This window comes from Arthrobacter sp. 131MFCol6.1, assembly GCF_000374925.1.
GTDB lineage: Bacteria > Actinomycetota > Actinomycetes > Actinomycetales > Micrococcaceae > Arthrobacter.
In genome coordinates this window covers 1-48,616 of record NZ_KB895559.1, presented here as the reverse complement: position 1 = coordinate 48,616, position 48,616 = coordinate 1, and the positions used below count along the sequence as shown (strand labels likewise).

Annotated in this window: 48 protein-coding genes and 1 riboswitch; of the genes, 32 read left to right on the top strand and 16 right to left on the bottom strand. The window is 67.2% G+C overall.

Translation table 11 applies throughout. From position 1 onward, the window contains the following. The first annotated feature begins 49 nt into the window (after positions 1-49). From manD to C566_RS0120095, 6 genes are all read left to right on the top strand, one after another. Complete coding sequence (gene manD, locus C566_RS0120125) at positions 50-1,279, top strand: D-mannonate dehydratase ManD (protein WP_018776156.1); 1,230 nt, start codon at positions 50-52, stop codon at positions 1,277-1,279. Positions 1,280-1,304: 25 nt separating this feature from the next. After that, positions 1,305-3,602, top strand: coding sequence for a gluconokinase, GntK/IdnK-type (locus tag C566_RS0120120; RefSeq protein WP_051082385.1), 2,298 nt, complete (start codon positions 1,305-1,307; stop codon positions 3,600-3,602). A 637-nt stretch (positions 3,603-4,239) separates the two neighbouring features. After that, a complete protein-coding gene (locus tag C566_RS0120115; RefSeq protein WP_026266893.1) occupies positions 4,240-4,488 on the top strand; it encodes a hypothetical protein in 249 nt (82 codons plus the stop codon). A gap of 78 nt (positions 4,489-4,566) precedes the next feature. Continuing rightward, positions 4,567-5,022, top strand: coding sequence for a hypothetical protein (locus C566_RS0120110; RefSeq protein WP_155846957.1), 456 nt, complete (start codon positions 4,567-4,569; stop codon positions 5,020-5,022). Positions 5,023-5,742: 720 nt separating this feature from the next. After that, positions 5,743-6,027, top strand: coding sequence for a hypothetical protein (locus C566_RS0120100; RefSeq protein ID WP_018776151.1), 285 nt, complete (start codon positions 5,743-5,745; stop codon positions 6,025-6,027). 254 nt (positions 6,028-6,281) lie between these two features. Further along, on the top strand, positions 6,282-7,529 hold the full coding sequence (locus C566_RS0120095; protein ID WP_043467564.1) for an FAD-dependent oxidoreductase: 1,248 nt from the start codon (positions 6,282-6,284) through the stop codon (positions 7,527-7,529). A gap of 90 nt (positions 7,530-7,619) precedes the next feature. Here the strand turns inward: C566_RS0120095 and C566_RS0120090 are convergent, their stop codons facing one another. From C566_RS0120090 to acsA, 5 genes are read right to left on the bottom strand one after another with little or no spacing between them, the layout of a single operon-like run. After that, complete coding sequence (locus tag C566_RS0120090; protein WP_018776149.1) at positions 7,620-7,862, bottom strand: acyl carrier protein; 243 nt, start codon at positions 7,860-7,862, stop codon at positions 7,620-7,622. A 13-nt stretch (positions 7,863-7,875) separates the two neighbouring features. After that, the gene (locus C566_RS0120085; protein ID WP_018776148.1) at positions 7,876-9,258 is read right to left on the bottom strand and encodes a dihydrolipoamide acetyltransferase family protein; all 1,383 of its coding nucleotides are present in this window, start codon (positions 9,256-9,258) and stop codon (positions 7,876-7,878) included. Next, positions 9,251-10,231 carry an alpha-ketoacid dehydrogenase subunit beta gene (locus tag C566_RS0120080; protein WP_018776147.1) on the bottom strand — a complete coding sequence of 327 codons (981 nt, stop codon included), beginning with the start codon at positions 10,229-10,231 and terminating at the stop codon, positions 9,251-9,253. The genes C566_RS0120085 and C566_RS0120080 overlap by 8 nt, the downstream gene beginning before the upstream one ends. After that, on the bottom strand, positions 10,228-11,298 hold the full coding sequence (gene pdhA, locus C566_RS21890) for a pyruvate dehydrogenase (acetyl-transferring) E1 component subunit alpha (protein WP_018776146.1): 1,071 nt from the start codon (positions 11,296-11,298) through the stop codon (positions 10,228-10,230). The genes C566_RS0120080 and pdhA overlap by 4 nt, the downstream gene beginning before the upstream one ends. Then, positions 11,295-13,205: an acetate--CoA ligase gene (acsA, locus tag C566_RS21885; protein WP_018776145.1), complete on the bottom strand. Its 1,911-nt coding sequence runs from the start codon at positions 13,203-13,205 to the stop codon at positions 11,295-11,297. Before acsA ends, pdhA begins: the two co-directional genes overlap by 4 nt. A 111-nt stretch (positions 13,206-13,316) precedes the next feature. Here acsA and pyrE point away from each other — a divergent pair, with 111 nt between their 5' ends. The 4 genes from pyrE (at position 13,317) to C566_RS0120050 (ending at position 16,617) form a co-directional block, all read left to right on the top strand. Continuing rightward, positions 13,317-13,901: an orotate phosphoribosyltransferase gene (pyrE, locus tag C566_RS0120065; protein ID WP_018776144.1), complete on the top strand. Its 585-nt coding sequence runs from the start codon at positions 13,317-13,319 to the stop codon at positions 13,899-13,901. A 96-nt stretch (positions 13,902-13,997) separates the two neighbouring features. Then, a complete protein-coding gene (locus C566_RS0120060) occupies positions 13,998-14,807 on the top strand; it encodes a GAF and ANTAR domain-containing protein (protein WP_018776143.1) in 810 nt (269 codons plus the stop codon). A 95-nt stretch (positions 14,808-14,902) separates the two neighbouring features. Then, positions 14,903-15,448, top strand: a complete 546-nt coding sequence (locus C566_RS0120055) for a hypothetical protein (RefSeq protein WP_018776142.1) — start codon at positions 14,903-14,905, stop codon at positions 15,446-15,448. Positions 15,449-15,588: 140 nt separating this feature from the next. Next, a complete protein-coding gene (locus tag C566_RS0120050; RefSeq protein ID WP_026266891.1) occupies positions 15,589-16,617 on the top strand; it encodes a thioesterase domain-containing protein in 1,029 nt (342 codons plus the stop codon). A 24-nt stretch (positions 16,618-16,641) separates the two neighbouring features. Here the strand turns inward: C566_RS0120050 and C566_RS0120045 are convergent, their stop codons facing one another. After that, the gene (locus C566_RS0120045; RefSeq protein ID WP_018776140.1) at positions 16,642-17,496 is read right to left on the bottom strand and encodes an HAD-IIA family hydrolase; all 855 of its coding nucleotides are present in this window, start codon (positions 17,494-17,496) and stop codon (positions 16,642-16,644) included. 53 nt (positions 17,497-17,549) lie between these two features. Here C566_RS0120045 and C566_RS0120040 point away from each other — a divergent pair, with 53 nt between their 5' ends. From C566_RS0120040 to C566_RS0120025, 4 genes are all read left to right on the top strand, one after another. After that, complete coding sequence (locus C566_RS0120040) at positions 17,550-18,221, top strand: TrmH family RNA methyltransferase (RefSeq protein WP_018776139.1); 672 nt, start codon at positions 17,550-17,552, stop codon at positions 18,219-18,221. 132 nt (positions 18,222-18,353) lie between these two features. Then, positions 18,354-19,286, top strand: a complete 933-nt coding sequence (locus C566_RS0120035; RefSeq protein ID WP_018776138.1) for a hypothetical protein — start codon at positions 18,354-18,356, stop codon at positions 19,284-19,286. A gap of 208 nt (positions 19,287-19,494) precedes the next feature. Beyond that, positions 19,495-20,514, top strand: a complete 1,020-nt coding sequence (gene fbaA, locus C566_RS0120030) for a class II fructose-bisphosphate aldolase (protein ID WP_018776137.1) — start codon at positions 19,495-19,497, stop codon at positions 20,512-20,514. A gap of 2 nt (positions 20,515-20,516) precedes the next feature. After that, complete coding sequence (locus C566_RS0120025) at positions 20,517-20,942, top strand: DUF3151 domain-containing protein (protein WP_018776136.1); 426 nt, start codon at positions 20,517-20,519, stop codon at positions 20,940-20,942. 205 nt (positions 20,943-21,147) lie between these two features. On the opposite strand, the gene C566_RS0120020 is transcribed toward C566_RS0120025, so the two are convergent. After that, complete coding sequence (locus tag C566_RS0120020) at positions 21,148-21,780, bottom strand: uracil-DNA glycosylase (protein WP_018776135.1); 633 nt, start codon at positions 21,778-21,780, stop codon at positions 21,148-21,150. A gap of 185 nt (positions 21,781-21,965) precedes the next feature. After that, complete coding sequence (locus C566_RS0120015) at positions 21,966-23,174, bottom strand: cobalamin-independent methionine synthase II family protein (RefSeq protein ID WP_018776134.1); 1,209 nt, start codon at positions 23,172-23,174, stop codon at positions 21,966-21,968. 336 nt (positions 23,175-23,510) lie between these two features. Here C566_RS0120015 and C566_RS0120010 point away from each other — a divergent pair, with 336 nt between their 5' ends. Beyond that, positions 23,511-24,800, top strand: coding sequence for an adenylosuccinate synthase (locus tag C566_RS0120010; RefSeq protein ID WP_018776133.1), 1,290 nt, complete (start codon positions 23,511-23,513; stop codon positions 24,798-24,800). Positions 24,801-24,885: 85 nt separating this feature from the next. Here the strand turns inward: C566_RS0120010 and C566_RS0120005 are convergent, their stop codons facing one another. Further along, a complete protein-coding gene (locus tag C566_RS0120005; RefSeq protein WP_018776132.1) occupies positions 24,886-25,560 on the bottom strand; it encodes a GntR family transcriptional regulator in 675 nt (224 codons plus the stop codon). 111 nt (positions 25,561-25,671) lie between these two features. Here C566_RS0120005 and C566_RS0120000 point away from each other — a divergent pair, with 111 nt between their 5' ends. The 4 genes from C566_RS0120000 to C566_RS22210 all read left to right on the top strand — a co-directional run bounded on the left by C566_RS0120000 (position 25,672) and on the right by C566_RS22210 (position 29,052). After that, positions 25,672-26,682: a 1-aminocyclopropane-1-carboxylate deaminase gene (locus tag C566_RS0120000; protein ID WP_018776131.1), complete on the top strand. Its 1,011-nt coding sequence runs from the start codon at positions 25,672-25,674 to the stop codon at positions 26,680-26,682. A gap of 371 nt (positions 26,683-27,053) precedes the next feature. Then, entirely contained in the window at positions 27,054-27,569 is a 516-nt protein-coding gene (locus tag C566_RS0119995; protein WP_026266890.1) for a hypothetical protein, read from the top strand. 131 nt (positions 27,570-27,700) lie between these two features. Continuing rightward, the gene (locus C566_RS0119990; RefSeq protein WP_026266889.1) at positions 27,701-28,249 is read left to right on the top strand and encodes an RNA polymerase sigma factor; all 549 of its coding nucleotides are present in this window, start codon (positions 27,701-27,703) and stop codon (positions 28,247-28,249) included. Continuing rightward, the gene (locus tag C566_RS22210) at positions 28,246-29,052 is read left to right on the top strand and encodes a hypothetical protein (protein ID WP_018776129.1); all 807 of its coding nucleotides are present in this window, start codon (positions 28,246-28,248) and stop codon (positions 29,050-29,052) included. Before C566_RS0119990 ends, C566_RS22210 begins: the two co-directional genes overlap by 4 nt. Before the next feature lie 115 nt (positions 29,053-29,167). Here the strand turns inward: C566_RS22210 and C566_RS0119980 are convergent, their stop codons facing one another. Genes C566_RS0119980 through acs form a run of 4 tightly spaced genes read right to left on the bottom strand, consistent with a single transcriptional unit; the run spans position 29,168 to position 34,449 of the window. Continuing rightward, positions 29,168-29,662, bottom strand: coding sequence for a CoA-binding protein (locus tag C566_RS0119980; protein WP_018776128.1), 495 nt, complete (start codon positions 29,660-29,662; stop codon positions 29,168-29,170). Next, entirely contained in the window at positions 29,662-30,999 is a 1,338-nt protein-coding gene (locus C566_RS0119975) for an O-acetylhomoserine aminocarboxypropyltransferase/cysteine synthase family protein (RefSeq protein ID WP_018776127.1), read from the bottom strand. The genes C566_RS0119980 and C566_RS0119975 overlap by 1 nt, the downstream gene beginning before the upstream one ends. Continuing rightward, positions 30,999-32,213 carry a dimethylsulfone monooxygenase SfnG gene (sfnG, locus tag C566_RS0119970; protein ID WP_018776126.1) on the bottom strand — a complete coding sequence of 405 codons (1,215 nt, stop codon included), beginning with the start codon at positions 32,211-32,213 and terminating at the stop codon, positions 30,999-31,001. The genes C566_RS0119975 and sfnG overlap by 1 nt, the downstream gene beginning before the upstream one ends. 10 nt (positions 32,214-32,223) lie before the next feature. Further along, positions 32,224-34,449, bottom strand: coding sequence for an acetate--CoA ligase (gene acs, locus C566_RS21875; protein WP_018776125.1), 2,226 nt, complete (start codon positions 34,447-34,449; stop codon positions 32,224-32,226). Between the two features lie 306 nt (positions 34,450-34,755). Here acs and C566_RS0119960 point away from each other — a divergent pair, with 306 nt between their 5' ends. The 12 genes from C566_RS0119960 to C566_RS0119905 all read left to right on the top strand — a co-directional run bounded on the left by C566_RS0119960 (position 34,756) and on the right by C566_RS0119905 (position 44,201). Next, positions 34,756-35,181, top strand: coding sequence for a CoA-binding protein (locus C566_RS0119960; RefSeq protein WP_018776124.1), 426 nt, complete (start codon positions 34,756-34,758; stop codon positions 35,179-35,181). Between the two features lie 97 nt (positions 35,182-35,278). Then, positions 35,279-35,368: riboswitch (SAM riboswitch) on the top strand. 139 nt (positions 35,369-35,507) lie between these two features. Further along, complete coding sequence (locus C566_RS0119955) at positions 35,508-36,317, top strand: methionine ABC transporter ATP-binding protein (protein WP_018776123.1); 810 nt, start codon at positions 35,508-35,510, stop codon at positions 36,315-36,317. Then, positions 36,310-36,975, top strand: a complete 666-nt coding sequence (locus C566_RS0119950; RefSeq protein WP_018776122.1) for a methionine ABC transporter permease — start codon at positions 36,310-36,312, stop codon at positions 36,973-36,975. Before C566_RS0119955 ends, C566_RS0119950 begins: the two co-directional genes overlap by 8 nt. A gap of 45 nt (positions 36,976-37,020) precedes the next feature. Continuing rightward, on the top strand, positions 37,021-38,463 hold the full coding sequence (locus C566_RS0119945; protein ID WP_018776121.1) for an LLM class flavin-dependent oxidoreductase: 1,443 nt from the start codon (positions 37,021-37,023) through the stop codon (positions 38,461-38,463). A gap of 32 nt (positions 38,464-38,495) precedes the next feature. Then, positions 38,496-39,365 (top strand): MetQ/NlpA family ABC transporter substrate-binding protein, encoded by an 870-nt coding sequence (locus tag C566_RS21870; RefSeq protein ID WP_026539330.1) that lies wholly within the window; start codon positions 38,496-38,498, stop codon positions 39,363-39,365. Positions 39,366-39,392: 27 nt separating this feature from the next. Further along, positions 39,393-40,673, top strand: coding sequence for an acyl-CoA dehydrogenase family protein (locus tag C566_RS0119935; protein ID WP_018776119.1), 1,281 nt, complete (start codon positions 39,393-39,395; stop codon positions 40,671-40,673). Between the two features lie 39 nt (positions 40,674-40,712). Beyond that, positions 40,713-41,123 carry an MmcQ/YjbR family DNA-binding protein gene (locus C566_RS0119930; RefSeq protein ID WP_018776118.1) on the top strand — a complete coding sequence of 137 codons (411 nt, stop codon included), beginning with the start codon at positions 40,713-40,715 and terminating at the stop codon, positions 41,121-41,123. After that, entirely contained in the window at positions 41,120-41,680 is a 561-nt protein-coding gene (locus tag C566_RS0119925) for a DUF1990 family protein (RefSeq protein WP_018776117.1), read from the top strand. The genes C566_RS0119930 and C566_RS0119925 overlap by 4 nt, the downstream gene beginning before the upstream one ends. A 14-nt stretch (positions 41,681-41,694) precedes the next feature. After that, a complete protein-coding gene (locus C566_RS0119920; protein ID WP_018776116.1) occupies positions 41,695-42,297 on the top strand; it encodes a hypothetical protein in 603 nt (200 codons plus the stop codon). A gap of 52 nt (positions 42,298-42,349) precedes the next feature. Beyond that, on the top strand, positions 42,350-42,667 hold the full coding sequence (locus tag C566_RS0119915) for a putative quinol monooxygenase (protein ID WP_018776115.1): 318 nt from the start codon (positions 42,350-42,352) through the stop codon (positions 42,665-42,667). A 158-nt stretch (positions 42,668-42,825) separates the two neighbouring features. Next, positions 42,826-43,119, top strand: coding sequence for a DUF503 domain-containing protein (locus tag C566_RS0119910; RefSeq protein ID WP_018776114.1), 294 nt, complete (start codon positions 42,826-42,828; stop codon positions 43,117-43,119). 140 nt (positions 43,120-43,259) lie between these two features. Further along, positions 43,260-44,201: a hypothetical protein gene (locus C566_RS0119905; RefSeq protein ID WP_043467559.1), complete on the top strand. Its 942-nt coding sequence runs from the start codon at positions 43,260-43,262 to the stop codon at positions 44,199-44,201. Between the two features lie 70 nt (positions 44,202-44,271). On the opposite strand, the gene purL is transcribed toward C566_RS0119905, so the two are convergent. Genes purL through purS form a run of 3 tightly spaced genes read right to left on the bottom strand, consistent with a single transcriptional unit; the run spans position 44,272 to position 47,625 of the window. Then, a complete protein-coding gene (purL, locus tag C566_RS21865) occupies positions 44,272-46,605 on the bottom strand; it encodes a phosphoribosylformylglycinamidine synthase subunit PurL (protein WP_043467557.1) in 2,334 nt (777 codons plus the stop codon). Then, positions 46,602-47,372 carry a phosphoribosylformylglycinamidine synthase subunit PurQ gene (gene purQ, locus C566_RS0119895; RefSeq protein WP_018776111.1) on the bottom strand — a complete coding sequence of 257 codons (771 nt, stop codon included), beginning with the start codon at positions 47,370-47,372 and terminating at the stop codon, positions 46,602-46,604. Before purQ ends, purL begins: the two co-directional genes overlap by 4 nt. A 1-nt stretch (position 47,373) precedes the next feature. Continuing rightward, complete coding sequence (gene purS, locus C566_RS0119890; RefSeq protein WP_018776110.1) at positions 47,374-47,625, bottom strand: phosphoribosylformylglycinamidine synthase subunit PurS; 252 nt, start codon at positions 47,623-47,625, stop codon at positions 47,374-47,376. 277 nt (positions 47,626-47,902) lie between these two features. Between purS and C566_RS0119885 the strand changes: the two genes are divergently transcribed. Continuing rightward, complete coding sequence (locus tag C566_RS0119885; protein WP_018776109.1) at positions 47,903-48,088, top strand: hypothetical protein; 186 nt, start codon at positions 47,903-47,905, stop codon at positions 48,086-48,088. Positions 48,089-48,616 lie beyond the last annotated feature (528 nt).

The window sequence follows — 48,616 nt, the reverse complement described above, 5'->3', positions numbered from 1 at the left end:
TGGCGCCGGGCAATTAAGACATCCCCGTTAGAGCAGATAAGGACCTGTTGTGAAAATCATTGCCGCTGAAGTGTTCGTCACCAGCCCCTCCCGGAACTTCGTGACCCTGCGGATCACCACCGAGGACGGGGTGACCGGGATCGGGGACGCGACCCTGAACGGGCGCGAGCTGGCCGTGGCCGCGTATTTGAAGGAGCACGTCGCGCAGCTGCTGATCGGCAAGGACCCGCACCGGATCGAGGACACCTGGCAGTTCCTGTACCGGTCCTCGTACTGGCGCCGCGGGCCGGTCACGATGGCCGCGATCGCCGCGGTGGACATGGCGTTGTGGGACATCAAGGGCAAGCTCGCCGGGATGCCGGTCTACCAGCTCCTGGGCGGGGCGTCCCGGAACGGGCTGCGCGCCTACGGGCACGCCTCCGGCGCGGACCTGCCCTCGCTCTTCGACTCGGTCCGCGAACACCTGGAGCTCGGGTACAAGTCGATCCGGATCCAGACCGCGGTCCCCGGGATCAAGGCCGTCTACGGCGTCGCGGCCCAGGCCCAGGCCTCCGGGGAGCGGTACGACTACGAACCGGCCGGGCGCGGCGCGTTCCCGCAGGAAGAGGACTGGGACACCCGCGCCTACCTCCGGCACCTGCCGACCGTGTTCGAGGCGGTCCGGAACGAGTTCGGCCCGGAAATCCCGTTGCTGCACGACGGGCACCACCGGATGACCCCGATCCAGGCCGCGAAGCTGGGCAAGGCGCTCGAACCCTACGACCTGTTCTGGCTCGAGGACTGCACCCCGGCCGAAAACCAGGAGGCCCTCCGCCTGGTCCGGGCGCACACCACCACCCCGCTGGCGATCGGCGAGATCTTCAACACCGTGTACGACTACCAGGCCCTGATCAAGGAACAGCTGATCGACTACGTCCGGGCCGCGTCCACGCACTTCGGCGGGATCAGCCCGCTGAAGAAGGTCATGGACTACGCCGCGCAGTACCAGATCAAGTCCGGCTTCCACGGCCCCACCGACATCTCCCCGGTCGGGTTCGCCGCGCAGCTGCACGTGGGCCTGGCGATCCACAACTACGGGATCCAGGAATACATGCAGCACTCGGACAAGACCAACGAGGTCTTCGAACAATCCATGACCTTCGTCGACGGCTACCTGCACCCGGGCGACAAGCCCGGCATCGGCGTCGAATTCAACGAAGAAGCCGCCGCCGCGTTCCCCTACCAGCAGGCCTACCTGCCCTACAACCGCCTCGTCGACGGCACCGTTCATGACTGGTGATCCGGCCATGACTGGTGACCCGGCCATGAAAAGTACCCCGGCCACGACCGGTGAGCTAAAGCCCGCCGGTGCCGGCCGCCGCCACATCGTGGTGATGGGCGTGACCAGCTGCGGCAAAAGCACCGTGGGCGCGGCCATCGCCGACCGTCTCGGCGCGGAATTCCTCGACGGCGACTCGCTGCACCCGCAGTCGAACATCGACAAGATGGCCTCGGGTACCCCGCTGGACGACGACGACCGGGCACCCTGGCTGGCCGAGATCGGCAGGCGCTTCGCGGCGTCGGGCTCCGGCCTGGTCATCGCGTGCAGCGCGCTCAAGCGTTCCTACCGCGACATCATCCGCAGCGGGGACTCCTCCGTGGTGTTCGTGCACCTGCACGGGACCCGGGACCTGCTCAGCAGCCGCATGGCCGCGCGCCCGGGGCACTTCATGCCGCTCTCGCTGCTGGATTCGCAGCTGGAAACCCTGGAAGAACTCCAAACCGACGAAGCGAGTGTTGTAGTGGATATCGCCACGCCAGTGAACCAGATCGTTGACGACACCGTTGCGGCCCTTGACGGGCTGCAGGGCGGAGCCACCCGGTTCCTGGTGGACCTGAAGGCCGCGCCGTTCAACCTCGACGATGCCGCGATTGCGTGGGTGGAGTCCACCATCGGCTCCATGTCGGACGAGGAAAAGATCGGCCAGCTGTTCATCAACCACAACAACGACTACTCCCCGGAATACCTCGACGGTGTCCTGGAGCAGTATCACGTGGGCGGCATGCGGTACCGGCCGGGGCCGTCGGCCGAGGTGCAGGAACACATCCGCTACGCGCAGTCCAAGACACGGGTGCCGCTGCTGATCGCGTCGAACCCCGAAATGGGCGGCGCCGGCAGTTGCGACGACGGGACGTTCGTCTCGACCCACCTGCAGGCTGGCTCGCATCCGGACAAGGGCATCGCCCGCCAGATGGGGCGGGTTGCCGGGGTGGAGACAGCCGCGCTGGGCTGCAACTGGGCCTTCGCGCCCATCGTGGACATCCACTACAACTGGCGCAACACCGTCATCTCCACCCGGGCCTTCGGCAACACCCCGGAAATCGTGGTGGAACGGGCCAAGGAGTACTTCGACGGCATCAGCGAATCGCCCACCGTGTGCGCCATGAAGCACTTCCCCGGTGACGGCCTGGACGAACGCGACCAGCACGTGGTCACGTCCTACAACACGTTCGGCTACGAGCAGTGGAACCAGACCTACGGGCACGTGTACCGGGAGATGATCGGGCACGGCGTGCAGTCCATCATGGTCGGGCACATCGGCGCGCCGGACCTGTCACGGCATTTCCGCCCCGGCCTCACGGCGCAGGACATCCTGCCCGCGACCCTGGCGCCGGAACTCCTCCAGGACCTGCTGCGCGGCGAGCTCGGCTTCAACGGACTGATCCTCACCGACGCGTCCCAGATGATCGGCCTCACCCAGGCCATGAAGCGCAGCGAGCTGGTCCCGGCCACCATTGCGGCCGGGTGCGACATGTTCCTGTTCTTCCGAAACCCGGCCGAGGACTTCGGCTACATGCTGGACGGCTACAAGTCCGGCGTCATCACCGAGGCGCGGCTGCATGATGCCCTGCGCCGGATCCTGGCCCTCAAGGCCTCGCTCGGACTGCACCTGAAGTCCCGCGACGCGCTGGTTCCGCCGGCGGAGGCGCTGGCACGGATCGGCAGCGAGGCGCATTTGGCCATCGCCGCCGAAGTTGCGGACAAGACCGTCACCCTGGTGAAGGACACTGCGCAGAACCTGCCCATCACCCCGCAGACGCACAAGCGGATCCGGCTGTACGGCATTTCCGGCGGCGCGGACTTCACCATGGCGGATCCTCTGGCCTACCTCGATGTGGTGGCCGGGGAACTGGAGCGGGCCGGTTTTGAGGTGCACCTCTTCAAGACGGCGGCGCAGCGCAAGGCGGCAGGGGAGGAAGGCGTGAATTTCATGTCTGTCATCTCCGAGGAAGCCACCGGGGACTACGCGGACAAGTATGACGCCGCGTTCGTGTTCGCCAATGTGAAGGGCTTCGCGCAGGAGGCCGCGATCCGGATCAAGTGGTCCACGCCGATGGCCGCCGAGATCCCCTGGTACACCACCGAGGTCCCCACGGTGTTCGTCTCGCTCAACCAGCCGAACCACCTCATTGACGTGCCGATGGTCAAGACCGCCATCCACGCCCACGCGGGCACGCCGGCAGCCATCCGGGCCGCGATCGAGAAGATCCAGGGCAAGTCGGAGTTCCAGGGCACGTTCAACGAGAACGTCTTCTGCGACTCCTTCGACACCCGGCTCTAAGCGAATTACCCCCGGATTCTAGGGGTTTTAGAGCGGACTCCCTGCTGACTGAATATCCCCAGTCCGCGGGGAGTCCGCGGGAGTCCGCAAAGCCTCATCCAGGAGGCCTGCCGCGGGTGCGGAGCAGCAACGCGTCCGGCTGCTATTCGGCCCAGGCATCCCCGCGGCCATTCTTGGCGATCAAATGGACGGTCACGAAGTTGACCTATCCAATGAGACATTGGCCGCGTTTTTTGAACAGTCCAACGGTCAGGACGGCTGATCGGACAGGCTTTACCAGCTAGCCCCCTGCCCGCTTGCGACTTGCAGGGTGCTGCAAGAGGCCTAGTCGAGGCGCCCTTGATGCCAGTGTTACCCGTGTGGTTATACTCATGGATTGGGGGCGCCGTAGACGGTGTATGTCGGAAGCGTTCAGCAGCCAAAACTATCTGCCAACCACCGACAGGAGGTGCGGGGAACCGTGCCAGCATTGAAACGATCGATCTTCCGTAAAGCGGCAGCCGCTGCCGCCCTATCCGTTGCACTGGGAGCTGGAGCACTCACCGCGGCGGCCCCGGCGAGCGCCGCAACCTGTCCACCGGTATTCAATAGGTGCCCCTCGTCATGTGCCGACACTACCGCGAGTTGCACAGCCGGCGTGTCCACCGTGTACGTCACCCCGGGAACAATCTTGGGGGCGAACACGTATGGCTGGCCCAAGGGCACCAAGCTGGAATACCGCTGGTTCTTGAATGGCGAAGTCTTTGCGGGCGGCTGGCATGAAACCACTAGGGTCTGGGGGCCTCCGGGCCCTTACGGCAAAGGCGATAAGTACGTCGTCCGCGTCAAGGGCACGTTGAATGGCCAGGTCAGCTACCGGTTCAGCAGAACGTACACCGTCCGCTAACCACCACGCACAGAGAACCCCCGTCAGTCATCACGACTGGCGGGGGTTTTGTCGTTCCTAGTAGCTAGTGTGTCGCCCGTGGTGAAGATTGATGTCGAAGCAGTAGGCCGGATGCTGGCAGGCGGCAAGCACAAGGATCGGCCCGGCTACCATTTGGTCATGGCAAGCTTCACGCTCGACGGCGAAACGTTCGAGTACCTGAAACCGGATCCGGGGCACCAGGCGGAAGAAACCAAGTCCTGGGAGTACGGCAACTATCCAAAGGTGCTAGCTAGCCTGCCGCTGGCTGCCGGCGGCACCGTGAGTGTCTACGCTGTCGCTGAGCGCTGGAACCCGTCGCACATCCTTGTGAGCTGGGCTGACGACGGGCGGCACTCGCATTGGGCCTGGATCCCCGCCGGCAACGTGGAGCGCGTGACCGATTCGGACTGGGATATTGAGGAGTATCGGCGGTCCCCCGAACATCTGCGCGGAATCCGCGGGGGAAACCGTCTGCCGGATTCCTGCCATCATGAAAGAATCGTTCGCGATTGAATCTTCTAAGGGGCGCCCTGAGCCTATTTATTCCGCCTAATTGGGTTAAGATTCCCTCGGGCCACCGTGGCCGATTGATATTGGGGGAATAACCGTGAAATTTGCTTTTCGCAGCGCTGCCGTAGCGGCCGTACTCGCCGGGTCTTCGCTAATGCTCGTGCCATCGGCCAACGCAGCAACTGTCGCAGAATCGACGGCGTCCACGAGGTGCGGGGCCGTGGTGTGGGCCAACCAGAGTGGCTGGGCTACAGGCACCAAGCTCAAATTCCGCTGGTTCCGTAACGGTGTCCGCATTTCCGATGTTTGGATCGGCGGCTACAAGACCCGGTCGGCCGATTGTGGGAAGACGGTAACCGTCACCGTAACCGGCACCAAGGACGGCAAATTGATCACCAAGTCAGGTGGCACGTTCAAGGTTCGGTCACGAGCATTGAGTAGCCCAAACCAGTAGTAGTGATGACTGCTGGGGGTTTGTTGTCTTCCCTTAGGCGATGAACGAGGAAACCCCGTCAGTCATTAGGACTGGCGGGGGTTTTGTCGTTCCTGGCGGCTATCGTCCCGTCCGTGGTGAAGATAGATGTTGAAGCCGTGGCTGCGATGCTCGATGAGATGCTGGCAGCACCCAGCCGCTCGCCATTCGAGGATGTAGAGCCCGATTATGAGTTCCTGGATGCAGTGACTCACTGCACCTGCTCATGCCACTAGCGATAGCATCGGCGGATGACTGGCATCCCAAAGAAGAGTCCCTTTGATGAACGGACGATCACGGTCGATGAACTTGCCGGGATTCTCAGGATCCAGCCGAACACCGTGTACGCCAAGCTCCATCAATGGCCGCACATGAGGACGAGCGACAAGGGCGCGATCCGGTTCAGAGAATCCCAAGTGGAGGAGATATTCGAACTCATGACCAAGAGGCCAGTCGTCGTTGACGAGATGGCCTTGATTCGTCTTCGCCGGCAGATCGGCACAAGGGCGCAGCGCCGACGTTACGGGGGCGTGTAGTCCGCAGAAAGTCCGCAAGAAGTCCGCAAAGCGCCAATTTCAGGCAAGTCTCGCCAACCTCCAAAACCCCTAGAATCCAACGCAAACGACACATGCCAACCGTGCACTAGTACCTGAAGTAAGTTCAACGAGAACGTCTTCTGCGACTCCTTCGACACCCGGCTCTGAACCACGCTGCATTTTTGACCTGACGCGGCGCAAACCGGCGCGAAAACCCCCTCCCGCGGCACCCCGCGCAGGCGTAGCGTGGGGCCATGGAGAAGACCGGATGCGCGGTGGTGGGCGGTGGACCCGCGGGGATGATGCTGGGCTTGCTCCTGGCACGGGCCGGGGTGCGGGTGACGGTGTTGGAGAAGCACGCCGATTTTCTGCGCGACTTCCGCGGCGACACCGTGCACCCGTCCACCATCCGGCTCATTGACGAACTCGGACTCGGCCAGGAGTTCCGCCGGCTGCCGCAGAGCCGCCTGAAGAATGTCGTTTTCCCGGTCCCGGGCGGGGCGGCCGTGACCATGGGCGACTTTGACGCCCTGCCGCCGCCGTACAACTACATCGCCATGATGCCGCAATGGGATTTCCTGAGCTTCCTCGCCGACGCCGCGGCCCAGGAGCCGGGGTTTACGCTGCTCATGAGCCACACCGCCACGGGCCTGGTCCGCAACGGAGGCCGCGTCCGCGGAGTCCGCTTCCGGACCGCCGACGGCACGCAGGACGAACTCCTGGCCGACCTGGTGGTTGCCACGGACGGCCGCCATTCCGTGCTGCGCACCGCGGCCGGGCTGGCGCCAAAGGAGTTCCCGGTGCCCTTCGACACCTGGTGGTTCAGGCTGCCCCGTTATCCCTCCGAAACGGGTGAGGTGGCCGGGCTCGTGCCGGCGTTCGGCCCCGGCGAGGCGCTGCTGGCCCTGTTCCGCAACGACTACTACCAAATGGGCTACCTCGCCGCCAAGGGCGCCGACGCCCGGATCCGGGCAGAAGGCGTCGAGGGCTTCCGACGGCGGGTCGCGGCCCTCCGCCCGGACCTTGCGGACCGGGTTGACGCCATCGCGTCCCTCGATGACCTCCACTGGCTGGACGTGCGCCTGAACCGGCTGCACTCGTGGCACATCAACGGGCTGCTGTTCATCGGGGACGCCGCGCACGCGATGTCCCCGGCCGGAGGCGTCGGAATCAACCTCGCCATCCAGGACGCGGCAGCCGCCGCCGAGTACCTTGCCTCCGCGCTGCTCCGGGGCCGGGTGACCACGGCAGACCTGGAGAAAGTCGAACGGCGGCGCCGGCTGCCCACCGTCATTGTGCAGAGCGTCCAACGGCTCATGCAACACGCGATCTTCGGCCCGATCCTGACCGGGAAGCGGACAAAATTTCCGGCCGCGGCACTCTTCTTCGCCCGGCACGTTCCGGCGTTCCGCAAGATCATTCCCCGCTTCATCGCCTTTGGTCCGCGCCCCGAGCACGCACCGGCCTTCGCGCGGCGCGCCGAACCCCAGCCGCAACCGTAGCCGCACAGGGCCCCGGCCTCACCCCGTCGATTGCTCCGTAGCCGCCCTTTCGAGCCTCCAATAGGGCGTCTACGGAGCAGCGGATAGGGGTCAGCCGTGCTGCGTGAGGTAGCCGATCAGGCCCTTGACGGTGGCGACCGCAGGGTAGTCGCGCTCGGGAATGTCCACGCCGGTGGCCTTGTCGATGGTTTCCACGAGCCGCAGGAAATCCAGCGAATCGAGTTCCAGGTCCTGGCGCAGCCGGGCGTCCTCGTCGACGTCGTCAAACTCGACGTCGGGTGCCACCTCGCCGATCGCGGCGTGCACCGCCGCCCGGGCGTCCTGTTCGTTCATGGTTCCTCCGGTCTCATAAGTGCTCAGGTTCCTGTAACAGCTCGTTGATCCGGGCGAGGTAGCGGGCGCCGCGCAGTCCGTCGCTGACCCGGTGGTCTGCCGAGAGCGTGGCGATGGCAGCGTACCGGACCCCGAGCAGCCCGTTCTCGGCCCAAGGCTGTTCCATCACGCGGCCGAGCCCCACCATGGCCACCTGGGGCGGGTAGATTACGCCGTAGACACTGTCCACGCCGAGATCTCCGAGGTTGGTCACGGTCAGGGTCGGGTCGGCCATCTCGGCGCGCTGCAGTCGCCCGGCTCGGGCCCGGCTGACGAGATCCCGCAGCTGCTCCATCAGTACGTCCAGGGGCAGGGTCTCGGCGTCGTGGATCGCGGGGGCCACCAGGCCGCCCCGGCGCAGGGCCACCGCGACGCCCAGGTGCACCGCCGCGCTGGGCCGGAACCCGCCGTCGTCATAGAAGCCGTTGACCTCTGGCACATCCCTTGCCGCGAGCGCCGCGGCCTTGAGCAGGAGCGCCGATGGGACCAGCCGGGCGGCCACGGGCCGGTGCGCGTTGACGGTCTGCATCCATGCGACGGCGGCCCGCAGGTCCAGCGTGGTGCTGAGGTAGTAGTGCGGGATGGTCTGCTTCGAGCGCGTCATCAGGGCGCCGATGGCGCGGCGCAGGCTGGCCACGCGCTCGCGGGCCTCCTCTGACGGCGCCCTCCCCTTGGCCGGCGATTCCGGCGCGGATGCGACCGGACCGGGCTCCGGGGGACCCGGCTCCGGGGGGCCCGGCGTTGGAACTTTGGCGGCAGCGCCCTGCACGTCGGCCACTGTCACGGCACCGTCCGGACCGGTGCCGGTCACGGTCGAAAGCCCGATCCCGAGTTCCGCCGCGAGCCGCCGGGCCCGCGGTGAGGAACGCACCCTGCTTGTGCCGCCGGCCCGGGCCGCCATTGCGTGTTCCACGTCCGCGCGGGTGATGGCGCCGTCTTTGCCGGTGCCTTGGATCTTTCCGGTGTCCACGCCCAGCCGGTGTGCCAAATGCCGCACCGGTGGCGCGATCGGGGGGCCCAGGGCCGGGCCGGGCGCGTCCGGATGTTGCGGTTTGACCGTGTGGGCCGTCGTGGGCGCCCGCGGTGTGGGCGCCTCGTGCGCCGGAGACCCGACCTCCGCAGGGGTCTGGGTGATCCGGGCCAGCGGGGTTCCCACCGGAACGGTTTCACCGATGCCCACCAGAAGGTCTGCCACGACGCCCTCCTGGAAGGACTCCACGTCCATGACGGTCTTGTCCGTGTCCACGACCGCCACGAGGTCGCCGCGGCGCACGTAATCGCCGGGCTTGACGAGCCACTCGACCAGCTTGCCGTGCTGCATGTCCGCCCCGAGCGAGGGCATGAGGAAGTCACCCACCGGCGGCCACCGCCGTCTTGGCCGCGGCCACGACCCTTGCCGCGGAAGGCAGCGCAGCCAGCTCGAGGTGCTTGGCATAGGGGATTGGCACCTCGGCGCTGCAGACTCGGCCCACCGGCGCATCGAGGTCGAAAAACGCCTGCTCGGTGATCCGGGCGCTTACCTCGGCCGACAGGCTGCCGCTGCGCCAGCCTTCATCGACCACGACGGCCCGGTGCGTCCGGGCGACGGAAGCCAGGATGGCGGCGTCATCGAGCGGCCGGAGCGTGCGCAGGTCCAGTACCTCGGCGTCGATCCCCTCCGCCGCGAGCTGATCTGCGGCGTCGAGCACGACGGGAAGGGTCCCGCCGTAGGTGATCAGCGAGATGTCGTCGCCGGGGCGCCGGATGGCGGCCGTGACGATGTCCACCGGGCCGGCGTCGTTGGCCAGTTCACCGGGGACGTTGTACAGCGAGCCGTGCTCGAATATCAGCACGGGATCCGGGTCCTGGAGGGCCGTCCACAGCATGCCGCGGGCGTCTTCGAGGGTAGCCGGGGCGAGGATCCGCAGGCCCGGGATATGCGCGTACCAGCCCTCGAGGCTGTGCGAGTGCTGGGCGCCGAGCTGGCGGCCCGCCCCCGTGGTCATCCGGATCACCAGCGGCACGTGGAACTGCCCGCCGGACATGTGGAGCAAGGTGGCGGCGTTGTTCACTATCTGGTCCAGGGCCAGAAGGCTGAAATTGACGGTCATGATTTCCACGATCGGGCGCATGCCGCCAAGCGCGGCCCCGATCCCGGCGCCGACAAATCCCGATTCCGACAGCGGGGTATCGCGGATCCGGCCCGGGCCGAACTCCTCCAGCAGCCCCAGGCTGACCGCGAACGAGCCGCCGTAGGCGCCCACATCCTCGCCCATCAGGAACACGCGTTCGTCGCGGATCAAAGCGTCGCGGATGCCCGCCCGGAGCGCTTCACGGTAGCTGGATTTCATGGCGCCCCGGCTGCCTTCCCCGCAGGCTGCCCGGCTGCGTCCGCGCCAGTGGCTTCGTCCGCGCCGTCTCCGGCCCCGCGCTCGCTGTAGACAAAGCGGGTCAGTTCCTCCACCGGTTCCGGGGTTCCGGCCTCGGCGAACTCGACGGCGGCCGCGATCTCCGCCTGCGCGTCCGCCTGCAGCTGCTCCCACTCGGCGGGTGAGAGGTGGCCCGCGGACTCCAGCGCGGTCCGCAGCAGCGTGATCGGGTCCCGTTCCATCCACCGCGCCACCTCGTCCTTCGTCCGGTAGCGTTCGGGATCGAACATCGAGTGGGCCCGGAAACGGTAGGTCCGCAGCTCCAGGAAGTGCGGTCCGCCGCCGGAGCGGACGGCGTCCACCGCGCGGCGTGCACCCTCCTCGACGGCCAGGACGTCCATGCCGTCCACGGCCCACGCGGCGATCTCGTACCCGGCAGCCTTGAGGGCGATGTCCGTCTGCGATTCGGAACGGGCCAGCGCGGTACCCATGGCATAGAGGTTGTTCTCGCAGCAGAACAGCACGGGCAGCTGCCACAGGGCCGCCAGATTCATGCTCTCGTGGAATGCGCCTTCGGCCACCGCTCCTTCGCCGAAAAAGCACACCGTGACATTGGAGCGCCCCGCCATCTTGTCGGCCAGTGCCAGGCCGACGGCGAGCGGCAGGCCCCCGGCGACGATCGCGTTGCCGCCGAAGAAGCGGGTGGCGGCATCGAACAGGTGCATCGACCCGCCCCGGCCGCGGCAGCACCCTTCAACGTAGCCGTACATTTCGGCGAGGATCGCCCCGGCCGATACGCCCCGCAACAGCGCGTGCCCATGCTCCCGGTACGTCGCGACCACGGCGTCCTCCGGTCCCAACGACGCGAGGACGCCGGCGGCGACGGCCTCCTCGCCAATGTAGACGTGCAGGAAGCCGCGGATCTTGGCCGCACTGTACAGCTCGACGCATTTCTCTTCGAGCTGGCGCACGCGCACCATCTGCAGCAGCAGGTGCCGGCCGTGGGCCGCGTCCACAGTGCCTCCGCGCGCGCCTGCAGGGCCGGTCATTTCGGCGCCTGTTCTGTGCTGGCCTGCCCGGTGCTGGCGTGTTCTGGGCTGGCCTGCCCTGGGCTGGCCTGTTCTATGTGGGGCGGGCTTGGGTTTGGTGGGGCCGGGGGCGTCTCGATGGTGGAGGTGTCACCCTCGGGCAGGCCGAGCTCGCGGGCCTTGAGCAGGCGCCGGAGGATCTTTCCGCTGCGGGTCTTGGGCAGCGCGGTCGTGAAGTCGAGCAGCCGCGGCGCGACGGCGGGGCCCAGCCGCTTGCGGGCGAAGCCGATGATCTCCAGCGCCAGTTCCCCGGACGGTTCCCAACCGGTGCGGAGCTCGACGAAGGCCTTGACCACCTCGCCGGCCACCGGGTCCGGAACCCCGATCACGCCGGCCTCGGCCACGGCCGGGTGCTCCATGAGGGAACTCTCCACTTCGAACGGCCCGATCAGGTGCCCCGAAGACTTGATGACGTCGTCGCCCCGGCCGACAAACCAGTAATAGCCGTCGGCGTCGCGTTTGGCGAGGTCCCCGGTCAGGTACCAGCCGCCCGCGAAGCAGCGGCGGTAGCGCTCCTCCTCGTGCAGATAGCCGCGGAACATGGAGGGCCAGCCGGGCCGGAGGGCCAGTTCGCCCATCGTGTCCGGCGCCGTGACCAGCACCGCTTCGCCGTCGCGGATGACCGGCGTGCCGTCCGCCTCCCGGGCCACGAGGGCCGCCTCGACGCCGGGGAGCGGCCGGCCCATGGAACCGGGCCGGATCTCGGTGGCGGCGTAGTTCGAAATCATGATGCCGCCGGTTTCGGTCTGCCACCAGTTGTCGTGCACCGGCTGGCCGAAAGCCTCTTGCCCCCACACCACCACCTCCGGGTTGAGCGGTTCGCCGACGCTGGCGACGAAGCGAAGGGCGGACAGGTCGTGGCCCGCGGCGCGGTCGGCCCCGGCCTTCATGAGCATGCGCAAGGCCGTCGGTGCCGTGTACCAGACGGTGACCCTCTGTTCGTCGAGGATCCGATACCACCGGTCGGCGTCCATTTCCTCCTCGTCCACGATGGCCGTCACGCCGTGGCTCAAGGGTGCGATCACGCCGTACGAGGTGCCCGTGACCCAGCCCGGGTCGGCCGTGCACCAGTAGACGTCTCCGGGGTGCAGGTCCAGGGCGAAGGTGCCGGTCGCGTGGTGGGCGGTCACGGCGTCGTGCACGTGTATCGCGCCCTTCGGAGTGCCGGTAGTGCCGGACGTGAAGTGCAGCAGGGCCATGTCCTCCGGCTGGGTGGCCGCGATCTCCCCGTCTGGCGGGGCTTGGCGCATGAGGGCGGCCAGGTCCAGAGTTCCGGGCTCGGGATCGCCGTCGGCGTCGATGAGCAGGACGTGGCGCAACTCCGGGAGCTGCCCGCGCAGCTGGACGATCTTCTTGCGGTAGAGGGCCCGCGTGGTGACCAGCGCCCGGCCGGAGCCCAGGATGAGGCGCTGCCGCACGGGCTCGGGACCGAACGCGGAGAACAGCGGGCAGAACACGCTCCCGTTCTTGAACGTGCCGAGCACTGCGACGTACAGGGCGGGGCCGCGGCCGGTGAGGGAGAAGACGCGTTCCCCGCGGCCGACGCCGAGACTGCGCAGGACCCCGGCGAAGCGGTTGGTCTGTTCGGCGAGTTCGGCGTAGCCCAGGGAATGGGTGCTGCCATCGGCCCGGACAAACCGCAACGCCTCGCGGCCGGCGCCGCTGCCGGCCGCGTGCCGGTCCACCGCCTCGTAGGCGATGTTCAGTCCACGGCCTCCGGGGAGTCCGGACAGGGCCCGCCGGCCCTCATCCCAGGTGAAGGCCGCGCACGTCGCGTCATAGTCCACCAGGTTCGGCCGCACCCGGAACCTGCCGATGTCTTTGTTGATCGCAGGCCAGCGGATGGAGGGTTCGGTTCCTGCCGTCATGGTTCCATCGGACTCCCGTCTGCCGGCGCCGCCCAGAGCAAAAGGTCCCGGGACCGACATACACGGTTCCGGCTGGGAATCCGCGGCGGACCAGCCACTAAACTGGGAGCCATGACTGCCACCCGTGACTTCGCAGCCGACGCTGCCGCTGCCCGTGCCCGACTCCTGGAACTGATCAAGGAACTGGCCGTAGTCCGCGGCAAGGTCATCCTCTCCAGCGGGGCCGAGGCCGACTACTACATCGACCTGCGCCGCATCACCCTGCACCACGAGGCGTCCAAACTCGTCGGACAGGTCATGCTCTCCCTGATGGAGGACGCCGGGATCGATTTCGAGTGCGCCGGGGGACTCACCATGGGGGCGGACCCGGTCGGCACCGCCGTCATGCATGCCGCCGTCGACGCCGGCCGCCCGGTGGACGCTTTCGTGGTCCGCAAGGCGCAGAAGTCCTACGGCATGGGCCGCCAGGTGGAAGGCCCCTCGGTCAAGGGCCGCAAGGTCCTGGTCCTGGAGGACACGTCAACCACCGGCGGATCCGCGCTGACCGCCGTCGAAGGCGTCCGCAAGGCCGGCGGCAACGTGGTGGCCGTCGCCGTGATCGTGGACCGCGACACCGGGGCCAAGGAAAAGATCGAGGCCGAAGCCGGTGTTCCGTATCTCTTCGCCTTCGGCAAGGACGAACTGGGCCTTAGCTAGGGTTTCGGCGCCCGACGCCAAAGGTGGACGGGGTATGGGCCGTGACCTATCATTTGTCCCATACCCGTCCATCCTTTTATCTGGAGAACACGCGCCATGCTCCCGTCCGAAAAGTCCCTGAACAGCGGTGTGAATCGCGGCCCTGAAGGGCAGGGCGCCGACATCTCGGTGGGCACGGTCGACCAGATCCAGAACCTGATCCTGGACAGCGCGGACTTCGAAGAGTTCCTGAACGAACTCGCGCGTTTTTCCGCGCACCAGGTGGCCGGCTCCGGCGACGACGCGCTGTGCGGAATTACCCTGCTCCGGGACCGTAAGGCTGCCACGATCGGGTGGAGCAGCGACTCCGCCCGCGAAGTGGACGAGATCCAGTACTCCCTGTCCCAGGGCCCCTGCCTGACCGCCGCCAAGGAAGAACGGGAAGTCTACGTCCCGGACCTCTTCGACGAGGACCGCTGGGGCCCTGACTACGCCTCCGCCGTCGCCTCGCATGGCCTGCGCTCGGTGTTGTCGGTGCCGTTCCACCTCCAGGGCGAGGCCCAGGCGGCGCTGAACCTGTACTCCGATGTCCCGCACAAATTTGACGGCGACGTCGCGGTCCGGGCCCGCGGCTACACCCGTGAAATCTCCCAGGCGCTGCGGCTGGCAGTGAGGTTCTCGCTGCACACGGACAGTGCCACGAACCTGCGCGCCACGCTCGAATCCCGGACCGTGATCGACATGGCGATCGGGATCGTCATGGCGCAGAACCGTTGCGACCAGGAAACCGCGGTCCGCATCCTCACCGATGCCTCCAGCAACGGCAACGTCAAACTCCGCGACATCGCCGCCTCACTGGTGCAATCCGTCGGCGGAACGGCTACCCGGACGCACTACGAAGAGCCGAACCGGCGACAGGCTGGCTGAACCGGCAGCGGCCTATGACTTGTGTGCGACCACAAGCGCGGATACGCTGAATGCGGTTGAGCCGTCGGCCATAGACATCCTTATTTGGAGTACCTATGGACCAAACACTGCAAGCCCACGTCAAACTCGATGTCGTCTCCGACGTCGTCCGGATTAGTGTCCGGGGGAGCCTCACGCAAGCCTCCCGCCCCGCCCTGATGCAAATTATCCAGCGCGTTCGCCGCATGGGGATCATCTCGCACATCCGCGTCGATCTCGGCCTGGCCGCATTCGTGGAATCATCGGCGCTGGCCGGCCTGCGCAACGACCTCAACGCGATCGACGGCGGGACCCCCGGCTCGGAGGTCGCCGGCATGCCGGCCCCGGGCGGCGTCTCCCTGGAACTGACCGCGCACCGCGACGATTCCGCCGGATTGCCCACACTGGACATGGCCGGGGAATTCATGGCCTCGATCGATCCCTCAGGCACCCGGAAGCTCACCCGTTTCTCCGACGACGAACTCTTCGCCGCGAGCGACTCGGTGTTCGGCCTCCTCGATGATCCCGCTGACATGGCCCGCTCGGAACTCCTGGCGACCTATGACGAGATCGGCATGGAAATCAGCCGCCGCGAGGTTGGCCGCGAGCCCGAACCCGCGTAGCCGGCAACGGCGCCAACCGCGCTCCAACCGCGCTCCAGCGGGGCTCCAGCGGGGCTTCCAGTCTGACCTGCAGGACCGCTGTATGGTCCGGTTTCTCATCCCCGCCGAACCGTGGATACGGTAGAGATGTGCCGGCCGAGATGGATCCGAACCATCCGCGAGGCCCCGGTGCGTCCGAGGCCCGCATGCTCCGCCGCGCCGTCGAGCTTAAGCGGGTTTCCCGGCGATCGTTCCTGATCGGCGCCGGGTCCGCGTCGCTGCTGGCGGCGGACATGCTGTTCACGCAGCGCGTGCAGGCCGAGCGGCGTGCCAGCCGGATCCTCGAGGTACCTGATGACGTTGCCGAACGGTATTACCCCCACGCCAGCTGGATCCTGTTCCCCGGCTACAAAACGAGCTGGGAAGAAGCCCTGTGGATCCTGAACGCCCTGCGCGGCTCCCTGAACAAGAGGGGCCAGCTCGCCGCCGTCGGGTATTCCAACGAAGGCCTGGACATCGACGAGGTGGTCATCGCCGTGATCGAGCACGTCCGGGCCCACAATCTCACCACCCTCTACTTCTACGGCCATAGCTTCGGCGGCATGGTGGCAACCCAGGTGGCGGCCCGGCTGCGCGAACTGCACGGCGTCGAAGTGGCGTTCATCCTCCTCGACTCCAGCCCGTCGAGCCGCCACGACGTGCTGGACCAGAGCTGGTTCGAGGGCGTGGTGCTGCTCTACGAAAGCGGGTTCCGGTTCCCCACAGTGCTGCGCGGCGGCTACGAGCTCGGCGAGCGGATGCTGCACAAGAATGAGCGCAGTTGGGGCCAGGTGGTGGACCAGACCCTGGAGCAGCTGTCCCCGATCGCGCCATCCAGCGTGCTGATCCAGTCCGAATCCGCCTACATCTACCACTTTGAGGCCAGCCGTTTCATCGGGAAGCTGGGCGAAACGAAGATGGCGTTCATCGGCAACCCCCGGGACAAGACGGTGGATTACGAGACCGCCCGGGACACCTGGTCACTGTCCTTCAAAGCCAACATGGCCTCGGATGACCTGCGCACCGACGGGGCGAGGCCGGAGCATGCGAGCCCGGGCTGGAGCCCGTTCATCTACCGGCCCATCATCGAAAAACTCCAGGACGGCCTCTTCCCGCTGCCGGGCGGCGGCGGGAAGAAGACCGCGTTCTGAGGTATTGCGTTCCGGGCGTGTTGCTCAGATCTGGTTCTTGAGGTCCGCCACGGAATTCAGGATCTGGTTCGGCCGGAACGGGTACGCGGCGATATCGTCCCGGTGGGTGATGCCGCTGAGCACCAGCACCGTGTGCAGGCCCGCCTCCATGCCGGCAATGATATCCGTGTCCATGCGGTCGCCGATCATGGCCGTGGTTTCCGAGTGCGCGTCGATCTGGTTCATCGCCGACCGGAACATCATCGGGTTGGGCTTGCCCACAATGTACGGTTCCCGGCCCGTGGCCTTGGTGATGAGGGCCGCGATGGCCCCGGTGGCAGGCATGGGGCCGTCCTTCGAGGGCCCGGTGGCGTCCGGGTTGGTGGCGATGAAACGCGCGCCGGCGAGGATAAGGCGGATGGCCATGGTGATGGCTTCAAACGAATAGGTGCGGGTCTCGCCGAGCACCACGAAGTCGGGGTTCTGGTCGGTGAGGATGAAGCCGGCCTCGTGGAGCGCCGTCGTGAGTCCTGCTTCGCCGATCGTGTAGGCGCGGTTCCCCGATTCCGAGCCGCGGACCTGGTCCTTGAGGAACTGGGCCGTGGCCAGGGCCGAGGTCCAGATGTTCTCCTCCGGGATTTCCAGGCCGGAGGAACTCAGCCGGGCCGCGAGGTCCCGGGGCGTGAAAATCGAGTTGTTGGTCAGCACGAGGAACCGCTTGGAGGTGTCCACCCAGCGCTGGATCAGCTCCGATGCGCCCGGGATGGGCTGGTTCTCGTGGACCAAAACGCCGTCCATGTCCGTGAGCCAGCACTCGATTTCCTGGCCGCTGCGGTACATCGAGGCGTATGAACGGCCTTCGTCTGAATCGGTACCCTGCTCTTCGCGCTGATCTGCCATGCTGTCCTCCGCCTAAGTGTGCCGCTTCCTGTCACCCAGTCTAATGTTGAGGCGTGACTGAACCCGAGATCCCCGTCCCTTCCCTTCCCGCCGCAGAGGAAGGGCCGGAACCGAAGGCGGAGGTCGGCGTCGGACCCTGGGAAGGCGAAGTACCCCAGGGCGAGCACTGGGACCCGGACCTGCTGGCGGACGGCGACCGGCGCAACGTGGTGGACAAATACCGCTACTGGAAGCACGAGGCAATCGTGGCCGACCTGGACTCCAAGCGGCACAACTTCCACATAGCGATCGAGAACTGGCAGCACGACCTCAACATCGGCACCGTGGTCCGGACCGCCAACGCGTTCCTCGCCAAGGAAGTCCACATCATCGGACGACGCCGGTGGAACCGCCGCGGAGCCATGGTCACCGACCGCTACCAGCACGTCCGCCACCACCCCACCGTTGAGGACTTCGTGGCCTGGGCGCAGGGGGAGGGGCTGGCGATCATCGGGATCGACATCTTCCCGGACTCCGTACCGCTGGAGACCTACGAACTGCCCAGGGACTGCGTCCTGGTCTTCGGCCAGGAAGGCCCGGGCCTGACCCCAGAAGTCCACGAAGCGGCGCTGGACACCCTGTCGATCGAGCAGTTCGGCTCCACCCGCTCCATCAACGCAGCCTCCGCCGCCGCGATCGCGATGCACGCCTGGATCCGCCGCCACGTGTTCGGCCAGCACGTCTAACTCCCGCCGAAATGGCACTTCGCGGCGGTGTCGGCGCTCGGCATCGCCGCGAAGTGCAATCTCGGTGCCGCGACCGGAGGCCAGCCTGTGGATAACCGTCCGCGGCGGACTCCCATCGGGCAGAATCTGGGCATGCACAGGGCTCAGCTCCCCGAACACCTGACGGCCGGTTCGTTCTCACTGCGCATGTCCGACAAATCTGGCGTCAGCAGGACGCGCACGGAGGCCAAGGACCTTGCCACCGTTTCCCGGGGCATCCGTGTTCCTTTGGACTCCGGCGCCAAGGGTGCCGCGGCGTTGCAGGCGTACACGGAACTGGACGACTCTTCGGCACTGACCCACGTTTCCGCCGCCCGGGTCTGGGGCGCCGCGCTCAGCTGGCGGCTGGAGGATGACTGGCGTGTCCACCTTGGCCGTCGTTCTGGACTCAGCATGCCCCGCCGGGTCAATGTCGTGGGACACCTGATGACGCTCCTTCCCGGCGAGCTCGTGGAGTACGACGGCGTCAGGCTCACCTCGCCTGCCCGGACCTGGCTCGATCTGGCGTCCATGGCCGGCGTCGATGAACTGGTCGTGGCGGGCGACTCCCTGGTGTGCTTCCACGGTCCTGAGTTCCCGGCGCTGCGCGAACCACTGTGCACTGTGGCGGAGTTGCGCGCCATAGTTGCGGACCACCCCGGGGCAAGGGGAATCCGTGCGGCGCGAGCGGCCCTGGAGCTCATCAGGGTCGGCGCCGACTCCCAGCCCGAAACCACGATGCGCCTGGCGTTGGTCCGTGCCGGACTGCCCGAACCGGAACTGAACCATGTGCTGTGGGGAGTGCACGGAGCCCCGGTGCTGTGGCCGGATGCGGCGTACGTTCAGTGGCGTGTCTCGATCCAGTACGACGGAGCCGGCCACGCCGGCTCTGAGCAGTATCTGAGGGACATTCGCCGCGAATCATTGACACGCGAGTATGGCTGGGTTGAGGTGCGGGTGTCCAAGGACGACCTTGTTGGCGACCATCCCGCCGTCGTGCGCAAGGTTCGTGCCGCCCTCGAGAGTCGGGGCTGGCGCGCGAGGTGACATTTCACGGCAATGATTTCGCGCGACACTGCCGTGAAATGCCAACTCGACGGAACCAAGGGCCCCGGACAGGGCAGCCCGCGAGTGTTACAGGGCCCACGTGACCGGAGACACGGCCCCGGCGCAGGAATGGCTAGGATGGTTCCTAGCCGACGAGGTTCCCTCCAGGATCACCAGCCCGTAGACGAAATTCACATTAGGAGTCAGCATGCCCATTGCAACCCCAGAGATCTACTCCGAGATGATCGACCGCGCAAAGACGGGCGGCTTCGCCTTCCCGGCGGTCAACGTCACGTCCTCCCAGACCCTGAACGCCGCCCTCCGCGGCTTCGCCGAGGCCGAGTCCGACGGCATCGTCCAGGTCTCCACCGGCGGTGCGGCCTACTGGTCCGGCGCCGCCACCAAGGACATGGTTGCCGGTTCCCTCGGCTTTGCCGCGTTCGCCCGCGAGGTTGCGAAGAACTACGGCGTGAACATCGCCCTGCACACGGACCACTGCCCCAAGGACAAGCTGGACGGCTTCGTGCTCCCGCTGCTCGCCGCCTCCGAGGCCGAGGTCAAGGCCGGCCGCAACCCCCTCTTCAACTCGCACATGTGGGACGGTTCCGCCGAGACCCTGCAGGAAAACCTGCGGATCGCCCGTGAACTGCTCGAGCGCACCGCGGCCGCCAAGATGATCCTCGAAGTCGAGATCGGCACCGTGGGCGGCGAGGAAGACGGCGTCGAGAACGCCATCAACGACAAGCTCTACACCACTGTCGAGGACGCCCTGGCCACCATCGACGCGCTCGGTTCCGGCGAAAACGGCCGCTACATCACGGCGCTGACCTTCGGCAACGTGCACGGCGTCTACAAGCCCGGCGGCGTCAAGCTCCGCCCGGAGATCCTCAAGGACATCCAGGAGCAGGTCGGCGCCAAGATCGGCAAGGCCAACCCGTTCGACCTCGTGTTCCACGGCGGCTCCGGCTCCTCGGACAAGGAAATCGCGGACGCCGTCTCCTACGGCGTCATCAAGATGAACATCGACACCGACACCCAGTACGCCTACACCCGCCCGGTGGTGGACCACATGTTCCGCAACTACGACGGCGTGCTGAAGGTCGACGGCGAGGTCGGCAACAAGAAGCTCTACGATCCCCGCGTCTGGGGCGCTTCGGCCGAGGCCGGCCTGGCCGCCCGCGTGGTCGAGGCCGCCCAGCAGCTGGGCTCCACCGGCAAGACCTTCTAGCCATGTCCGACGAGTTCCGCAAAAACCTGATGGGTCCCGAACCCACGCTCCTGCCTGCCGAGAGCGAGATCTACCAGCATCTCGCGCTAGGCCAGGAAGCCGTGGACCTCGTGGCGAAGCACCCCACCTCCTCGCTCCTGTGGGCCATCCTCGCCGAGGAGGCCTGGAACGAGGGCCGCACCATCGATTCCTATGCGTACTCGCGGGTCGGCTACCACCGCGGCCTGGATTCGCTGCGCCGCAACGGCTGGCGCGGGGTCGGGCCGATCCCGTGGGAGCACGAACCCAACCGCGGCTTCCTGCGCTCCCTCTACTCGCTTGGCCGTGCGTCCGCGGCGATCGGCGAGGCCGAGGAGCCGGAGCGGATTGAAAAGTTCCTGAAGGATTCCGATCCCGGCGCGAAGGCGGCCATCGAAGCCGAAGGCTGAGGCGGGCAATCAACCCCAACGCGGGGTCACTTACGGCCCATTCCACCCCGGTGGATGGGCCGTAAGTGACCCCGCGTTGGGGTTTAAGCGACGACGGCGGGCTCCCACCCTGAGGTGGAAGCCCGCCGTCGTTCGTAATGGGTGGGTGGGCCCACGCCCGCAGGGTCCCCTGGCCGAGCTTGCGAGGCTAGGGTGCGGGTGGGGACTAGCTGGCTTTGGCCAGGCCCGTGCGGGCCATGGCATCGGCGTACGCGGTGTGCATCTCCTCCAGGTACTCTTCCTGCCGGGCCGGGGTGCCGGCGAACGCCCGGCCGCTGAGCGAGCGGACCTTGTAGGTCTTCAGGCCGCGGCGCCAGATCATGGGCACTTCGGTCTTGAGCAGCAGGTTGGCCAGGCGGTTGGCCTCGGTGCCGTGGGCCACGATCACGGAGGCGCGGGGCACGAGGGCCAGGAACTTCAGCAGCGGCTTCAGGCCCGCCGAAATCTGGTCCGGCGTGAACTTGCCGTTCGGCTCGCCGGGGACGTGCCACGGGTGGACGTTCCACGGCATGACGAATTCGGGGCGCAGGCCCAGCTTCCACTGGATGCCCAGCATGCGGGTGGCGGCCTCGTCGTCGCCGGCGGTGATGAAGCCTGACGCGTCCGCCGTGCCGATGTTGGAGTACAGGCTGATGATCCGGCACTCGTCGACGTCGTGCATGGGGTCCACGTAGGGGACAGCGGTGCCAGCTTTGGTTGCCTGGAGGACGTCAAGGAGTTCGTTGACGGGGGCGACGTTAGGTTCGTACCGGCGGCTCAGAAGCTCTTCGCGGAAATTTTCGGTGGCCAGGGCTGTCATATGTTGCTGGGTCTCCTGCGGGATTGGCAAAGCTGCCACACCGGATGCAGGCACGCCGAATACGGGCATGCGGAGCAATGGTGTGGTTTGAAAATGTGGTGTGGACCGATTCCTGGTCGATCCTTATCAGTCTATCAAGCCCCGCGAAATGCAGCGCCGGACGGGACCCTGCCGCCCCCGCGCTGCTACCAGAGCCGCTTCGTGGCGCGGCGTGCCCCTTCGCCGAGAGCCTCCAGCTTGGCGTACGCGATTTGGGGATGCACCCTGCCGCCCAGCCCGCAATCGGTGGACGCAATCACGTTTTCACGTCCCACGAGCTCGGCGAAGCGCACGATCCGGTCGGCCACGAGGTCCGGATGCTCCACAACGTTGGTGGCATGGGAGACGACGCCGGGGATGATGACCTTCCCCTCGGGAAGCTTCGCATCCTCCCAAACGCGCCATTCGTGCTCGTGCCGGACGTTGGCCGCCTCGAAGGAGTAACCGCCGGCATTGATCTGCAGGACTGAGTCGACGATGTCCGCGAAGGGGATGTCCGTGGTGTGCGGGCCGTGCCAGGAACCCCAGCAGACATGCAGCCGGATCTGCTCCTGGGGAAGGCCGCGCAGCGCCCAGTTGGTTGCTTCGACCCGGAGCTGGATGAACTTCAGGTAGTCCGCCAGGCTCGGCTCGGGGTTGATCTGGTCCCAGCTCTCGGCCAGGGAGGGGTCGTCGAGCTGGACCGTCAGGCCCGCGTCGATGATGGCCTGGTATTCCTCGCGCATCGCGTCGGCGCAGGCGTAGAGGAGTTCCTCGTCGCTGCCGTAGTACTCGTTGGCCACCCGGGCGCACGAACCGGGGGAGAGGGAGGCGATGAACCCCTCGGCGAGCCCGGCCGCGGCCAGGCCGGTCTTGAGGTTGGCAACGTCCGAGGCCACGAGCTCCTGGCCCGTGTACGTCAGCGGCCCGGCGATCTTCGGCTGCGTGACGGCCTTGCGGTGGGCCAGGATCCCGGAGGAGGGGTCGTCGTAGGCGTCCTCGAACTTCTGCCGGTCCCGCCGGTCGGTGAAGGACGTCAGGACGATGTGGCCGGGAGAGGAGCGGTGCACCCTGGCGTCGGCCCAGCGGTCCACGTCGGTCGGTTCCAGGCCGCCGAGCCTTGAAAAGGAGTAATTCCACCAGGCGCCGTAGTCCACGGAGCTGGACATCGTGTGCCCGTACTCGCCGTCATTGGGGATGTCGATGCCCAGGTCCTTCTGGTGCTGGACGACGTCTACCACCGAGGTTTCGAGCAGGTCCAGGAATTCGGGCGTGATGCCGTCAGTTTCCTTGGCCTCGTTCGCGGCGATCAGCTCCGGCGTGCGGGGCAACGAGCCAGCATGGGTCACACGGATGTGGTCGGTGGTCCGGGACATGGCGCGGTTTCCTTTCAGCCGTTCGGGATTCTCACTCCCACTCAATTCCACACCGCGCGGTCCCGCAAGAGGTGCATGCTACGTGTCGGGACGCGTCGCCCTCCCTCGCGGAAGCCGCTCTGGCGTTCACCGCCGGCCAGGCGGCGCGTCCAAGCAAGGACCCAAAGCGATGCCAGCCACCGATTTCGGCTAAACTTGGGTGGTAAGAGCCCCGGAACTCTGGCGTTGGATACGAACACAGCGATAGATTCGGGGCATTCTCATGAACGGCGCTGAGCTGCCGTGACCGCCTGGTCATTAGACGCAGTTCGGCCCGAACGAATGGGGGAGGATCCCATGCCAGCAATCGTGATCGTCGGAGCCCAATGGGGCGACGAAGGCAAAGGTAAGGCCACTGACCTGCTTGGCGGCCGCGTTGACTATGTCGTCAAGCCCAACGGCGGCAACAACGCCGGGCACACCGTCGTCGTAGGCGGTGAGAAGTATGAGCTCAAGCTCCTTCCGGCCGGCATCCTGAGCCCGAACGCGATTCCGATCATCGGCAACGGCTGCGTGGTGAACCTGGAAGCCCTGTTCCAGGAGATCGACGGACTGGAGGCCCGCGGCGCGGACACCTCCAAGCTGCGCGTCTCCGCCAACGCGCACCTCGTGGCGCCCTACCACCAGGTCCTGGACAAGGTCACCGAGCGGTTCCTCGGCAGCCGCGCCATCGGCACCACCGGCCGCGGCATTGGCCCGGCCTACATGGACAAGGTTGCCCGCCTCGGCATCCGCGTCCAGGACGTCTTTGACGCCTCGATCCTGCGCCAGAAGGTAGAAGGATCGCTGCGCCAGAAGAACGAGCTCCTGGTCAAGGTCTACAACCGCCGCGACATCGAGGTGGACGAGATCGTGGAGTACTTCCTGTCCTTCGCCGAGCGCCTCCGCCCTCTGGTGATCGACAGCACCTACGTCCTGAACACCGCCCTGGACGAGGGCAAGGTGGTCCTCATGGAGGGCGGCCAGGCCACCTTCCTGGACGTTGACCACGGCACCTACCCCTTCGTGACGTCCTCGAACCCGACCGCGGGCGGCGCCTCCGTGGGCTCCGGCATCGGCCCCACCCGGATCTCGCGTTCCATCGGCATCATCAAGGCCTACACCACGCGAGTGGGCGCAGGTCCGTTCCCGACGGAACTGTTCGATGAGATGGGCATGTACCTGCAGAAGACCGGCGGCGAGTTCGGCGTCAACACCGGCCGTCCCCGCCGCTGCGGCTGGTACGACGCCGTGCTGGCGCGGCACGCCTCCCGGGTCAACGGCTTCACGGACTACTTCGTCACCAAGCTGGACGTGCTGACCGGCATCGAGCAGATCCCGGTCTGCGTGGCCTACGACGTCGACGGCGTGCGGCACGACGAAATGCCCATGACCCAGACCGAGTTCCACCACGCCAAGCCGATCTTCGAATACTTCGAAGGCTGGACCGAGGACATCACCGGCGCCCGCACCCTGGAGGACCTGCCGGAAAACGCCCGGAACTACGTCCTGGCCCTCGAAAAGCTCTCCGGCACGCGGTTCTCCGCGATCGGCGTCGGCCCGGACCGCGACCAGACAATCGTGGTTAACGACCTCATCAACGATTAGCACCGACTGACACCAACTGACGCGTCACCAGCTGGCGCACGACGGCGGCGGGTCACCTGACAAAGGTGGCCCGCCGCCGTCGCAGTTAAGGCCGGGTCTCAGCGGGGTCCTCCGCGGACGTGAACTGCAGTGAGAGCCAGTTCTCCCGGCATGCCCTGGCGGCAGCCTCGGCGTCGCCAAGGCGGGCGAGCCGGATGATTTCGGCGTGCTGCGCCACCGATTCCCGGGCGGCAAAGGAACCGAAGCGCATCCGCTCCACCCGGCGCAGCACGGGGGTGGTTTGTTCCAGGAGTTCCTGGAGCACCGGGTTGCCGCTGACCGTGACAAAGACGGCGTGGAAATCGTCATCGGCCTGCAGCGCCGACTCGACCTCCGCGGCCTGCAGGGCCTGTTCGAAGCGCGCATTGGCCTCGGCCATGGCGGAGAGGTCATCCGCCGACAGGAGCGGGACTGCCAGGCGGGCGGCCAGTTCGTGCAGTCCTGCCACCACCTGCTGCGTGCTCAGGGTCGACGCCTGGTCGCAGGGGGCGACGATGGTCGCCTTGCCCGGCAGTGCAACGATCAGTCCGGCGCGTTCCAGCCGCAGCAGCGCCTCCCTGATGGGTGTCCGGCTCACGCCCAGCCAGGCTTCCAGTTCTGTGTCTTTCAGCCGTTCGCCGGGTTCAAACGTGCCATCGACGATCGCGTTCCGGATCGATTCAAAGACGTTGTCCCGCAGCAGCGGCCGCTTGTGGACTCCGGCGAGCGAGGGAACGGGCATGCAACATATCGTATATTGCCCTTGCCCTCCCCGGGCAGGTGTCCGACAATGCAATATATTGCATATTTGTTGCTCATCCAGCCGTTTCCCACCGCGAGCGAAGGACCGACGATGGCCATCACCGATTTTGAGCGCTACCCCCTGATGTTTGGACCGAGCCCCATCCACCCGCTGCCGCGGCTCAGCGCGCACCTGGGCGGGGCGCAAATCTGGGCGAAACGGGAGGATGTCAACAGCGGCCTCGCGTTTGGCGGGAATAAGACGCGCAAGCTTGAATACTTCGTCCCGGATGCCTTGGCGCAGGGTGCGGACACCCTCGTCTCGATTGGCGGCTACCAGTCCAACCACACCCGCCAGGTCGCGGCGGTGGCCGCGAAACTTGGCCTCAAAGCCCGCCTGGTTCAGGAAAACTGGGTCGACTGGCCGGATCCACTGTCCGACCGGGTAGGCAACATCCTGCTCTCGCGCATCATGGGCGCCGACGTCCGGCTGGACAGTGCGGGCTTCGACATCGGCATTCGCAGCAGCTGGGAGACCGCGATCGAAGAGGTTGAGGCCGCCGGTGGCAAGCCGTACGCGATCCCGGCCGGCGCGTCTGACCACAGGCTGGGCGGGCTGGGCTTCGCCAACTGGGCCTACGAGGTGGAAGAGCAGGAGCGCGAGCTCGGCATTTTCTTCGACACGATCATCGTCTGCACCGTCACCGGCTCCACCCACGCCGGGATGATCGCGGGTTTCGCCGGCCAGGACAAGCCGCGCCGCGTGATCGGCATCGATGCTTCCGCGACGCTGGCGAAGACCCGCGACCAGGTTGAACGCATCGCCCGGAACACCGCCGAGCTGATCGGCCTGGGCCGGGAACTCCGCGACGACGAAATCAACGTCATGGAGGGTTGGGCCGGGGACCGTTATGGAATTCCCGTCGAGTCCACCCTGGAGGCCATCCGCCTGGGCGCCTCGCTCGAGGCCATGATCACCGACCCCGTCTACGAAGGAAAGTCCCTCGCCGGGCTGATCGACCTCGTGAAAAGCCGGGAGATTCCGGCCGGCAGCAATGTCCTCTACGCCCACCTCGGCGGCCAGATCGCCCTCAACGCCTACAGCGGCCTTTTCCGGTCCTGACACGGCGCACGACGGCGGCGGGTTCCCTGGCGGGGCCCGCGGTCGTCGTTATGCCCCGCCAGCGCCGGCTAAAAAAGAAATCAAGAAAATTCCGATCGGTGCGTAACCTTTCGGGCCCGCCCAGCGATTACCTCTTTGTAAGCGCCGCCGGAGTTCGGACCCCCCACCAGACACCGGCTGGCCTTCCACCGTAAGCGCCGACCGGCGCCTTCCCCCCATCTGGTCTCCGGTCGGCCCTTAACCGTAAGCGCTTGCCGGCGCCTGTCCCCATCGGGCGCCGGCCAGCCTTCCATGGCGAGACCGGGCTGTCGACTGCCCCCATGGGGCCTCAGCCCGCCTTCCACCAAAAAAACAAAGGATGTACTGCTGTTATGAAGAGTGTTAGCAAGACCACCAAGATTGCTGTCGGCGCCGCCATCCTGGCAGTCGGAGGTTTCTCCGGCATCGGACTGGCCAACGCGGCCCAGGTCTCCAGCACCCAGCAGTCCGACGTGAACCACGCTACGCCCGCCACGCCGGCTGTCCCGGCGGTTCCGGCCACTCCGACGCTCCCGGCGAAGCCCGCCGCCCCCGCCGTTCCGGCAGTTCCGGCGGCACCGTCGACTGACGGCTCCGCCAAGGGCCACAGCGACGCCGACGCCGACGTTGACGGCACCGAGGGTGCCGGCGAAGGCTCCGTCGGCTCAAAGGAGGGTGCCACCGTCAAGGGCGGCGCCAGTGTCAAGGGTGCCGCGGGCGAGGCGCACGCCAACGCCAACGTGAACGCCGCAGTTCCGGCAACCCCAGCCGTCCCCGCGGTTCCCGGCGCCAACGGTGTTCCGGCAACTCCGGCAACGCCGGCCGTTCCGGCCCAGCCGTCCGTCGAGCTGCCCCAGCACGACAAGTAATATCCGGCTGTATTGCCTGGACCCGGCACGGGTCTGACAGCAAGGAGGGAGCCCTCACTTTGAAGGGCTCGGGGGTGCGGCCGCTAGAATTGCGGGGGGCCGCACCCCAGCAGTAACGGAAGGACAGCCTCTTGGCACAGCAGCTAAGCGACGACGAATTGTCAGCCGCTTTAGCTGGTGACCCTTCTGGTTTCAGCGCGGTGTACGCGGTCATTTCCCCGGCCGTGCTGGGCTACTTCCGGGCCCGGGGCGTGGACGACGCCGAGGCCCTCACCCAGGACGTGTTCGTGGACGTGCTGCCGAAACTGGCCGGCGTCCGCGGCGGCCACACGGGTTTGCGGACGTTCATTTTCTCCGTCGCCCACGCCCGGCTGGTCGACTACAGGCGGCGGGCAGAACGCACGCCGCACCTGGCCGAATACGATCCCCTGAACGACGCGCGGTACTCGGCATCGGCCGAGGACGAGGCGCTCGGATCCCTGGGCGGTATCTCGGACACCCTCGCGAGGCTCAATGAGGAGCAGCGCGAGGTTCTGGTCCTGCGGATCGTCGCGGACCTTTCCATCGAACAGGTGGCCGGCATCATGGACAAGACGCCGGGTGCCATCAAGCAGCTTCAGCGCCGCGGGCTCAGTGCCCTGCGCGAACTCGTAACCGAAAAGGACCACGCAGCATCATGACCGGCACCCGCGACCCCCAGCAGGATGACACCATCCAGGCGATGCTGGGCGACTCCGGCCTCGAATCCGCGGCCGAGCTTCGGAGCGCGCTGGAACAGCTCCGCGCCGTGGTCCCGGATGCGGCACCCGCACCCCGCGCCGACCTCGCGGCCCTGCTCGCCGCCGGAACGGCCGGAGCAGCCGGTCCAGCCGCCCCTGACTCAGCCACGACGACGGCGCTGCCCACGGTCGCGTCCGCGAAGAATGACGCCGATCCACCGCTGCCAGCCGGGGTCACCAGCCTCGCCGAGCGCCGCGGCCGGAAGCGTCGGCTGGCCATCGTCGGCGGCGCCGTCGTGGGTGCCATGACCCTTGGTGCCGGCGCCGTGGCGGCATCCAGCGAGGACTTCCGGCACAGCGTCAGCCACACCGTCGGGGTCATCTTCCAGCCCCCGGGCCACGGCGCCCCGGCCCCGGAGCATGTCCAGCCCTCGCCGTCCACCATCCCCGCCCTTCCCGTGCCCGGCGCCACGCCGGGTCCCGGCACGCCCGGCGCCGCCCCGTCCGGAGCATCGGCGCGCAGCACCTCGAGCACTCCGGGCTCCCCGGCGGCCGGACACAAGCCGCCCGCCACGCCGCCCGCCGTCGGCCGCGACGGCATCCTGCCGACCCCCGGCCAGCGGCCCGGGGCGCCGGGACTGCCCGCATCACCCGGCCTTCCGGGCGGCGGCGGAAACCCAGGCAAGGACCTGCCGCGCGTTCCGGGCCACATCACGCCAACCCTGCCCGGCGTCGTTCCGACCAAGGCCCCCGGCCAGCCATAGGCCGCTCATAAACCCCTTTGTTAACCCGGTTGCGCTATCACCTAGGGCGGTCATGAGCGCTGAGAACGACCGTAAGTGATAGCGCAACGGGTGGGTTGGCGCAGGCTGGTTGGACTTAGGCCAGGACCTGCCGCTTGGAAGAGATGACGCCGGTGTCGAACCCGGCCAGGTGCAGGCCGCCGTGGAAGCGGGCATGCTCAATCTTCACGCAGCGGTCCATCACGACGTCGAGCCCGGCGGCCTCGGCCTCCTTGGCAACGTCCTCATGCCAGGAACCCAGTTGCAGCCAGAGAGTCTTGGCGCCGGCGGCGATGGCCTCGTCCAGGACTCCCGGCAAATCACCGTGCTTGCGGAACACGTCCACAATGTCCGGGCTCTCCGGCAGGTCCGCGAGCGACGCATACGTCGGCTGACCCAGGATTTCCTTCACCACCGGGTTCACGAAATAGACCTTGTACCGGGTGGAGGACTGCAGATAGGTGGCCACGAAATAGCTCGCCCGCGACGGCTTGTCCGAGGCGCCCACAATCGCGATCGACTTCGCCTGCCGCAGCAGGTTCAGGCGCTCCGGCGCCGACGGTCCGGTCCAGGTCCGTTCTTCAACGCTCATCAGTTCGCTCCGATCGTGCAGGCTTCAGCCTCAGATGCATCCGGGGCTGCTGCCTCCGAAGCGGCGTCCAGCGCCTGGTCCAGGTCCCAGAGGATGTCCTCGATGTCCTCGAGGCCCACGGAGATGCGGACCAGGTCCTCGGGGACACCTGCTGACTCGAGCTGTTCGGGGCTCAGTTGCTGGTGCGTGGTGGACCCGGGGTGGATGACCAGGGTCCGGGAGTCGCCCACATTGGCCAGGTGCGAGGCCAGCTGCAGGGACTCGATGAACTTCTGGCCCGCGGCCCGGCCGCCCTTGACGCCGAAGGAGAACACCGAGCCCGGACCCAGCGGCAGGTACTTCTTCGCCCGCTCGAAGTGCGGGTGCGAGGGCAGGCCGGAGAAGTTCACGTAGGCCACGCGCTCGTCCGCTTCCAGCCATTCGGCCACGGCCTGGGCGTTCTTCAGGTGCTCGTCGAGGCGCTGGGGGAGCGTCTCCACGCCCTGCAGCAGCTGGAACGCCGACTGTGGGGACAGCGCCGGGCCGATGTCGCGCAACTGTTCACAGCGCAGCTTGGTGAGGAACCCGTACTCGCCGAAGTTGCCCCACCAGGACACGTCTCCGTAGGAGGCCACGGGCTCGGTCATGGTCGGGAAATTGCCGTTGCCCCAATCGAAGCGGCCGCTTTCGACGATCACGCCGCCCAGGGTGGTGCCGTGGCCGCCGAGGAACTTGGTGGCGGAGTGGATCACGATGTCCGCCCCGTGCTCGATCGGCCGCACGAGGTAGGGCGTGCTCAAGGTGGCGTCGACGACGAGCGGGACGCCGGCGTCGTGCGCCACCTTCGCGAGGGCCGCAAGGTCCTGGACCTCCGAGGACGGGTTGGCCACCACCTCCACGAAGATCGCCTTGGTGTTCTCCCGGACCGCGGCGGCGTAGTCCGCCGGATCGGTGCCGGGGACGAACGTGGTGTCCACGCCAAAGCGGCGCAGGGTGACGTCCAGCTGGGTCACCGTGCCGCCGTAGAGCTGGGAGGCGGCCACGATGTGGTCCCCGGCCTGGGTCAGCGCGGCGAAAGTGATGAACTCCGCCGCCATCCCCGAGGACGTCGCCACCGCGCCGATGCCGCCCTCCAGGGACGCGATGCGCTCCTCGAACGCGGCCACCGTCGGGTTGCCGATCCGGGAATAGATGTTGCCGTATTTCTGCAGCGCGAAGAGGTTCGCGGCGTCCTGGGTGTCCTTGAACACGAAGGAGGTGGTCTGGTAGATCGGCACCGCCCGGGCGCCGTGCTCGGCGTCCGGGGTGCCGCCGGCGTGCAGCGCGCGGGTGCGGAAACCGTACTTGCGGTCAGCCATTACGCGTTCACCAGCTTGCTGGTAGTGCCGGTTGCCGCCGGGGTCCGGGACAGGTCCAGCTCGACGCCGTTCTTCCGAGCGAGGTCGGCCTCGAGTTCGCGGACAATCGGCAGGACTTCCTGGCCGAACGCGGCGACTTCCTCCTGGAAGTGCAGGTAACCGGTCAGGAACAGGTTCACGCCGATCTTCTTGTACTCCACGATCCGCTCGGCGATCTGCTCCGGGGTGCCGATCAGCTGGGTCTTGAAGCCGTCGTTGTACTGGACCAGGTCCTCGAAGCTCGAGTCGGCCCACATGCCCTTGCCGTCCTTGGTGGACGCCCCGGCTTCCTGGACGGCGGCGCGGAACCCCTCCACGGCGGGCTTGTGCGCCTTCTCGACGATCTCGCGGAGGGTGTCGCGGGCTTCCTTCTCGGAATCCCGGGCGATCACGAAGCCGTTGAGGCCAAACCTGGGAGAGGGGAGTGTGGGCAGGGCGCCCCCGGCCCCGCGCCCGCTGTCGCCGGCGGCGGCGACGACGCCGGCGATGTTCTCCTTGAACCCCTCGAGGTCCTTGCCGTTGGAGAAGTACCAGTCAGCCACCCGGCCGGCGGTGGCCTGCGCGGCCGTGGAGTTGCCGCCGAAGAAGATCTCCGGGTGCGCCCGGCCCGGCACGTCCACCGGTGCCGGGTTCAGGGTGAAGTCGGTGATGTTGTAGTACTTGCCGGACTGGCTGTAGTCCTGCTCGGTCCAGAGCCCGCGGAGGACCTTGATGAACTCCTCGGTGCGGACGTAGCGCTCGTCGTGTTCGAGCCATTCGAGGCCGAAGTTGGTGAATTCATCCTTGAGCCAGCCGGAGACGATGTTCACGGCGGCGCGGCCGTTGGAGATGTGGTCCGCGGTGATGATGTACTTCGCCAGCACGCCGGGGTGCCACATGCCTGGATGGACGGCGGAGATCACCTTGAGGCGCTCGGTGGCGGCCAGCAGCGCCAGGCTGAACGAGGTGGCCTCGTGCTGCTTGTCCGCGCCGTAGGAGGCGGCGTACCGGGTCTGGGTCAGGGCGTATTCGAAGCCGGAGTTTTCCGCGATCCTGGCCAGCTTCTTGTTGTACTCGAAGTCCCAGCCGGTGCGCTGCTCGATGGTGGACACCACCAGGCCGCCGGAGACGTTGGGGACCCAGTAGGCGAACTTGAGCGGTTCGGAAAGACGGGCGACGTTGCTGATCTCAGTCATGGGTGTTCCTTTACTTCCGGGTGGGGCTTGCTGTTGCCAGGAATTCCGCGGCGCGGTCGCGCAGCACATCCTGGATGCCCGCGATGGATGGTTCGTTCTGCAGCGAGGTGGTGTCACCGAGCGTTGTGCCTTCGAACAGCTGGGTCAGCAGCCGGCGCATGATCTTGCCGCTGCGGGTCTTCGGTACATCGGGAACGACGACGACCTCCCGCGGCTTCGCGATCGGCCCGATCTGCTGCGCGACGTGCGCCTTCAGGACACCCTGGATGTCGGGGGTGGCCGCCGAATCCTTCAGCACCACGAACGCGACGATCGCGTGGCCGGTCTTTGGGTCCGCGACCGGGCAGACGCCGGCCTCCACCACGTCCGGGTGGGCGACGAGCGCCGATTCGACCTCGATGGTGGAGAGCAGGTGTCCGGAGACGTTGAGGGTGTCATCCACCCGCCCGAGGATCCAGATGTCGCCGTCGTCGTCATACTTGGCGCCGTCACCGGCGAGGAACCAGCCCTGCTCGGCGTATTGGCGCCAGTACGAGTCGAAGTACCGGCGCGGGTTGCCCCAGACCGTCCGGGCGATCGCGGGGCCGGGGGAGTCCACCACGATGAAACCCTGAACGCCCGGCGGCACCGTGTTGCCGGCGTCGTCCACGATCCGTGTGCTGACGCCGGGCAGCGGGCGGGCCGCGCAGCCGGGTTTGAACCCGGGGTCCGTCGGCGCGGGGGAGAGGATGGTGGCGCCGGTTTCGGACTGCCACCAGGTGTCCACCACCGGGGCGGTGCCGGCGCCGATGTTGGCCCGGAACCAGCGCCAGGCCTCGGGGTTGATGGCCTCGCCCACCGTGCCGAGCAGACGGATGGAGGAGAGGTCGTACGTGTCCGGGACGCCGTCCGGGAACCAGCCCATGAGGGAGCGGACCAGGGTGGGCGCGGTGTAGTACTGCGTGACCGCGTAGCGTTCGATGATCTCGAAGTGCCGGCCAGGGTGCGGGGCGTTGGGGGTGCCCTCGAAGATGACCTGCGTGGCGCCGTTGGAGAGCGGGCCGTAGAGCTCGTAGGTGTGCGCGGTGACCCAGGCGAGGTCGGCCGTGCACCAGTGCACGTCCTTCTCCCGCAGCGCCGGGTCCGGGTTGCTGAACAGGTGCTCGAAGCTCCAGGACGCCTGCGTGAGGTAGCCGCCGGAGGTGTGGACCAGGCCCTTGGGCTTGCCGGTGGTGCCGGAGGTGTACATGATGAACAGCGGCGTCTCGGCGTCGAACGCCTCGGCCTCGTGAGTCTCGGAGGCGGACCCGACGGCGTCGTGCCACCACACATCGCGGCCCGCGGTCATCGGGACGGTGTCCAGCTGGCCCGCGGGAGTGGTCCGGTTGACCACCAGGACGTGTTCGATGGCGTTGTCGCCGGAGACGGCGGCGTTCGCGTTGTCCTTGACCGGCACGGCGGTGCCGCGGCGGAACTGGCCGTCGGTGGTGACCAGGAGCTTGGCGCCGGTGTCCTCGACCCGGAACTTCAGGGCCTCCGCGGAGAACCCGCCGAAGACCAGGGAATGGATGGCGCCGATGCGGGCCACGGCGAGGGTGATGATGACGGTTTCGGGGATGACGGGGAGGTAGATGACCACCCGGTCGCCCTTAGTGATGCCCAGGTCCAGGAGGGCGTTGGCGGCTTTGGAGACCTCGCGCTGGAGGTCGGCGTAGGTGACGGCACGGCGGTCACCGGGCTCGCCCTCGAAGTGCAGGGCCACCTTGTCCCCGCGCCCCGCCGCTACGTGGCGGTCGACGCAGTTGTAGGCGACATTGAGTCTGCCCCCTTCGAACCAGGTGATCTGCGGTCCGACGCCGGCCTCGACGTCGGCCGGGACCCGGCGGTGCGCGGTGTGCCAGGGCTTGGCGCGCTCCGTTGCGCCGCCGGGCACGTCGGCCCAGTCGAGGCGGAGAGCCTGGGTTTCCCAGAACGCAACCGTCTCTGCCTGGGCAGTGCCCGCCGTCGCGGCGGCGCCGTGCCGGGGAAGGTGGTTTCCGGGGGTGGTGCTGCGGTGACGCGCCGGCCCGTCGGTGGGGACGCCGTGCACTGCGTCGTCCGTGGGCTCGTTCAGGGACCATCCCGAAGAGCCGCGAGAGGAGCCGGGCGCGTCACGCGGCCCTGCTTCGTTCGCCGTCGCGTCCGAAGTGGTTTGTGGGAATGCCTCGGACGAAGTCCGGGCAAAGGTGGGCAGGGCGGAATAAATCTCAGGGGTCATTGCTGCACTCCATCGGTCCTGGCAGTAGCACCCTTGGTCCCTCCGGTTCCCTCGAATTTCCTCGAAGGAGGGCGGAACAGTTCCGTGGGAATGGTCGTCTCACGTCACCGGGGGTTGCTGCGGCGTCATCGATCCAGGTCTCTCGGCCGCTCGGGATGGTCATTACCTACTAGAGCCGAGATGCAGGATTCCACAAAATCGACGCCCGGGAGCGCTGTAATATTCGTTCACCCGGCCTGCGATCGGGTCACAATCATTCATTTATTCGACAATTGTCCGGAAAGGCCGCAGGAGTAAGGTTGATGCATGGCCCATGTTAACGATCCGGCAGTCATTGACCGCCTCATGCGAACCAAAGGCACGTGGGCGGTGGTCGGCCTCAGCACCAACGAATGGCGCTCGGCGTACGAAGTCTCCCTCTATGTCCGGGACCGGATGGGCATGGCCATCATTCCGGTCAACCTTCCCGGCGACGACGTCCACGGGGAGAAGGGGTACCGTTCCCTGGCGGACATCCCGGCGGAGAAGCACCCGATCGACGTCGTGGACTGCTTCGTCAACTCCCACAGGGTGGGGGCAGTCATAGACGAGGCCATCGCCGTAGGCGCCAAGGCCGTCTGGCTGCAGCTGGGCGTCTTCGACGACGCCGCGGCGGACCGCGCCAAGGCCGCCGGGCTGGACGTCGTCGTGGACGCGTGCCCGGCCCGCGAAGGCTGGCGCGTGGGCATCTAACGGCCCGGGAATGACGATCAACAGGTTGGGAAGAGTCGGTTACAAAATGTGACCGGCTTTTTCCGTATCCGCCGCATTGCCGTGTGAGATGGACTCGTAACCATCCCGAGCGGCTGAGAGATCTGGCTCTGTGACGCCGCAGCAACCCCCTCTTTGAGGACGGTGCTACCGCCAGGACCGATGGAGAACCACTGTGTTCTTAGGCTCCGCGGCTTCGCTCAGCGCTGCCCGGAAGCCAGGACCCAGGGCTTTCCTCGGGCGAGCCCGGAGGAAATCATGAACACGCAGACAGCGGCAGCGCCGCGGCCCCGAGCAGGTGGGGGCCGGTGATCGAGATCCAGAATGTCAGCACGTCCTTCGCTTCGGCCGCAGGCCCCTTCACGGCCGTCGACGACGTCAGCCTGCACATCAGGCGGGGCACCATCCAGGGCATCATCGGGTTCTCCGGCGCCGGCAAATCCACGCTGCTGCGCAACATCAACCTCCTCGAGCGCCCCACGTCGGGACGCGTCCTGGTGGACGGCGTGGACCTGGTGACGCTCTCCGACGCCGAGCTCCGGACCAAGCGGCACGACATCGGCATGATTTTCCAGCACTTCAATCTCCTCAACAACCTCACGGCCCAGGAAAATGTGGAGCTGTCCCTGAAGTTCGCCGGCGTCGGGAAGGCAGAACGCCGCCGGCGGGCCGCCGAAACCCTGGAAATCGTGGACCTCGCCGACAAGGCGGGGACATATCCGGCCAAACTCTCGGGGGGCCAGAAACAGCGGGTGGCGATCGCCCGCGCCCTCGCCACCGGTCCCAAGGTGCTGCTCTGCGACGAGCCGACGTCGGCTGTCGATCCCCGGACGACGTCATCGGTCCTGCAGTACCTGGCCGACGTCAACGCCGAATTCGGCATCACGATCGTGGTGGTCACCCACGAGATGAACGTCATCAAGGCCATCGCGGACAACGTCGCGGTCATGGAAGAGGGCCGGGTGGTGGAGCAGTTCGACCTCACCGAACTCCGGCGCCCCGGCTTCCACCCGGCGACGTCGATCGGCCGCTACCTGGTCTCCGATGAGATCCAGCTGGACCGCTCCGGGAGGGGCACCCACACCACAGCCGCATCGGAGGGCCTGATCAATGTTTGACCGCATCCTGGAAGTCCTGCCCGAAATCGGCGTCGCCATGGGCCAGACCCTCACCATGCTGCTGGTGGCCATCCCGCTGGCGGTGCTCCTCGGGACACCGCTGGGTGTCCTGCTCTACACCATCGGTCCCAACGGGCTCAAGCACCGGCCAAAACTGCACCGCGTCCTGGACGGACTGGTCAACCTGCTCCGCTCGTTCCCGTTCCTGATCCTGCTGATCGCGATCATTCCCGTGACCAGGTTCATTGTCGGCACGACCATCGGCACGGCCGCCGTCATTGTCCCGCTGACTCTCAATGCCATTCCCTATTTCGCCCGCTTTGTGGAACAGAACCTGAGCCAGCTCGGCGGCGGAGTGGTCGAAGCGGCACGGTCCATGGGCGCCAGCCGGTCCCAGATCGTCCGGGACGTCCTGATTGTGGAGGCGAAGCCCGGACTCGTCAGCTCCATCACCATCATGACCGTCAGCTTCATCTCCTACTCGGCGATGGCCGGCCTGGTGGGCGGCGGCGGAATCGGCGACTTCGCCATCCGGTACGGCTACTACCGCTACGAAACTCCGCTCATGATCACCGCCATTGTCCTGATGATCCTGCTGGTCACCATCGTTCAGCTGGGCGGGTCCTATGTTGCCCGGCGCCTGGACAAGCGCCTCTGAGCGCCCGCAGCACCCTCTTCCCACCTCCCCAGCGGAAAGCACCCCATGACTTCAACACCCAGTACCCGCTTCGACGGACCCCGCCCCCGCCTGCTGATCAGCGCCTTCGTGATGAACACGTCCAGCCACATCATGGGCGGCCAGTGGCGGCGCCCGGAAGCCCAGCAGCACCGGTTCAACGAACTCCAGCTCTGGGTCGACCTGGCCCGCCAGCTCGAGGACGCCAAGTTTGACGCGATCTTCTTCGCCGACGTCGTCGGTCTCTACGGCGACTACGACGGCGGCTGGGCGTCGCTGCTGAAGAAGGGCCTGCAGGTGCCCTCCAACGACCCCCTCATCCTGCTGTCCGCGCTCGCCACCGGAACGCGGGAGATCGGGCTGGCCGCGACGTCGTCCGTGATCCAGAGCCACCCGTTCCAGTTCGCCCGGCAGATGTCCACGCTGGACCACATCAGCGGCGGCCGTGTGGCCTGGAACATCGTCACCAGCGTGCTGGAAAACGCACACCGGAACTTCAACGCCACCGAGCTGACCAAGCACGACGAACGCTACGACTGGGCGGACGAATACGTCGAGGCAGCCTACAAATTGTGGGAAGGGTCCTGGGCAGACGATGCGCTGCTCCGGGACAAGGAGACCGGAGTCCACGCGGACCCGGAGAAAGTCAGCAAGATCTACCACCGCGGACCCCGGTACTCAATCGACGGGCCCCACCTCGCGGCCCCGTCGCCGCAACGCACCCCGGTGCTTTTCCAGGCCGGGAGCTCCGGCCGCGGCCAGCAGTTCTGCGCCGCCAACGCCGAGGCCACCTTCACCCTCGCGCCGAGCACCGAGGTGGCCGCGAAGTACACCGCGGCCGTCCGGGAACAGGCCGTTGCCGCCGGCCGCCACCCGGATGACGTGAAGTTCCTGCAGGGCATGCACTTCGTGGTGGGCGGCACCGAAGCCGAGGCGAACCGCAAGGCCGACGAACTCGAGGACAGCCTGGACATTGAGGCCCTGCTGGCCCACGTGGGCGGCGGATTCGGCGTCGACCTCGGCGGCCTGCCGCTGGACACCCCGCTCGGTGACCTGGCGACCGAAGGCAGCCAGGGCCATCTCACGGCCATCCGCGCCTCCGTCCGCGGCGGCAACCCCACCCTCCGCGACATTGCGCTCTACCGCAGCCGGGCCAACCGGGTGGTGGGAACGCCGGACCAGATAGCCGACCGCCTCGAGCAGTGGCAGGACGCCGGAATCGACGGCATCAACATCATCAACCAGACCATCCCCGGCTCCTACACCGACTTCATCGACGGGGTGCTGCCGGAACTGCGCAGCCGTGGCCTGGCCCAGACCGGCTACGCGCCGGGAACCCTGCGCGAGAAGCTCTTCGGCGCCGGGCCGCGCCTCAACGGCCGCCACCCCGCCGCCGCCTTCCGGGGAGCCTTCACCGAATTCTCCGCGGCGGCCGAAAACCAGCCCGCCACCGTCACCGCCCAGTCATAGCTCAGCGCGAACCACCACAAAGGACCATGACCATGCAGCGTAGAAATTTCCTCAAGTATGCCCTCGCCGGCGCCGGCGCAGTGTCCGCCGCGGCACTGACCGGCTGCGGCCTCACCAACCCCGGCGGTGCCGGCGCCAGCGGCGGCAAGACGATCAAGATCATCGTCACCGAGTCCGCCCCGTACCAGGAACCGACCAAGCTGGCCCAGAAGCTGCTCGCGGCCCAGGGCTGGACCCTGGAGCCCACGTACGTCACGGACATCATCCAGCCCAACCTGGCCGTGGCCAACGGCGAATTCGACGCCAACTTCTTCCAGCACAACGCCTACCTGAAGCAGTTCAACCAGGACAAGGGCCTGGAGAACGTGGGCCTGTTCTACGTCTACAGCGCGCCGGGCGGCATCTGGTCTGACAAGTACAAGTCCCTGGACGAGCTCCCGGACGGCGCCAAGATCGGCATCCCCGTGGACCCGGCGAACAACGGCCGGGCCCTGTTCATGCTGCGCGATGCCGGCCTGCTGGAGCTGTCCGACGCAACCGTGATCCACACCTCGCAGAAGAACATCACCGCCAACCCGAAGAAGCTGCAGTTCGTGGAAGTGGACCAGCAGTCCCTCGCCAAGACCCTTCCCGACGTCGACGCCGGCTTCCTCGTCGCCCGGATGGCCGCCGACGCCGGGCACAGCAAAGACGACGCGCTGGCCTTCGAAACGGATGCGGACCAGGTCCCGTTCCGGATCGTGGTTGCCGGGCGGAAGGATTTCGCCGGGTCGGAGAAGGCCGCGGCCCTCAAGGCCGCCTTCCAGTCCCCCGAGGTCAAAGCCTGGTTTGCCAGCTACCAGAAGGGCATCCTGCCCACCCCCTGGGACCAGGATCCCGCCGCCGACGTCGCCAAGCTCTAGTCCGGCCACCAGCAACCGAGGGAACGCATGTCCTACGCACCAGAGACCACAGCCCCCGCAGCGCCATCGGCCGCAGCACCTTCGGCTGAAGCTGCCTACGAGACGCTGGCGCAGCGTTTCCGGCCCGTGTTTGCCCGGATCGCGGAGGGCGCGCTGGCCCGCGAGCAGGACCGGGTCCTGCCCTTCGAACAGGTCCGCTGGCTGAACGAGGAAGGCTTCGGCCGGCTGCGGGTGCCCACGGAACACGGCGGCGACGGCATCGGCTTCGAGCCCTTCTTCCGGCTGCTCATCGAACTCGCCGCGGCGGATTCCTCCGTGGCCCACCTCTACCGCTCGCACTTCGCCTTCGTGGAAACCGTCGGGCTGGAATCCGTGGCTTTCCGGAACCGCTGGTACCCGAAGGTGGTGGCCGGGGAGATCTTTGGAAACGCCGCCACGGAGAAGTCCGGAAATGTCCTCGGCACCACCGGGACCAAGCTGACGCGCCACGGCGGGGACTGGCTGCTCAACGGCAGAAAGTACTACACCACGGGCACCATCTTCGCCGAGTGGATTGCCGTCATGGCCAGCACCGAGGGCGTGGAGGGCCGGCAGTACGCCGTGGTCAGCACCACCCAGCCGGGGGTTGAGATCCTCGACGACTGGGACGGGTTCGGCCAGCAGCTGACCGGCACCGGCACCACGATTTTCCGCGACGCCGTGGTGCCGGACGCCAACATCATCCGGCGCTCGGAATCCACCACGCACGAGCCGGCCTTCTTCCAGCTGGTCCTGCTCGCCGTCCTGGCGGGCATCGGCCGGGCGGCGCTGGCCGACGCGAGGGCACTCGTGCGCGACCGCAAGCGCACGTTCAACACCGGGTCCGGCGACCTGTTCCGCAGCGACCCGCTGATCCTGCAGCTCGTGGGCCAGCTCTCGGCCAAGGTCTTCGCGGCGGAGTCCGTGGTGTTGGCCGCCGCCCGGGAGCTCGACGCCGGTGCCGACCAGGGCCTGGACCTCACCGCCGAGGAGCGCTACGTCCGCGGCGAGATCGCGGTGGAAAAGGCGCAGCTGCTGGTGCCCGAACTTGTCCAGTCCGCGGCCCAGCAGCTCTTCGACGTGACCGGAGCGTCCGCCACGTCGAAGTCGAAATCGCTGGACCGGCACTGGCGCAACGCCCGGACCGTGGCCACCCACAACCCCGCCGTGTTCAAGGCGCGCACCGTGGGCGACTACGAAGTCAACGGCACCACTCCCGAAGGGCTGCATAGCATCGGCGACGCCCGCACTGCCGGGCAGGCCGCCGCCGGGCAGGCCGCAGCCGGATAGCCCGCAGCCGGATGGGCCGCAGCCGGATAGGCTCGTGCCATGGACGTTGCCACCCTCCGACAGATTTGCCTGAGCTTCCCCGGCGCGTTTGAGGACTTTCCCTTCGGCCCGGAGACATCGGTCTTCAAGGTTCGGGCGGGGACGGCCGGCGGCACGCGGCAGGACGCCAAGATGTTCGCGGCGTCCGCCATGGACCCGGCCGACTGGTCCGTAAGCCTCAAGTGCGAGCCGGCCCTGGCCGAACAGCTGCGGGCCGTCCATCCGGAAATCACCGGCGCCTGGCACATGAACAAAACGCACTGGAACGGGGTCCGGCTGGACGGATCGCTGCCGGATGACATGGTCCGGGACATGGTGGAGGATTCCTATGACCTGGTGGTCGCCTCGTTCAGCCGGAAGCAGCGGGAACAGCTGGGCTGGGCGGGACTCGCCAGGGGCGAGGACGCATGAGCGGTGATCCCGGTGCCGGCCGCACCGCGCGGGGCGGGCTGAACTATCCGGGCATTGGCTCCACTGAGCACGGCCAGGCCCCGGAAGGCTTTCCCTGCCTGGTGTCCCGGGCGTACCTCGGCGACGGGCCGGCACTGTACCGGAGGCTGGCGCAGGGGATTCTTTCCTGGCAGCTGCAGAAACGCTCCGGGCTGCGCATCCGCACTGACTCCGACGCCGTCGTGCCCGGCGCGCGCGTGGTGAGCGGATTCGGCGTCGGACCCTTCCGGATCAACGCGCCCTGCGAGGTGGTGTGGGTGCGGCGGCCTGTGCCCGGCGACGGGCCGCAACGTGCGGGGTTCGGGTACGGCACGCTGCCCGGGCATCCCGTGCGGGGGGAGGAGGCCTTCGAAGTGGAGATCGACGCCGCGGGGCGGGTGTTCCTGAAAATCACGGCCTTCAGCCGGCCCTCCAACTGGTTCTACGCGGCTGGCGCCGCCCTCACGGGACGGGCACAAAGGCATGTCACTTCCCGCTACATTGGGAGTGCACACGAACTGGCCGCAGGTGAAAGCTGATCAGGAGCAGATGGATGCTGGAACAGAAAACCCTTGACCAATTGTGGAACTTCGAGGACCCCGCCGGGTCCGAAGCCCGGTTCCGGGCGGCGGCGGCGGATGACAGCTACGACGCCGACGAACGCGCCGAACTCACCACCCAGCTGGGGCGGGCCATCGGGCTGCAGGGCCGCTTCGAGGAAGCCGACGCCCTGTTGGATTCGGTCGACGCCGACGAGCCCACCGTGGCCGTGCGGGTGCTGCTGGAACGGGGCCGGGTGCTCAACTCCAGCGGCCACCCCGAGATGGCCGTGCCGCTCTTTGAGCAGGCGGCCGAACTGGCAGACCACCTGGGCGAGGAATTCCTGGCCGTGGACGCGCTGCACATGCTCGCCATCGCCGACTCCGCCCACGCCGAGACCTGGACCCGGAGCGCCCTGGAGTATGCCTCCACGGTCCACGACGAGCGGACCAAACGGTGGGTGGTCTCGCTGCACAACAACCTCGGCTGGACGCTGCACGAGGCCGGCCGCTGCACCGAGGCCATGGTGGAGTTCCAGCTCGCCGAACAGTGGGCCGACCGGATCGGCACCCCGCGGCAGCAGGAACTGGCCCGAGAGGCCATCAAGGCCTGCTGAGCTTTCCTGCAAGAATGGAACACCGTCCCGCCGCACCGAAAGGCACTTTCCAATGATCTTCATCGTCGTCAAATTCAAGGTCAAGCCGGACTGGTCGGAGCGCTGGCTGGGACTTGTGGACGGTTTCACCCAGGCCACACGCCAGGAGCCCGGCAACCTGTGGTTCGACTGGTCCCGCAGTGTGGAGGACCCGAATGAATTCGTCCTCGTAGAAGCCTTCAAGGACGACGCCGCCGGGGACCACGTGAACAGCGCCCACTTCCAGCAGGCCATGGCGGACATGCCGCAGGCGCTGGCCGAGACGCCCCGGATCATCAGCCGGCAGCTCGACGGCGACGGCTGGGACCGGATGGGCGAGCTCACCATCTAACCCCGCCTCACCCTTCTCGCCCGTCTCACCCCGTCGATTGCTCCGTAACCGCCCTTTTGAGGCCTCAAAACGGCGTTGGGCCCACGCCGGCAGGGTTCCCTTGCCGAGCTTGCGAGGCGAGGGGGCCGGTGGGGAGCAATCGATGGGAAAATTCAGGCATGTGGATCGGCTGGATTGAATTCGACATCCTTCTGGGCGACGTTCACAGCCTGAAGGAGAAGCGCTCCGTGGTGCGGCCGCTCCTGGCCGAGCTGAAGCGCCGCTTTGATGTCTCCGTGGCCGAGGTCGGGGACCATGAGCAGCACCGGCGCACGCAGTTGGGCGCCGGCCTGGTGGCAGCAGACCGGGCACACGTCGTGGAGGTGCTGACCGCCGTCGAACGCTTCGTGGCAGCCCGGCCCGAACTCGAACTCCTCAGCACACGGCAACGGGAGCTCCGCAGCGACGACTGATCCCCGCGGATTGCTCCGCCAACCCCCGTCGATTGCTCCGTAGTGGCCCTTTTGAGGCCTCATAACGGCACTTATGGAGCAGTCGATGGGCATTGTGGATAACTCCTGCGGCGTACGCGCCGAACTGGTCTGATGAAGCCATGAAGACCGCGCGCCCGCTGCCGGACGATTTCCGGCGACGCCCCTTTACCGTCGTCGAAGCGGCAGCGGCCGGTGTGTCACCGAAAAGGCTCCGCCACCGGTCCCTGGCCGCGCTGGGCCGGGGAATCCGTGTGCAAAGCCCGACGCCGGGGCTTCCCCTGTGCGTGCGAGTGCGGCCATTCATTGAGGTCAATGAGCGATGCGCCGCGTCGCACCTCACCGCGGCGGAGCTTGGTTCGCTTCCCGTGCGGCAGCAGAAGGAGGCACCACCGATGTACCACGTGATCAGGCCCGAGGGCGCGGCCCATCTCAACCGGCCACACGTAATCGTCCACCGCATGAAGCTCTACGACGACGAGGTCACGCTGCTGGACGGGATTCCCGTCACCACCCCGGAGCGGACCTGGCTGGATCTGGCCGAAATGCTGACCGTAGACCAACTCGTCGTGGCCGGCGACAGCTGCGTCCGGATGCCCCGGCCTGAGCTCGACGGCAGGGATGTGCCGCTCTGCAGCGTGCAGGATCTGCAGCGGATGATCGACCGCCACAAGGGGAAACGCGGGCTCCGCAAGGCGAAGGAAGCCATCGCCCTCATTCGTGTGGGCTCGGATTCGCCGCAGGAGTCCTTGCTGAGGCTGGCCATAGTCCGGGCCGGCCTTCCGGAACCAGAGCTGAACGTGCCGATCATCGACGATGCAGGAACCCGGCACCACGAACCCGACCTGTCCTACCGGAAATACAGAATCGGCGTCGAGTACGAGGGCGAACTCCACGGTGAGGAGGGCCAGATCGTCCGGGATATCGCCCGTTCGGAGAAGTACACGGCCCTCGGTTGGACCGAGGTCCGGATCTCCAAGCGGCACATGCACGATGATGCCAAGGCCGCCGCGGCCAAGGTCCGTGCCGCGCTCCTGCAGGCGGGCTGGCGGCCCGGCCGTTAACGAACGATTGCTCCGCAACTGCCGTTTTGAGGGTTCAAAAGGGCAGCTGCGGAGCAATCGATGGATCTCGTTAGCCGAAGTACTTCGGCAGGGTCGCCTCGTGGGCTTCGCGGAGCGCGTCGAGGTTCATGGTCTCGACGCCGTTGATCTCCAGCGTGCCGCCTTCGGCGTCCACCACACCGATCCGGACGTGCTCGAAGCCGCGGGCGGTGCACATGTCCGTGAAGCGGATTTCCTCCGAGCGGGGCACAGCGACGACGGCGCGGCCCTGGGTTTCGGAGAACAGCGCCGTGAACAGGTCCACGCCGTCGCGGTCCAGGACGTCCTGCAGGGCGATCCGGGCGCCCACGCCGTAGCGCAGGGACGACTCCACGAGGGCCGCGGCAAGGCCGCCTTCGGAGAGGTCGTGGGCCGAATCCACCATGCCGTCGCGGGAGGCGTTGATCAGGATCTGACCGAGTTCACGCTCGGCGTCGAGGTCAACCTTCGGCGGCAGGCCACCCAGGTGCCCGCGCATGTTGGACCACTCCGAGCCGTCCAGCTCAGCCGCCGTCGTGCCCAGCAGGTAGATGGCCTGGCCGTCTTCCTTCCAGCCCGACGGCGTGCGGCGGGCGACGTCGTCGAACTTGCCCAGCACAGCCACCACGGGGGAGGGGTGGATGGGGGTGGTCCCGGTCTGGTTGTACAGCGAGACGTTGCCGCCGGTGACCGGGATGCCGAGGACCATGCAGGCGTCGGACAGGCCGCGGATGGCTTCGGCCAGCTGCCACATGACGTCGGAGTCCTCCGGGGAGCCGAAGTTCAGGCAGTCGCTGACGGCCATCGGCACGGCGCCGGAGGTGGCGACGTTGCGGTAGGCCTCGGCCAGGGCCAGCTGCGCGCCGTGGTACGGGTCCAGGTAGGTGTAGCGGCCGTTGGCGTCGGTGGCCAGGGCCACGCCCAGGCCGGTTTCCTCGTCCACCCGGACCACGCCGGCGTCGTCCGGGAACGCCATGGCGGTGTTGCCGCCGACGTAGCGGTCGTACTGCTTGGTGATCCAGGACTTGTCGCACATGTTCGGCGAGGCGACGAGTTCGGTGATGGCGGCGGCCAGCTCCGCGGGGGCGGAGGGGCGTCCGGCGTCCTGCACGGACCCGGTGAAGGAATCGGCCTGGACGGCGTCCTGCCATTCGGGGCGGGCGTACGGGCGGTCGTAGACCGGACCGTCGTGGGCCACGGTGCGCGGGTCGACGTCGACAATGACTTCGCCTTCCCACGTGATGATGAGGCGGCCGGTATCGGTCACCTCGCCCAGCCAGGAGTACTCCACCGCCCACTTGTCCATGACCGCTTCGAACGCGGCGATGTTCTCCGGGGTGACCACGGCCATCATGCGTTCCTGCGACTCGGACATCAGGATTTCGCCAGGGGTCAGGGTGGGGTCGCGGAGCAGCACGGAGGTCAGTTCGACTTCCATGCCGCCGTCGCCGTTGGAGGCGAGCTCGGAGGTGGCGCAGGAGATGCCTGCGGCGCCGAGGTCCTGGATGCCTTCGACCAGGGATCCCTTGAACAGCTCCAGGCAGCACTCGATCAGGACCTTCTCGGCGAACGGGTCGCCCACCTGGACCGCGGGGCGCTTGGACGGCTTGGTGTCATCGAAGGACTCCGAGGCCAGCACGGAGGCGCCGCCGATGCCGTCGCCGCCGGTGCGGGCACCGAACAGCACCACCTTGTTGCCCTTGCCGGAGGCGTTGGCGAGGCGGATGTCCTCGTGGCGCATCACGCCGACGGCCAGCGCGTTCACCAGCGGGTTGCCCTGGTAGACGGAGTCGAAGACCATCTCGCCGCCGATGTTGGGCAGGCCCAGCGAGTTGCCGTAGCCGCCGATCCCTGCCACGGCGCCGTGCATGACGCGGGCGGTGTCCGGGTGGTCAATGGCGCCGAAGCGCAGCGGATCCATCACCGCGACCGGGCGGGCGCCCATGGAGATGATGTCGCGGACAATGCCGCCGATGCCGGTTGCGGCGCCCTGGTAGGGCTCCACGAACGACGGCGAGTTGTGGGACTCGATCTTGAACGTCACGGCCCAGCCGTCGCCCAGGTTGGTGACACCGGCGTTTTCGCCGATACCCACGAGCATGTCCTTCTTCATTTCCTCGGTCACCTTGTCGCCGAACTGGCGCAGGTGGTTCTTCGAGGACTTGTAGGAGCAGTGTTCGCTCCACATCACCGAGTACATGGCGAGTTCCGCGCCGGTGGGGCGGCGGCCCAGGACCTTCACGACCTCGTCGAACTCGTTCTGCTTCAGGCCCAGTTCGGCCCAGGGGAGTTCGGTGTCCGGGGTCTTGGCCGCGTTCTCGACGGTGTCGATGTTGAACTTCCGGGCGGTCTCCGCGGGCGCCGCCACTGCGGGTGTCTCCGTCATTTGTTGTCTCCCACGATCTTGTTCAGGACAGAGGTGAAGAACCCGAGGCCCTCGGTGCCGGAGCCGAGTTCGGGGCCGAAGCCGGCCTCCACGGCGTGCTCGGGGTGCGGCATGAGGCCCACCACGTTGCCGGCGGCGTTGGAAATGCCGGCGATGTCGCGGCGGGAGCCGTTCGGGTTGAAACCGACGTAGCGGAACACCACGCGGCCTTCGGCCTCAAGCGCATCCAGGGTCTTCTCGTCGGCGATGTACTGGCCGTCCTGGTTCTTCAGCGGCACGGTGATTTCCTGGCCGGCGGCATAGTCCCCGGTCCAGGCCGTCGTGTTGTTCTCCACGCGCAGCACCTGGTCGCGGCACATGAACTTCAGGTGGTCGTTCTTGATCATGGAACCGGGCAGCAGGTGCGACTCGGTCAGGATCTGGAAGCCGTTGCAGATGCCCAAAACGGGCAGCTTGGCCTCGGAATTGGCGGCGTCGATGATCTTGGACATCAGCGGCGCGAAGCGGGCGATCGCGCCGGCGCGGAGGTAGTCGCCGTACGAGAACCCGCCGGGAATCACGACGGCGTCAACGTCACCCAGGGTGGTGCCGGCGTGCCAGAGCTCCACCGGGGTGGCGCCGGCCAGACGGACCGCACGGGCGGCGTCGCGGTCGTCGAGGGTGCCGGGGAAGGTGACGACGCCGATCTTCGCACCGGCGAGCTTGCGAGCACCAGGAGCGTTGGCGGCGACGGCGACGGCCTCGCCGATCAGGGGGAGTTCAGTCATTTCAGGCCTCAACGACCTCGACGTTGACGACGTCCTCGATGACCGGGTTGGACAGCAGGGTCTCCGCGGCGTCGCGGGCCTGGGCCAGGATCTCCTCGGTCACCTCGCCGTCGACCGTGAGTTCAAAGCGCTTGCCCTGGCGGACAGAGCTGAATGCGGTGAAGCCCAGCCGGGGCAGAGCACCGACGATGGCCTTCCCCTGCGGGTCCAGAATCTCGGGCTTGGGCATGACGTCGACAACGATCCGGGGCATCCGGCAACTCCTGTGCGTGAGCGTTGGGTAAGGGCGCAGCGGAGTGGTGCCGTCTCACGCCGATCCGCTGTGTGTTGAGGACTACCTGGTGAATACAGCGTGAAAGGGCGCTCCGCGAGCTTGCATGCCCATTCTACCGGCCCCGGAGCGTCCGGCCGTATTCGGGCTGGGAGTGTGAACGCAGCCTCCGTGGCAGGGTCTTGAGCTGGAGAAACGGCGTCGCGGGGGCCGGCTGCGCCCTATGGTCGGGGCTGCCGCGGGTCAGTAGGATGTGCGCATGGCTGAGAATCCGAAATCCGTGGTGTTGTCTGTTGTGGCCGTCGCAGTGTTCGCCGGGCTGGGCCGGATGGTCCTGCAGAAGATCAAGGCCGACCGTGCGGCGAAGGCGACCAAGGTGGCCGGGCCCCTGGATGAGAAGACCCGCGCATGGATCAGCGACGTGGTCCGGACTCCCCGAAAATAGGCCAGCGGGTCACGAGCGGGTCACGAGCGGGCCACGAGAGGGTCACGAGCGGACCGGCGGCAGGCCCCGGGACCATGACGGGCCGGTTCCCTGCGCGCCGAGGTACCGCCGGGGTGCGGCCGCACGCGGCCGGAACTTCCAATTGACGCAGTTCAGCGACGTCGCCGTCGCGTCGTGTCGCATTGCGTGACAAATTTTAAATACCCCCTTGTGGTCTATGTCATATCTCGCTCTCAGTCTGTACTGTATGAATCGGCTGGTATCCGTGGGGGCGGGCCGGGCGCCCGCCCGGTGAGTTCCCGCCAGTCCGTTGGGCCCGGTGTTGCAACCGGGCCGTTCCTTTACGAAAGGTTCAAACACTCGTGACATCACCAGGAAAGAGCTTCCTTCGAAGCGGGGGACTCCGGAGGGCCGCGGCACTGACCCTGGGCTTGCCGGTTCTTCTGTCCAGCATCGCGATCGCCCCGGCCAACGCGGCCCCGGCGCAAGGCCAGACCGTGGCCGGCGTCGCACAGAAGAATGTTGATC

Coding starts and splice junctions, on each gene's coding strand:
- C566_RS0120120 (WP_051082385.1), top strand. CDS start 1,305: ATGAAAAGTACCCCGGCCACGACCGGTGAGCTAAAGCCCGCCGGTGCC.
- C566_RS0120100 (WP_018776151.1), top strand. CDS start 5,743: ATGACTGGCATCCCAAAGAAGAGTCCCTTTGATGAACGGACGATCACG.
- C566_RS0120095 (WP_043467564.1), top strand. CDS start 6,282: ATGGAGAAGACCGGATGCGCGGTGGTGGGCGGTGGACCCGCGGGGATG.
- C566_RS0120090 (WP_018776149.1), bottom strand. CDS start 7,862: ATGAACGAACAGGACGCCCGGGCGGCGGTGCACGCCGCGATCGGCGAG.
- C566_RS0120080 (WP_018776147.1), bottom strand. CDS start 10,231: ATGAAATCCAGCTACCGTGAAGCGCTCCGGGCGGGCATCCGCGACGCT.
- pdhA (WP_018776146.1), bottom strand. CDS start 11,298: ATGACCGGCCCTGCAGGCGCGCGCGGAGGCACTGTGGACGCGGCCCAC.
- acsA (WP_018776145.1), bottom strand. CDS start 13,205: ATGACGGCAGGAACCGAACCCTCCATCCGCTGGCCTGCGATCAACAAA.
- pyrE (WP_018776144.1), top strand. CDS start 13,317: ATGACTGCCACCCGTGACTTCGCAGCCGACGCTGCCGCTGCCCGTGCC.
- C566_RS0120060 (WP_018776143.1), top strand. CDS start 13,998: ATGCTCCCGTCCGAAAAGTCCCTGAACAGCGGTGTGAATCGCGGCCCT.
- C566_RS0120055 (WP_018776142.1), top strand. CDS start 14,903: ATGGACCAAACACTGCAAGCCCACGTCAAACTCGATGTCGTCTCCGAC.
- C566_RS0120050 (WP_026266891.1), top strand. CDS start 15,589: ATGGATCCGAACCATCCGCGAGGCCCCGGTGCGTCCGAGGCCCGCATG.
- C566_RS0120045 (WP_018776140.1), bottom strand. CDS start 17,496: ATGGCAGATCAGCGCGAAGAGCAGGGTACCGATTCAGACGAAGGCCGT.
- C566_RS0120035 (WP_018776138.1), top strand. CDS start 18,354: ATGCACAGGGCTCAGCTCCCCGAACACCTGACGGCCGGTTCGTTCTCA.
- fbaA (WP_018776137.1), top strand. CDS start 19,495: ATGCCCATTGCAACCCCAGAGATCTACTCCGAGATGATCGACCGCGCA.
- C566_RS0120025 (WP_018776136.1), top strand. CDS start 20,517: ATGTCCGACGAGTTCCGCAAAAACCTGATGGGTCCCGAACCCACGCTC.
- C566_RS0120020 (WP_018776135.1), bottom strand. CDS start 21,780: ATGACAGCCCTGGCCACCGAAAATTTCCGCGAAGAGCTTCTGAGCCGC.
- C566_RS0120015 (WP_018776134.1), bottom strand. CDS start 23,174: ATGTCCCGGACCACCGACCACATCCGTGTGACCCATGCTGGCTCGTTG.
- C566_RS0120010 (WP_018776133.1), top strand. CDS start 23,511: ATGCCAGCAATCGTGATCGTCGGAGCCCAATGGGGCGACGAAGGCAAA.
- C566_RS0120005 (WP_018776132.1), bottom strand. CDS start 25,560: ATGCCCGTTCCCTCGCTCGCCGGAGTCCACAAGCGGCCGCTGCTGCGG.
- C566_RS0120000 (WP_018776131.1), top strand. CDS start 25,672: ATGGCCATCACCGATTTTGAGCGCTACCCCCTGATGTTTGGACCGAGC.
- C566_RS0119995 (WP_026266890.1), top strand. CDS start 27,054: ATGAAGAGTGTTAGCAAGACCACCAAGATTGCTGTCGGCGCCGCCATC.
- C566_RS22210 (WP_018776129.1), top strand. CDS start 28,246: ATGACCGGCACCCGCGACCCCCAGCAGGATGACACCATCCAGGCGATG.
- C566_RS0119980 (WP_018776128.1), bottom strand. CDS start 29,662: ATGAGCGTTGAAGAACGGACCTGGACCGGACCGTCGGCGCCGGAGCGC.
- C566_RS0119975 (WP_018776127.1), bottom strand. CDS start 30,999: ATGGCTGACCGCAAGTACGGTTTCCGCACCCGCGCGCTGCACGCCGGC.
- sfnG (WP_018776126.1), bottom strand. CDS start 32,213: ATGACTGAGATCAGCAACGTCGCCCGTCTTTCCGAACCGCTCAAGTTC.
- acs (WP_018776125.1), bottom strand. CDS start 34,449: ATGACCCCTGAGATTTATTCCGCCCTGCCCACCTTTGCCCGGACTTCG.
- C566_RS0119960 (WP_018776124.1), top strand. CDS start 34,756: ATGGCCCATGTTAACGATCCGGCAGTCATTGACCGCCTCATGCGAACC.
- C566_RS0119950 (WP_018776122.1), top strand. CDS start 36,310: ATGTTTGACCGCATCCTGGAAGTCCTGCCCGAAATCGGCGTCGCCATG.
- C566_RS0119945 (WP_018776121.1), top strand. CDS start 37,021: ATGACTTCAACACCCAGTACCCGCTTCGACGGACCCCGCCCCCGCCTG.
- C566_RS21870 (WP_026539330.1), top strand. CDS start 38,496: ATGCAGCGTAGAAATTTCCTCAAGTATGCCCTCGCCGGCGCCGGCGCA.
- C566_RS0119935 (WP_018776119.1), top strand. CDS start 39,393: ATGTCCTACGCACCAGAGACCACAGCCCCCGCAGCGCCATCGGCCGCA.
- C566_RS0119930 (WP_018776118.1), top strand. CDS start 40,713: ATGGACGTTGCCACCCTCCGACAGATTTGCCTGAGCTTCCCCGGCGCG.
- C566_RS0119925 (WP_018776117.1), top strand. CDS start 41,120: ATGAGCGGTGATCCCGGTGCCGGCCGCACCGCGCGGGGCGGGCTGAAC.
- C566_RS0119920 (WP_018776116.1), top strand. CDS start 41,695: ATGCTGGAACAGAAAACCCTTGACCAATTGTGGAACTTCGAGGACCCC.
- C566_RS0119915 (WP_018776115.1), top strand. CDS start 42,350: ATGATCTTCATCGTCGTCAAATTCAAGGTCAAGCCGGACTGGTCGGAG.
- C566_RS0119910 (WP_018776114.1), top strand. CDS start 42,826: ATGTGGATCGGCTGGATTGAATTCGACATCCTTCTGGGCGACGTTCAC.
- C566_RS0119905 (WP_043467559.1), top strand. CDS start 43,260: ATGAAGACCGCGCGCCCGCTGCCGGACGATTTCCGGCGACGCCCCTTT.
- purL (WP_043467557.1), bottom strand. CDS start 46,605: ATGACGGAGACACCCGCAGTGGCGGCGCCCGCGGAGACCGCCCGGAAG.
- purQ (WP_018776111.1), bottom strand. CDS start 47,372: ATGACTGAACTCCCCCTGATCGGCGAGGCCGTCGCCGTCGCCGCCAAC.
- purS (WP_018776110.1), bottom strand. CDS start 47,625: ATGCCCCGGATCGTTGTCGACGTCATGCCCAAGCCCGAGATTCTGGAC.
- C566_RS0119885 (WP_018776109.1), top strand. CDS start 47,903: ATGGCTGAGAATCCGAAATCCGTGGTGTTGTCTGTTGTGGCCGTCGCA.